Annotated in this window: 38 protein-coding genes and 7 pseudogenes; 38 read left to right on the top strand and 7 right to left on the bottom strand. The window is 35.0% G+C overall.

All coding sequences use genetic code 11. The features are described from left to right. Positions 1-571 precede the first annotated feature (571 nt). Positions 572-1,195 carry an LVIS_2131 family protein gene (locus B2008_RS00315; RefSeq protein ID WP_281828395.1) on the top strand — a complete coding sequence of 208 codons (624 nt, stop codon included), beginning with the start codon at positions 572-574 and terminating at the stop codon, positions 1,193-1,195. 21 nt (positions 1,196-1,216) lie between these two features. Here B2008_RS00315 and B2008_RS00310 read toward each other — a convergent pair whose 3' ends face one another. Both B2008_RS00310 and B2008_RS00305 read right to left on the bottom strand, forming a co-directional pair. Then, positions 1,217-2,725, bottom strand: a complete 1,509-nt coding sequence (locus B2008_RS00310; protein ID WP_281828397.1) for an O-antigen ligase family protein — start codon at positions 2,723-2,725, stop codon at positions 1,217-1,219. An 87-nt stretch (positions 2,726-2,812) separates the two neighbouring features. After that, positions 2,813-3,118: a DUF2187 domain-containing protein gene (locus B2008_RS00305; RefSeq protein WP_281828398.1), complete on the bottom strand. Its 306-nt coding sequence runs from the start codon at positions 3,116-3,118 to the stop codon at positions 2,813-2,815. Positions 3,119-3,221: 103 nt separating this feature from the next. On the opposite strand from B2008_RS00305, the pseudogene B2008_RS00300 reads away from it, so the two are divergent. From B2008_RS00300 to B2008_RS00285, 4 genes and pseudogenes are all read left to right on the top strand, one after another. Next, positions 3,222-3,776: pseudogene (locus B2008_RS00300) on the top strand (guanylate kinase); the annotation flags it as partial. 162 nt (positions 3,777-3,938) lie between these two features. Then, positions 3,939-4,418: a C40 family peptidase gene (locus B2008_RS00295; RefSeq protein WP_281828400.1), complete on the top strand. Its 480-nt coding sequence runs from the start codon at positions 3,939-3,941 to the stop codon at positions 4,416-4,418. 228 nt (positions 4,419-4,646) lie between these two features. Beyond that, positions 4,647-5,399 carry a C40 family peptidase gene (locus B2008_RS00290; protein WP_414671988.1) on the top strand — a complete coding sequence of 251 codons (753 nt, stop codon included), beginning with the start codon at positions 4,647-4,649 and terminating at the stop codon, positions 5,397-5,399. Positions 5,400-5,548: 149 nt separating this feature from the next. After that, positions 5,549-6,382, top strand: a complete 834-nt coding sequence (locus tag B2008_RS00285; protein ID WP_281828404.1) for a C40 family peptidase — start codon at positions 5,549-5,551, stop codon at positions 6,380-6,382. Positions 6,383-6,433: 51 nt separating this feature from the next. Here the strand turns inward: B2008_RS00285 and B2008_RS00280 are convergent, their stop codons facing one another. The 3 genes from B2008_RS00280 to hflX all read right to left on the bottom strand — a co-directional run bounded on the left by B2008_RS00280 (position 6,434) and on the right by hflX (position 10,162). Further along, positions 6,434-7,540 (bottom strand): CAP domain-containing protein, encoded by a 1,107-nt coding sequence (locus B2008_RS00280; protein WP_281828405.1) that lies wholly within the window; start codon positions 7,538-7,540, stop codon positions 6,434-6,436. 248 nt (positions 7,541-7,788) lie between these two features. Continuing rightward, entirely contained in the window at positions 7,789-8,787 is a 999-nt protein-coding gene (locus B2008_RS00275) for a DUF3644 domain-containing protein (RefSeq protein ID WP_281828406.1), read from the bottom strand. A 109-nt stretch (positions 8,788-8,896) separates the two neighbouring features. Next, complete coding sequence (hflX, locus tag B2008_RS00270; RefSeq protein ID WP_281828409.1) at positions 8,897-10,162, bottom strand: GTPase HflX; 1,266 nt, start codon at positions 10,160-10,162, stop codon at positions 8,897-8,899. A 191-nt stretch (positions 10,163-10,353) separates the two neighbouring features. Between hflX and B2008_RS00265 the strand changes: the two genes are divergently transcribed. The 21 genes and pseudogenes from B2008_RS00265 (at position 10,354) to B2008_RS00165 (ending at position 29,286) form a co-directional block, all read left to right on the top strand. Beyond that, on the top strand, positions 10,354-11,415 hold the full coding sequence (locus tag B2008_RS00265; RefSeq protein ID WP_281828410.1) for an LCP family protein: 1,062 nt from the start codon (positions 10,354-10,356) through the stop codon (positions 11,413-11,415). Between the two features lie 11 nt (positions 11,416-11,426). Beyond that, positions 11,427-12,293, top strand: a complete 867-nt coding sequence (locus B2008_RS00260) for a YveK family protein (protein WP_281828411.1) — start codon at positions 11,427-11,429, stop codon at positions 12,291-12,293. 15 nt (positions 12,294-12,308) lie between these two features. After that, the gene (locus B2008_RS00255; protein ID WP_281828412.1) at positions 12,309-13,085 is read left to right on the top strand and encodes a CpsD/CapB family tyrosine-protein kinase; all 777 of its coding nucleotides are present in this window, start codon (positions 12,309-12,311) and stop codon (positions 13,083-13,085) included. Beyond that, positions 13,085-13,855: a tyrosine-protein phosphatase gene (locus tag B2008_RS00250; RefSeq protein WP_281828413.1), complete on the top strand. Its 771-nt coding sequence runs from the start codon at positions 13,085-13,087 to the stop codon at positions 13,853-13,855. The genes B2008_RS00255 and B2008_RS00250 overlap by 1 nt, the downstream gene beginning before the upstream one ends. 27 nt (positions 13,856-13,882) lie before the next feature. Beyond that, on the top strand, positions 13,883-14,536 hold the full coding sequence (locus B2008_RS00245; protein ID WP_281828414.1) for a sugar transferase: 654 nt from the start codon (positions 13,883-13,885) through the stop codon (positions 14,534-14,536). A gap of 15 nt (positions 14,537-14,551) precedes the next feature. Then, positions 14,552-15,328, top strand: a complete 777-nt coding sequence (locus B2008_RS00240; protein WP_281828416.1) for a DUF4422 domain-containing protein — start codon at positions 14,552-14,554, stop codon at positions 15,326-15,328. A gap of 23 nt (positions 15,329-15,351) precedes the next feature. Beyond that, on the top strand, positions 15,352-16,239 hold the full coding sequence (locus B2008_RS00235) for a glycosyltransferase family 2 protein (protein WP_281828417.1): 888 nt from the start codon (positions 15,352-15,354) through the stop codon (positions 16,237-16,239). Further along, positions 16,236-16,577, top strand: a complete 342-nt coding sequence (locus tag B2008_RS00230) for a hypothetical protein (RefSeq protein ID WP_281828419.1) — start codon at positions 16,236-16,238, stop codon at positions 16,575-16,577. Before B2008_RS00235 ends, B2008_RS00230 begins: the two co-directional genes overlap by 4 nt. A 122-nt stretch (positions 16,578-16,699) precedes the next feature. Next, positions 16,700-16,894 (top strand): hypothetical protein, encoded by a 195-nt coding sequence (locus tag B2008_RS00225; protein WP_130898503.1) that lies wholly within the window; start codon positions 16,700-16,702, stop codon positions 16,892-16,894. Continuing rightward, positions 16,869-17,174 (top strand): annotated as a pseudogene (locus tag B2008_RS00220) (DUF4422 domain-containing protein); the annotation flags it as partial. The gene B2008_RS00225 and the pseudogene B2008_RS00220, both read left to right, overlap by 26 nt. Positions 17,175-17,199: 25 nt before the next feature. After that, entirely contained in the window at positions 17,200-18,306 is a 1,107-nt protein-coding gene (locus B2008_RS00215) for a glycosyltransferase (RefSeq protein WP_281828422.1), read from the top strand. 1 nt (position 18,307) lies between these two features. Beyond that, positions 18,308-19,420, top strand: coding sequence for a glycosyltransferase (locus B2008_RS00210; RefSeq protein ID WP_281828424.1), 1,113 nt, complete (start codon positions 18,308-18,310; stop codon positions 19,418-19,420). A 12-nt stretch (positions 19,421-19,432) separates the two neighbouring features. After that, positions 19,433-20,473, top strand: a complete 1,041-nt coding sequence (locus B2008_RS00205) for a glycosyltransferase (RefSeq protein ID WP_281828425.1) — start codon at positions 19,433-19,435, stop codon at positions 20,471-20,473. Between the two features lie 25 nt (positions 20,474-20,498). Beyond that, positions 20,499-21,539: a glycosyltransferase gene (locus B2008_RS00200; protein WP_281828427.1), complete on the top strand. Its 1,041-nt coding sequence runs from the start codon at positions 20,499-20,501 to the stop codon at positions 21,537-21,539. A 19-nt stretch (positions 21,540-21,558) separates the two neighbouring features. Beyond that, entirely contained in the window at positions 21,559-22,455 is an 897-nt protein-coding gene (locus B2008_RS00195) for a glycosyltransferase family 2 protein (RefSeq protein ID WP_281828429.1), read from the top strand. A 40-nt stretch (positions 22,456-22,495) separates the two neighbouring features. After that, a complete protein-coding gene (locus B2008_RS00190) occupies positions 22,496-23,620 on the top strand; it encodes a hypothetical protein (RefSeq protein ID WP_281828432.1) in 1,125 nt (374 codons plus the stop codon). 763 nt (positions 23,621-24,383) lie between these two features. Further along, positions 24,384-25,490, top strand: a complete 1,107-nt coding sequence (gene glf, locus B2008_RS00185) for a UDP-galactopyranose mutase (protein WP_281828434.1) — start codon at positions 24,384-24,386, stop codon at positions 25,488-25,490. 6 nt (positions 25,491-25,496) lie between these two features. Next, the gene (locus B2008_RS00180) at positions 25,497-26,387 is read left to right on the top strand and encodes a beta-1,6-N-acetylglucosaminyltransferase (protein WP_281828435.1); all 891 of its coding nucleotides are present in this window, start codon (positions 25,497-25,499) and stop codon (positions 26,385-26,387) included. A gap of 5 nt (positions 26,388-26,392) precedes the next feature. Further along, positions 26,393-27,820, top strand: a complete 1,428-nt coding sequence (locus B2008_RS00175) for a flippase (RefSeq protein WP_281828437.1) — start codon at positions 26,393-26,395, stop codon at positions 27,818-27,820. 1 nt (position 27,821) lies between these two features. Further along, complete coding sequence (locus tag B2008_RS00170) at positions 27,822-28,835, top strand: acyltransferase (RefSeq protein ID WP_281828438.1); 1,014 nt, start codon at positions 27,822-27,824, stop codon at positions 28,833-28,835. A gap of 190 nt (positions 28,836-29,025) precedes the next feature. Beyond that, positions 29,026-29,286 (top strand): hypothetical protein, encoded by a 261-nt coding sequence (locus B2008_RS00165; protein WP_281828441.1) that lies wholly within the window; start codon positions 29,026-29,028, stop codon positions 29,284-29,286. Between the two features lie 425 nt (positions 29,287-29,711). On the opposite strand, the pseudogene B2008_RS00160 reads toward B2008_RS00165, so the two are convergent. Next, a pseudogene (locus B2008_RS00160) lies at positions 29,712-30,892 on the bottom strand (IS256 family transposase). Between the two features lie 191 nt (positions 30,893-31,083). On the opposite strand from B2008_RS00160, the gene B2008_RS00155 reads away from it, so the two are divergent. The 10 genes and pseudogenes from B2008_RS00155 to B2008_RS00115 all read left to right on the top strand — a co-directional run bounded on the left by B2008_RS00155 (position 31,084) and on the right by B2008_RS00115 (position 39,159). Further along, complete coding sequence (locus B2008_RS00155) at positions 31,084-31,260, top strand: type II toxin-antitoxin system HicA family toxin (RefSeq protein ID WP_345739786.1); 177 nt, start codon at positions 31,084-31,086, stop codon at positions 31,258-31,260. Further along, positions 31,257-31,463 carry a hypothetical protein gene (locus B2008_RS00150; protein ID WP_281828442.1) on the top strand — a complete coding sequence of 69 codons (207 nt, stop codon included), beginning with the start codon at positions 31,257-31,259 and terminating at the stop codon, positions 31,461-31,463. Before B2008_RS00155 ends, B2008_RS00150 begins: the two co-directional genes overlap by 4 nt. A gap of 388 nt (positions 31,464-31,851) precedes the next feature. After that, a complete protein-coding gene (locus tag B2008_RS00145) occupies positions 31,852-32,160 on the top strand; it encodes a multidrug transporter (protein ID WP_281828443.1) in 309 nt (102 codons plus the stop codon). 607 nt (positions 32,161-32,767) lie between these two features. After that, positions 32,768-33,304, top strand: a pseudogene (locus B2008_RS00140) (Abi family protein). 98 nt (positions 33,305-33,402) lie between these two features. Then, a complete protein-coding gene (locus B2008_RS00135) occupies positions 33,403-33,618 on the top strand; it encodes a helix-turn-helix domain-containing protein (RefSeq protein WP_286822204.1) in 216 nt (71 codons plus the stop codon). 444 nt (positions 33,619-34,062) lie between these two features. Beyond that, on the top strand, positions 34,063-35,619 hold the full coding sequence (locus B2008_RS00130; protein ID WP_281828445.1) for an ATP-binding protein: 1,557 nt from the start codon (positions 34,063-34,065) through the stop codon (positions 35,617-35,619). A 162-nt stretch (positions 35,620-35,781) separates the two neighbouring features. After that, positions 35,782-35,886, top strand: a pseudogene (locus tag B2008_RS08260) (transcriptional regulator); the annotation flags it as partial. Between the two features lie 174 nt (positions 35,887-36,060). Further along, positions 36,061-36,942 (top strand): UTP--glucose-1-phosphate uridylyltransferase GalU, encoded by an 882-nt coding sequence (gene galU / locus B2008_RS00125; protein ID WP_281828446.1) that lies wholly within the window; start codon positions 36,061-36,063, stop codon positions 36,940-36,942. A gap of 163 nt (positions 36,943-37,105) precedes the next feature. Next, positions 37,106-37,729, top strand: coding sequence for a hypothetical protein (locus B2008_RS00120; protein WP_281828447.1), 624 nt, complete (start codon positions 37,106-37,108; stop codon positions 37,727-37,729). A 164-nt stretch (positions 37,730-37,893) separates the two neighbouring features. Next, positions 37,894-39,159: a TcaA 3rd/4th domain-containing protein gene (locus tag B2008_RS00115; protein WP_281828449.1), complete on the top strand. Its 1,266-nt coding sequence runs from the start codon at positions 37,894-37,896 to the stop codon at positions 39,157-39,159. Positions 39,160-39,184: 25 nt separating this feature from the next. Here the strand turns inward: B2008_RS00115 and B2008_RS00110 are convergent, their stop codons facing one another. Next, on the bottom strand, positions 39,185-39,793 hold the full coding sequence (locus B2008_RS00110; protein WP_281828450.1) for a DUF4145 domain-containing protein: 609 nt from the start codon (positions 39,791-39,793) through the stop codon (positions 39,185-39,187). Positions 39,794-39,856: 63 nt separating this feature from the next. On the opposite strand from B2008_RS00110, the pseudogene B2008_RS00105 reads away from it, so the two are divergent. Further along, positions 39,857-40,561 (top strand): annotated as a pseudogene (locus B2008_RS00105) (ABC transporter ATP-binding protein); the annotation flags it as partial. An 11-nt stretch (positions 40,562-40,572) separates the two neighbouring features. Further along, positions 40,573-40,956: pseudogene (locus B2008_RS00100) on the top strand (hypothetical protein); the annotation flags it as partial.

Genomic DNA, 40,956 nt, shown 5'->3' with positions numbered 1-40,956 from the left:
TATTGATGGGTGGAAGGTCATTGTATTTAGTTAAAGCGTTGCGGTCGGCGTAGTAGAAGAAGTCTTCAAAGTCGGCACTCTTGATCAAGCCTTGCTGCATGATGCTGCTGATGCTGTCCTCGTCTTCTGGATATGGCGTAGGGAAGCCCAGGATACATTGCGTTGAAAGAAGTAGCCCGGATTGCCAGCTTGGTTAATTCGGTCGTTCTGACCAGCTTGCCTTCGCCGAACAAATGCAGCGGAGCATAGAAGCCAGAGTGGTAAATCGCCATTTCCATGAAGGAAAGCGAAATCTTTAAATCTTGGTAAGAAGGAGTAATCAAAATATACTTCTATTTCATTTCATGTTGCGGAAAATCGTCGCTGATTTCATGTGCGACCAAGCCTGTCTTGACGACAAATTTTTTCATTGGGCCGGTTATTGAATAAAATGCTATTGCTACCATGGTTTTCCTTAATTATTCCTATATTTCATCACTATTTTGGCATAATCGTTAGCACTTTCAAATATGTAACCCTATTCAAAAAAAATTTTTTACAATATAATAGTCTTAACTAGGAGGAACTATTAATGATTAGCTGGAACTTACTTGGAATCCTTATTTGGGTCATCATCATTTTATATTTGGTTTTCATTATTCAAAACATCAGGCAGCGCCGCATCAAGATGATTATTAAAGAGCATAAGCGCTTCAGCTGGCCGAACATCTTGCTGGACGCAGTTGAAATCATCATTTTCCTGGCCGCCGGTACCTGGATGCTCAGTGAGTGCTTGTTTGATAATCCGAATTTGGAAGACAAGAGCCGGATCACCAGCACGGTGAAGTATGAACCGCTGATTATGAGTACGGGCGGAACCAGAAATTCCAGCTATGTTACGATTAATTCGGCTAAGAAAAAAGTTGGTTCGCAAACTTATACTTTTTATCGGTCAGGCACGAAGACGACGGTCTCAAGCGACTTCGCCTCCGTCTCTTACGGCAAGCAGCCAGCCAGCGTTAGCTCGGAGCGAATTCCATATGTGAAGAAGGAATTGTCTGAGATGGACAAAAAGTATCAGCGTGCTTACGTTGCCATCTACACGGCCCGTTACAAGAAAAACTGGCAGAACGGAATTGGCCTCCATGCCGGCAGGATTGCTACGCAATATTATTTGGTCAGAATTCCGGATGCGAGTTTTATCAAGCAAAAATAAATTAGCACAAAAAAGCGAGGATTATTCCTCGCTTTTTTTGATTTGAACCAATAAATTTCCTTCAACAAAGCCTAGAATCAGGCTCGCTGTTAAGAAGTCCATCACGTTGCCGGATGAATATGCAGCCGCCAGCATGAAGACAATGGCAGCTAATAATGAAGAAATCAGGTAGCTGCGCACGCGCTTATCCGTCAGCCATTTGAAGGCGCCATAGAGCAGGATAACGACGTATGGTCCCACAAACAGCAGCATGCCGGCCCAACCTAGTGAATAAACTTGGGAGATGAAGTCCTGCTCCAGGTTGAAGATGTTGTTTTGCCGCATGTAGGAGATGCCGAAGACTTTGTCTAGCCGGTTGTTGTTGGTTTTAACAACCTGGTTGAGCATCATCTGTTCCAGGTGTCGGTTCTGCATCCGCAATTCGCCGTTTTCGCGCATAATGCCGAGCCAGAATTCCGGATCATATTGATAAGGATAGCTCTTGAAGACGAACTTTTTGTTTAGGGCATAGGCTTTGTAATTCTTTTTGATGAAACTACGCAGGAAGGCCTCGCGTTTGGCACCGGTTGGGTATTTTGCCAAGCCCGCCTTTAATTCGGCCTTTTCTTGAGTTAAATCATGGTCGGACTGCTGCGCTAATTGGATTTCATAATTGTAGCGCTGGATCGCTGGGCCAAAGGGCAGAATGACCAGGGAGGCGATTTCGATCAGAATCGCGGTGATCAAAGCCTTGCCGCTGGACTTGATATTTTTAAAAGCATAGCGGTGAAGCAGATAAAGCAGAATTCCAATGCCGATTCCGCCTAAAAGCCCGATGGCTGCGACCTTGGCCCCGAGTTCGATCATGGCCAAGGCTTGGACACTGGTCAAGCCCGCCGTTTTCCAATTGAAATTGCTGAAAAGGTAGTAGAGCATCAGCGGCAGAAGCATGAACAAGACTGCGGCAACCATGTTGGTGAAGTTGAAGAAACCCTTTGAGGCCATGTGGGAGTAGCCGATGTTGGGGTTGACGAACCATTCAAAAATGTTGGCGGAGATGAAGCCCGTCTCATATGACCGCAGCGAGATTACGAACAGGTTGCTGATCACGATCGTGCCGGAAAAAAGCCCGGACAGCCATTCAATGACCAGGCACAGGTCGTGCTTGTCGAATTCAACCTGCCGCGTGAAGTAAATGATCATTAGCGGCAAGATCATTCTGATTAAATAGAAGATTTCGCCGAACATGGAGTAGCCGTAGTCATTTGGGTTGACGCTGGTAAAAGTGCGCACGTGCCACAGATGCAGCACGGAATAGATAACCAGCAGCACCAGGTAGGCAATCAGCCATTTATCGCGGCCCAATTTTTGCCAGTTTTGCTTTTGACTGAAAAACATGCAGAAGATGGCGAAAACGGCCAGGATTCTGATGATCGTCGGCAAGGTGAAGGGCAGAAGGTCGGCCAGCTTGCCGTGGTAGAACCAGTACAGATCCAAAAACGGCTGGATCAGGATGAAGTAGAAGATAATTTTTTTCGTTTTTTCTTTCATTAATGAACTCCTCGTAAAAATACTAGGCCCATTTTAGGCAAAAAAAGAGCAGGGATGCAAGCCCCCTGTCACTGTTTTTGCTAATAATTATTTTTTGTCCTTTGAAGCAGGCTTCTTAGTATCCTTCTTGGCTACTTTTTCAACCTTGACTTCATTAATTGAAGCAGTCTTGCTGTTCTTAACAGCACGAGCAGCTTTTAAGTTCTTAAAGTTAACGACGATCTTATTGTTCAAGTCGCTGATTGCAGCTTCATCAATGGGATCATAAGAAGTGATAGCTAAAAGAGCGGAATTTTCGTAAATCTTTTCAACCTTACCTTGGAAAGGCTTCTTAAGTTCTTCTTCGGACTTGCCAGCAACGATAGCTCCAACCTTCACATCGGCTTTTTTCATTTAAGAGACTTCCTTCCTATACATATTCTTACATAAGAATAATATTCTTCTTTTTTACAATAGTAGAATGTTATTATAAAAAGACAAAGTTTACAAGGAAAAGAAACAAATGAAAAAAATTATTTTAATCGCGGGTCCGTCCGGCGCGGGCAAGACCACGATTTCCAACTATCTGAAGCGAAAATTTGGCATTCCTCGCGTTGTCACCCATACCACCCGGCCCAAGCGTCCAGGCGAAGAAAATAAGGTGGATTATTACTTTGAAGATGATGCCAGCTTTGCCCAGTTGCACTTTTTTGAACATGTAAAATATGGCAAATATCAGTATGGCTCAAGCAAGGAAGCATTGCACAAAGCTTGGCAGAGCAATGATTTGGTGTCTTTAATCGTTGAAATAAATGGCGTCAAGTCTTATGTTACGCAGCTGAAAAATCAGGTTTATTTCTTATATGTTACAACCTCGTCAAAAGATGAGTTGAAAGAGCGACTCATTCGGCGCGGCGACAGCCTTGAGAGCGTTAAAGAGCGCTTGAGCGGCGAAGAGTTGAATGAATTGCCGGATGATTTAAAACCATATGCCCACATTTTAATAAACGATACTTGGGCCAAAACAGCAGAGCAGCTCGATGGCTTAATAGCAAGCTTTATGCATTCTTAGTTACAAAACATTACACAAAATAAAAGCATTTAAATTTTTTCTTAACGCGTTGGTATTTTTTTTGACATATTCATGTAACATTCACCATGTAGTATATAAACCGTCAAGGAATTAAGATCTAAAAAGATCAAATTTATCAATTCGTTAAGGAGAGAATTAATTTTGAAACGTAGTTTAGTAAAGTTCGCAGCAGTTGTATCAGTATTTTTCGCGGGTACCTCATTCATCAATGTCCCATCAGTTAGCCACGCTCAAGAAGTTCAAGCCGCTACTGTTACCCAAGAGCGTAAGGCAGTTGTTTCTCTTGCTAAGAAGCAAGTCGGCAAAGCTTACGTTTACGGTGCAACCGGTCCTTACAGCTTTGACTGCTCAGGTTTGGCATTATACGTTTACAAGAATGCTGTTAATGTAACTTTACCAAGAACTACTTACGGTCAAATAACCAAGGGTACTCGCGTATCTTTGAGCAACCTTGAATCAGGCGACTTGTTATTCTGGGGCTCAGCTTCAGCACCTTACCACGTAGGTATTTACATCGGTAACGGTCAATATATTCACGCAGCAGCTCCAGGTCAAGGCGTTATCAAGGCTACCTTGAGTTCATACTTCTACCCATCAGCTGCAAAGCGTGTTTTGAAATAATAATGTTAAAAATTAATTATCTCATCATGTAAAAAAGAACCTTGAAGCAATAGGCTTCAGGGCTCTTTTTTTTACGCTCCGGTATCACTTTTGTAACATTTTTGTAACACTTTTCGAGTATGATAGACATTGTAATCATTTAAGAATAGTTAAAGTTTATAAAATTTTTATTATATCTTTTACGTATTGAATGAACCACATACAGAGGATAAAAAGGGAGACTTAATGTTGAAAGTTAATCATACTTTAGTAAAGGCTACCGCAACTGTTGCTTTAACTATTTGCGGCCTTGGTGCAATCAACGCTGTTAAAACAAATTTCCATGTACAAGCTGCAACTTTAATGGAACAAGTTAAGATCAAGTATGTTCCAGGCTATGGCATCAACATCTGGACTAGTTATGATAACGGTCACTTCACTGGCAAGAGAGCTCAAGATGGTTCTACTTGGAACTTGATGGCTTCTGCTATTGATAGCAAGGGCAACAAGTGGTACGAAATTGGTCAAGGTCAATGGATTTTGGCTAAGTACACTGTTAAAGCAAGCAGTGCTTCATCAACTAAGACCACTGCCGTAACTGCCAATAAGAAGACTACTAAGAAGTCATTTCAAGCTACTGGCAATGCCGCAGCTGTTGTTGCTTTGGCCAAGTCTGAAGCAGGCAAGAGCTACGTTTGGGGCGCAACTGGTTCTAACAGCTTTGACTGTTCTGGTTTAACCCAATACGTTTATGAACAAGCAGCAGGCATCAACATTACCCGTACTACCTACACTCAAGTTAACCAAGGCAAGGCCGTTTCATTGAGCAACCTTGAACCAGGCGACTTGTTATTCTGGGGCTCAGCTTCAGCACCTTACCACGTAGGTATTTACTTAGGCAATGGTCAATACATCCATGCCGCTACTCCTTCACAAGGGGTTGTTATTCAAACATTAAGTCCATACTTCTACCCATCAACCGCTAGACGTATCCTTAACTAATCAACAGAAATATAAAGGAAAAGAGCTTGAGACAATTTCTCTAGTTCTTTTTTTGCATTTGAAATAAAAGGCCGAAGTAGCTACAATTGGTATTGTATCCATATATAAGATGGCAGTGATGCCATTTTTCGCTACCAAAGGGGACAAAAATGAAGCATAGATTATTGAAGCTGGGAGCAGCAACAGCAATTTCTGTTACTGGTCTTGGGACATTTTCCTCATTGAAACCGGTCGCTGCTTCTACTTTCAACACAGCGATTAAGCGGGTCAAGATCTCTTATTTGCCAGGTAAAGGCGTTAAGATCTGGACTTCCTACAATTCAGGCCTCTTCTTAGGCTACCAAGCTAAGGACGGTACTGAATGGAATGTTGTTAAGACTGCCGTTGATAAGAAGGGCAATCTTTGGTACATGGTGGGCGATGACGAATGGATCCAGGCTCGTTACACAGTCGACGTGGATTCTAGTTCCAGCACCACTACGACCAGCAAGAAGACGACGAAAAAGAGCAGCAAGAAGGCCGCTTCTGTTAAGAAGGCAGCGGCGATTGTTTCTAAGACTGCAAAGAAGACTAGCAAAAAGACTAAGACTACAAAAACTGCAAAAGCCAGCAGCCAGGTACCAACCAGCGCTGCTTCGACAATTGTCAGTTTGGCTAATCAAGAAGTTGGCAAGGCTTATGTTTGGGGCGGAGTTGGTCCTGACAGCTTTGACTGTTCCGGCCTTGTCCAATATGTTTATGCGAAAGCTGGCGTGAACTTGCCGAGAACGACTTATGATCAGGTCAAAGTGGGAACAACGGTTTCAATGAGCAATTTGCAGGCCGGCGACTTGATCTTCTGGGGTTCAACAACAGCTCCATACCACGTCGCTATTTATATTGGCAATAACCAATACGTTGATGCGGCTACGCCAGATCAAGGGGTAGTGCTGCAGACGCTTAGTTCATACTATTACCCATCGATTGCTAAGCGGGTATTGTAGAGATAAAAATAAATCCACAGGTATTAGCTTGTGGATTTATTTTTTTTGCGTTTATTTTTTCTTGCTTGTAGCTTTCTTCGTCTTTTTAGTCACCTTTTTACTGGTTTTCTTCGTGGACTTCTTTGAAGTCGTCTTCAGCGTGCTCTTTTCTCTGAACAATCTGAAGCTGTAAGTGTAAATGCTGCTGATTTGTACTTTGTACTTATGTGTGTTGACGATCTTCATGGACGCACTCGGCTTGAAGGTAATTGCGGCGCTGTAGCCGTCACCATAGTAGTCGGTTCCATAGTTGCGGACGCTTGTAGCTTTGTACTTTTTGCCGGTGGTCAAATCAGTGATGTAGACTTTTGGCGTGCGGTAAATTCGCTTGTTGGCGAAATATGCACTCCATGGGGTGTCGCTTGTTAATAACTCGTACGGAAAGACGGTGCTGCTTGGATAAGTCACCGTGTTTTTCACAGGTGTGCGTAAAATGTCATCGGCAAAAACGCCGTTTTCCACAGAGTAGAATTTGCCGTTGCTCTTGCCGTAGGCGGCGCCGATGCCCATCCGAGTTGCGCGAGCCGATAATAAAAGGGCCCGGTGACCGGTGTTGCCGCTGCCGGCGAGGTTGTTGGCATCTTGAAGCAGGTCGGTGACGATTTCACCGGCGGTAGCGCCAGTGCTGCTTTCCAGGAAGTTGATGTTGCCTAGTGTAGCTGACTCGGCAATCGACCAGTCTTTAGTGGAAATATAGCTGGGACGCTTATAGCCAATGAGGCCGTGAGCTCGCAGCGAAGTTTGGGCATTGATGGCAGCCAGGGATGCGGCTCCGATTTGCGCGTCGGTGTTGTCCTTGGTGTTGTTGGACTCGCTTGGCAGACCGAAAAGCGAGCGGTAGTAGTTGACGTAGGCCATGGACGTGGTGATGTATTGTGGATAAAGCGTCCCGGCGTTGAATGGTTCAGCGAAGTTTGGGCTGATTGTGTATAAGTTAGTCTGCGTATAGTTGGTGGTGTCCAGCTGATGGTAGGCAGCTTGGAAAGCTTTGACTTTTTTAGCTTCTGACGAACTGTAATTTGCTGCTTGGACTTCGGTAGGAGCGCTAATAATAGCGACACCGGAAGAAGCAAGGAGCACACTGGCAGTTAGAGTAAGAAAGAAACGTCTGATTTTCATGTGAGGCCTCTTGTATAGTAAGAATCTATCAAGTTATTTGTTACCTTTATTATAGCAAAAAAGATTATGTATACGAGATAGCTGAATTTGAAAATATAGATTGAAGCTTTGATAGTAAATAAATATGTATTTTGATATATTTTTTGTTATAATCTAACTAACAAAGATAACTTGTGAAGGATTATAGCTGAGTTCCCGAATGGGAGTAAGGTATTAGGCCGAGAATTCTCATGCTCCTGGGGTTATCTTTATTTTTTTGCTTTCTTTTTAAGTTCTTTCTTTATATAGATAATAATTGAGGAATGTTTAATTATTTCATTTGCAATAAAATCAACAGTTTTAATAGTATAACCGTATCTTTTAGCGATTTTGTAAAAACAGCAATATTTTGAATTATGCTTTAATCCATAAAATTTGGCAAAAAGCTGAAAGTCGTACGAGTTAAAGATATCTTTAACCTTGTTTCCATCTTTAATCTTTATTAGTTTTACGTTTTGTGTTTTTAACCGTTTGTTAACAAGACTAATAATTTTGTTTGTGGAATAAATATAAATAGAGTTTGAATCTTTTACATCGTGTACTATAGCGATTTTTGTATCAGAATTATTATCAACTTTAACTTTTAAATCTGCATCTTTTTCTTTTTTAGTTAATAGCAGTCGAGTTTCAACTGGAATAGAGAAGGATGTATTTTCTGTTTTTATATCTCCTTGAAGTTCATTTCGCTCACGAATTAATCTTTCTGCAGTTTCCTTTGAATACTTGGCTCTAACGTTATTGTCAGATAGATGATCTACATTAATATTAATTGTAAGGAAGCTAGAAGAAACTCTTTTTGTAATATCTACATTATGGAATTCCTTCAATTTCTCAGCATAATTAATAACACATGCTTGAAATAACGGAGCATAAATTTCTTCATAGTCTTCAGTGATAAAATGTGTGCTTGTATTTCTCAATTCAATAATTCTTTCAAGATTTAAACGCAATGGATCATGCTTGTTAGTAAATACTTTTCTAACACAACTTTCTAAAGAAATAGTTCTATCAGGTTTATCAGAAAAATAAATGCTTTTAGCTCCGTCTCTTTTAATCAAATAAGCTTTGAGCATAAGTTCCCACGCATTACAAATAAAGAAAGCAAAGCCTTCGGCTCGATACTTAATTGTAGGTTTATTGTAAATTTCAAGTCCTAAAATAAAAGCTTCAGTACTTTTATTAATTAATCGCTCAGTGGTTGTGGTCATAAAAAATCCTCATTACTAGAACATACATTTCTATAAGATTATATCAAAAATAAAATAAATAAAGGACAGGAATTGTTAAAACCCCTGTCCTTTATTATTCATTAAATATTTAAACTAAAAATTCCTTAAAGCGATTCTGATCCGCTGGAGCGATATTCGCCGTTACATACACACCATCGTCGCGATAATCTTCATCTTGCACCTGCGCATGCTCATGCAAATACGCAAGAAGCTTGCCATCTGCGAGCGGCAGTTTTAAATTAAATTTATCGTAATTGCTGAAGACGCGCTTGACGATTAGATTTGCCAATAATTTGATTGAGCGTTCATCAATTGCGGAATAAAGAATGTCATCGCCTTCGATTTGCGGATAATTGCGGTCCGTCTTATCAGCTTTGTTGTAGGCAGTGATGGTTGGAATATCTTTAACACCTATTTCCCCTAAAACTTGTTGCGTTGTTCGCACCATTTGAATCATGTTCGGGTCGGATGCATCAACCACGTTGACCAACAGGTCGGCGTCTTTAGCTTCTTGCAAGGTTGCCTTGAACGATTCGACTAAGTTATGCGGCAATTTCGAAATAAAGCCAACCGTGTCCGACAGAATAAAACTGAAATTATCCTTCATGTCGATCCGGCGCACGCTGGTGTCAAGCGTCGCAAAGAGCATGTTCTTTACGAAAACCTGCTTGTTGGCACCTTCGTCGCTGAACGCCTTCAGCAGTCCGTTCATCGTGGTGGATTTGCCGGCGTTGGTGTAGCCGACTAAGGCTACCTTAGGGATGCGGCTCTGGTTGCGGCGCGCAGCCTTAATCTCTTCTTGACTAGCGACCGCCTTTAGTTCCTTCTTGATTGCGGAAATTTGTTGGCCGATTGTCCGGCGATTCATTTCGAGTTTTGATTCACCGGCACCACGGTTGGCGAAGCCACCGCCACGCTGCTGATCAAGGTTGTTCTCTGAAGGGTGCAAGCGCGGCAATTCATATTGCAAGCGTGCGAGTTGCACCTGCAATTTAGCTTGCTTGGTGCGGGCACGGTTTGAGAAAATCTCAAGAATAAGTTCTGTCCGGTCGACTACGCGCAGCTTCGTGAGCTTCTCCAGATTCCGGATCTGGACGGGCGTGAGCTCGTCGTTTAAGACCAGCACTTTGGCTTTCAAGCCGTGTGCCATTGCCTTAATCTCATTGATCTTGCCGAGACCGAAGTAAGTTCCGGCCACGATGTTCTCTGCGTTTTGTCTTGCTTGCCCCACGACTTCCATGTTGTTGGCTTCCGTTAGGTTGGCCAATTCCGTCATGTAATACTCGAAGTTAGGGTCATTGAGGTTTACCCCAGCGATAAATGCTTTTGTCTTTTTGGGTTGATTATCAATCATTTAGTCACCCTCCTTTTTTATCTAAATTGTAATTATATTCTATTACATAGGCTATATAATAAGAAGAGAAAGACTTCTTTTTTATTAAAAATCCTGTGAAAAGGCTTTAATAGCTAGTCAATTGACAGGGATGGTTATATAATTAAGAAAATTGAAAAATAAAGTTTTATAAAAGGGATAATAGAATAAATATGGCAGAAGAGAAAAAACTAGAAGATATCCAACAACAGCATAAGCATCATTACCACCATCACAGACACCACCATCGTAAGTTCTGGCGTGTGTTCTGGATCGTGATTGGCCTTGTGGTCGTTGTTGGACTTTTTGTTGCCGGAATGGCATACAAGAATGTTCGTGACGCGACTAACAACATGTATACGCCGGTCGATAAGAACACGGCAAGCAACAAGGGTAGAACTTTGGACAACCTGCTTGCCAAGAAGCAGCCAATTAATATCTTGCTCTTAGGTACTGATACCGGTGCGATGGGACGTAAGTGGAAAGGTCGGACCGATACCATTATGATGATGGCCATTAATCCTAAGACTGAATCAACCACGATTATGAGTATTCCGCGTGACTCCAACGCGATCTTCCCTGATTACCCACAATATGGCGTAACCAAGATCAACTCCGCTTACACGCTTGGCGGCGTTAGCGAAACTATCAAGACGCTAGACAAATACTACAGCGTGCCAATTGATGGCTATATCATGATTAACATGGGTGGCTTGGTGAAGGCCATTGATCAAATTGGCGGTATTGATGTTACTTCACCACTGACCTTTAACAATATGGGCTACTCCTTCGTTAAAGGTAAGACCTACCATATGAATGGTAAGAAGGCATTAGCCTTCTGTCAGTTGCGTCATGGAGACCCTAACCAAGACTATGGTCGTCAGCAACGTGACCGTTTGGTAGTGATGGCCCTTCTTAAAAAGTCAATTTCGCCTTCAACTTTGCTTAATACGAAGTTCTTGAATTCAATCTCAAGTGAAATGCAAACTGACTTGACCATGAACCAAATGTACAAGATCGGGATGGATTACCGCAAGGCCACCGATAATTTGGCTCAAGATCACGCACAGGGTACAAGTAAAATGACTAATAATCCGAAATTTGGTCAAATGGAAATCGAGGTTATCAGTCAAGCTGAACGTCAACGGGTATCTAACAAGTTGAGAAAGGCACTTGGCTTGTCAACCGTAACTGTTAAGAAGAACAGCGCAAGCTATGTAATGAGAACTAATTAAGGATTAGATGGATGGACAATCAAAACAAAAATACAGATTCACAAACAATTGATTTAACGCATTTGCTTCAAATTTGCCGCAAGCATATTTGGGCTTTGATTCTATGGAGCGTTTGTTTAGCCTTCTTAGGCTGGGCTGTTTCTAGCTTTATTATTTCACCTAAGTATTCTGCTAGTGCACAACTGCTGGTTAACCAAAAGGCCGATAAGAACGATCCAAACGCGGCTTATACAACGCAACAGGCCAACATGCAATTGGTTACTACCTATAAGGATATTGCCACTAGTCATGTTGTCTTGACTGATGCGTCAGAACGCTTAGCTAATCCAGTCAAGGTTGTTAAAAAAGCGCAACCAGCTAAATATAAAATAAAAGCAGATGGCACAAGAGTCTTAGTTAAGAAGGCCCAGCCAGCTGTCATTGAAAGATCAGGCAAGTCTTACAGCATTTCAGCTGGTGAATTGGCCGGCAGTATTTCTGTAAAAACCCAACAACAATCACAGGTCTTTGCTATTAATGCAACCGCTAATACGCCTGAAAAGGCAAAGGTAGAAGCTAACGCGGTAGCTGAGGCTTTCAAGGCACAAATTCCTAAGATTATGAACGTCAATAATGTTACGATTGTTGCCCCAGCCACTAATGGTAAACAAACTTCACCTAACGTTAAACTCTTTACCTTAGCTGGCTTTATCATTGGTTTAGTTCTAAGCTTTGCCGTTGTCTTAATCAAGGAAATGTCTAATACCACTGTTCGAGATGACGATTACTTAACCGAAACATTAGGTTTAACTAACCTAGGTCAAGTTGCTCACTTCCACGTTGCTTCATCATTCAAGATTAACAGCGGCAGAAAGAGCAATAAAAGACGTCGGGTTTAATGAAAGGAAACGCAAATGGCTTTATTTAGAAAAAAACGTGGTACTAATGAGACCATGAAAAAAGGTGCTAAATTGATCACTGTCGCGGATCCTAAGAGTCCGGTGTCAGAACAATTTAGAACCGTTAGAACTAACATCAACTTCATGGCGGTTGACCATGATATTAAGACAATGGCTTTTACTTCAGCTAACATCAGTGAAGGTAAGTCAACGGTATCTGTTAATGTGGCTGTTACTTATGCCCAAGCTGGACGAAAAACCTTGTTAATTGATGGGGACCTTCGTCGTCCAACCTTGCACTCAACTTTTAATAAGAGCAATCAACGTGGTTTGACTTCAGTTTTGACTTCTGATGCCAAAGAGATTGATCTTGATGATATGATTCAAGACAGCGGCGTTGATAACTTGTCAATTCTTACCTCAGGTCCGATTCCACCTAACCCAGCTGAATTAATTGGGTCCAAGCGGATGCAAACCTTTATCGAATTGGTTCGTGATCACTATGATGTTGTCATCATCGACTTGCCGCCAGTACTGGAAGTTTCTGATACCCAAGAACTTGCTAGTCACCTTGATGGCGTTGTCTTGGTTGTTCGCCAAGGTGTCACTCAAAAAGCAGCTATTAAACGTTCTGTTGAAATGCTTAAGTTTGCTAAGGTACGTATTTTAGGCTATGTGATGAATGATATTTCTTCGTCCAACGCTGGTTATGGCTATGGTTATGGCTACGGATATGGCTATGGTTACGGTGAAGAAAAAAAGAAGAGTTTCTGGCATAAGTTCAGATCATAATGACTTTAGTTGATATTCACTGTCACATCTTGCCAGGAATTGATGATGGTTCCAAAGATTGGAAGACCTCATTGAAGTTGGCAAGGGATGCAGTTAAAGATGGCGTTACCCACGCGGTATGTACGCCACATACCTTAAATGGTAGATATTTAAATCACAAAGAAGATGTCATTAAGTTAACTGACGAATATCAGGAGCGACTTAAGGAAGCGGGAATTCCATTAACGGTCTTTCCGGGGCAAGAGGTTAGAATTTCGGGTGATTTACCCCAAGCTCTAGAAGATGATGACATCCTCTTCTTAGATGAAGATGGCAGATACATGTTATTGGAATTTCCAAGTGATGATGTTCCGGCTTATTCGCAAGATATGATCTTCAAGGTGATGCAAAGAGGGATTATGCCGATTATTGTTCACCCGGAAAGAAATAATCGGATCTTGAAGAAACCGACGATCTTGCAGGACTTGATTGAACAGGGATGCTTGGTACAAATAACTGCAAGTTCTTATGTTGGAACCTTTGGTAAAGATATAGAGGAAATGAGCCGAAAATTCATTGAAGCAGGACAATGTGCTTGTTTTGCTTCGGATGCACACGATTTGCCAAAGAGACAATATGAATATAGCGAAGCACTGGAAAAATTGAGCAACGAATTTGGGAGTGAAAGAGCTCAAGAATTTCGTGATAACGCGCAAGCCATTGTCAATGGCGATGACGTGCAGCTCGACTGGCGACCATTGAAGAAAAAGAGAAAGTTTTGGTTATTTTAGGATAAGGAATAGCGAGACTTTAGGAAAATGTTGATGATGGAGAGAGTAAAATTAGATCAAAATAAAGTAAAGGGACGTTTCATCTATCATTTTTTTAAACGCTGTCTTGATGTTGTAGCAAGTGCAGTTGCTTTGATCTTATTATCGCCACTATTTTTAGTGTTATCGATCAAGATCAAACATGAAGATGGTGGTCCAGCCTTCTATTCGCAAGAGCGAATCGGTAAGGATGGTAAACCATTTAAAATGTATAAGTTTCGTTCGATGATTGTTAACGCAGATCAATTGGTTGATCAGCTAGAAGATCAAAACGAAATTGATGGAGCAATGTTTAAGATTAAAGATGATCCAAGAATTACAGAAATTGGGCATACGATTAGGAAGTATAGTCTTGATGAATTGCCACAGCTTTGGAACGTATTGATTGGCGATATGTCTTTGGTTGGCCCTCGTCCACCACTACCTACTGAAGTTGAAGAATATACTGATTATGATTTGCAGCGTTTGTCGGTTACTCCTGGTTGTACAGGGTTGTGGCAAGTAACTAAACGTAACGATGCAGATTTTGATGAAATGGTTGAATTGGATATCGAATATATCAATAATAGTAATTTCTTTTATGATCTTGGTATCATCTTTAGAACTGTTGGTGTAATGATTCATCCTAATGGAGCTTATTAGAATATTTGGAGATCTATGAAAATAGAAATATTAGTTGCTGCACATAAAAAATTTCCTATGCCTGAAGCAGAAGGCTATTTACCAATTTTAGTAGGTGCAGTAAAAAATTATAATCCTGGAATTGATTATCAAAGAGATGACGAAGGAGATAATATATCTTCTAAAAATCCAAGTTACAATGAACTTACTGCAGTTTATTGGGCTTGGAAAAATTTGAAGGATGTAGACGCAATTGGTCTTGTTCACTATCGTCGTCTCTTTTTTGATACTAAGCCTTATTCATTAAACAATGTTTTAAGTAAACCGAAAATAGAAAAACTACTTTCAAAGTATGATGTTATTCTTCCTAAAAAGAGAAACTATTATATTGAAAGTAATTATTCACATTATATACATGCTCATCATAAAGAGCCACTAGATAAAACACGTGAAATAATAAAAAAATATTATCCTCAGTATCTAATTAATTTTGATAAAGTTATGCAACGGAAGAAAGCTCATATGTTTAATATGTTTATCATGCGGAAAGTTGCATTTGAATCATACTGTAGTTTTATTTTTGGAGTTTTGGAAAAAGTCGAATCACAGATTGATATTTCAAACTATTCAGTTCAAGAAAGAAGAGTGTTTGGTTATATTTCTGAATTGTTGATGGACGTTTGGCTAGAGACAAATAATTTTCAAGCAACTGAAGTTAAGTGGGAGCAGCTTGGAGGAAAGAAGAATTTTCAAAAAGCTGTTTCACTTGTTGAAAGAAAAATTGGAATTAAGACAAAAACGCATTTTAAGTAGTTTTGGAGAATGTATAGAAACTAATGAATGATACAGCAGCTATAGTAGTTACCTTTAATAGAAAAAATTTGTTAAAAGAATGTATAAAAAAATTACAAGTACAGACTCATAAGGCAGATATTATTATTATTGATAATATGAGTACAGACGGTACTTCAGAAATGCTAAAACCATTTATAGATGCTAAGCAAATAATATATCATTCTACAGGGAAAAATATTGGTGGCGCAGGTGGTTTTAATGAAGGAATAAAATTGGCTTATGAACTAGGTTATAAATATTTCTGGTTAATGGATGATGATTGTTTACCTACAAAAGATGCATTAAAGAATTTGAAATTAATTGCTAATAGATTAGATGATAATTTTGGGTTTCTTTGTAGTAAAGTACTCTGGATTGATAATAGTGTTTGTCAAATGAACATCCCAAAGGTTAGTCTTTCCAAAAAAGTTAATGATTTTTGTGATGATTTAGTACCTATAAAAATGGGTACCTTTGTTTCTTTTTATGTTAACCGTAAAGTGGTTAAAGAAATTGGACTTCCGATAAAGGATTTCTTTATTTGGGGTGATGATCTTGAGTATAGTCAAAGAATATCTAATAAATATTCATCTTATTTAGTTAATACAAGTATTGTAATCCATGAAACCAAAAATAATTCAGGCTCTAATGTAGCTATAGATGATTTTCAACGTATAAAAAGATATAGATTATCATATAGAAACGAAGCAGTTCTATTCAGAGAAGCGGGGATAAAAGGTAAAATTTATCAGTATTTGCGAATTGGATTACATATTGGACGTGTAATTTTTAAATCACCTAACCATAAATGGGATAGATTGAAAACTATAATTATTGGAACAAAAGATGGGCATAATTTTTATCCAAAAATAGAGAAGGTTAATGAATGAGTTATAGGGTTTTAGAAGTTAATGTTGATGATAGGGGCAGGAGCGGGGTTTATTCGTTAGTAACCAATGTAATAAAAAATAAAAATGAAAATATAAATATAGATATAGCAGCTTTTGAAGACTTTGAAAATAAAGATAATATATTAGAATTGAAACAATATGGTACACATGTTGAAAATGTTGGCTATCATGGATGTAAATTAATAAAGCAATATATAATTTATCGTAATTTGTTAAAGTACTTAAAAAAAAATAAGTATGATTGTGTTCATATTCATTCAGATGTTGCAAACAAATTGTTTATTGGTGGGCTAGCAGCTAAAAAAGCGGGGGATTAAAAAATTATTTTTCATTCACATGCTTCTGAAGTAGATGGAAAATATCGTAATATAAAACGTTTTTTGCATAAAGCTTCTAGAAAAAGATTAAAAAAATTAGAAAGTTTGAGAAGCTAAAAGTAATGGCAAAATCTATATATAAATTTTGTATATATGCAATTATTTTCTTAAATTTAGGATTTTTGGATATTTTTGGAGTATTAGATAGGCAGGCTATGTTCTTGTCCTTAATATTGGGGTTATTTGCTTTTTTTGTTTATGTATTTGATGAAAACAAAGTGCAAATTTTAGAAGAGAAGAAAAGTTCATATGTTTAATATGTTTGTAATGAAAAGGGATGCCTTTGATTCATATTGTGAGTTTATCTTCGGTGTATTAAAAGATGTAGAAAGTCGAGTTGATATAGCTGATTATTCTGTTCAGGAGAAGAGAGTATTTGGTTACATATTTGAACTTTTTATGGATGTTTGGCTTGATACTACAAAACAAAAATATACTGAAGTTAAATGGAAACAGTTAGGTGGAGAGAATAATATAGTGAAAGCAATTTCTCTTATAGAAAGAAAATTTGGTATTAAAACAAAAACGCACTTTTAATGTTTAGGAAGAGTAATTGACAGTAATGAAAAAAATTCTTCAGATTGGAATGACATCTAATTACGGTGGAATTGAATCCTTTATTATGAATGTTTATAGAAACATCGATCGTAATAAATTTCAATTTGATTTTATTAATATGGAAACTAATGGGAAGGCTCTTGCTTATTCGGATGAAATTGAAAGTATGGGCGGTAAAATCTATAAAATCCCTGGTAGAAGAGAAAACTTTTTAAAAAATCATAATGAATTAAAAGAAATAATTCGGTCTAATAATTATGATTTTGTTCATAATAATGTTTTAACTTGGAGTTATTCCGATGGAATTTCTCTTCCATTAAAATATTCAGCTTCCAAAGTCATTGTACATTCGCACAATTCTTATATGAATCCTGATATGTATGCTCGTCGGTTACTAAACTTAGTTAATAGAAGATTTAATTATAGAAATGATATAATCAGACTTTCCTGTAGTACTGGGGCTAGTAAATGGTTATTTAGAAATCGTCCAGCTAAAGTAATACCAAATGGAATTGATACATCATCCTATAAATTTAATCCTGCAACAAGAAATGAATATAGACAAAAATTTAAAGTAAAAAATAAAAATGTATTTTTACATGTAGGACGACTCTCTCATCAAAAAAATCATGAATTTTTGTTTCAATGGTTTAAAGAAATTTTAAAACGAGATCCTAATTCAATTCTATTTTTAGTTGGAGATGGAGAATTAAGAGAAAGTCTAAAGAAGAAAGTTCAAGAAATGAAATTGTCTCCTTATATTAAGTTTTTAGGTATAAGAAGTGATGTTAAAAAACTAATGTTCATGAGTGATGCATTTTTATTTCCTTCTTACTATGAGGGGCTTGGAATTGTTCTTATTGAAGCACAAGCTACAGGTTTACAATGTATTGCAAGTAATAATATAGAACCAGAAGCCAAGGTAACAAATCAGATTAAAACAATTGATATTACTAGTTCTCCTGCTAACTATGTAAGTATGGCCTTAGAAAGCGCTGCAAATTCTAAAAAATTCGATAGAACAAACTCATATTTAAAAGTTAAAGAAGCTGGTTATGATATTAGTAATACAGTGAATATGTTAGAGGAGATTTATTCAAATAAGGAATAATATGATGAAGAAATTTTTAATTGTAGGAGATTTCTTAACTGGAAGTGGATTAACTGGGGTAATCTTTAATATTTTTCCTGAAGTTACTAAAAATTATGAAGTTACGGCAGTTGGATATGGCAGTGAAAAAACAAATAAAATTATAGATAAGTGTAATAAATTACATTGGAAACTAATTAGAACGCCTATGGTGACTAAGAATCCAATAAAACACTGGAAATTTTGGCATAGTTTTTTTAAAAAAAATAATTTTGATATTATTTATTTCAATTATTCATCATCTTGGAATTTTTTACCCGTTTATTTTGCTAAAAAATACACTAAAGGCAAGGTAATAGTTCATTCGCATAATACATATTATAGTCATACCTTTTCAAATAAGGTTTTAATGAAATGCCTTAACAAATTAAATGATTATGGCCGTAAAATGATGAGAAAGTATTCTGATGGAAAAGTGGCCACTTCAAAGATGGCAGCTGAGTGGATGTTTGGAAGTGATAAGAAAGTCCTTATTAGCAAAAATGGAGTAGATTTGAATAAGTTCAAGTATGATGGGATTGCAAGAAAAAATATTCGAAACAAGTATAATATAGCAACGGATGATATATTAGTAGGATTTGCTGGAGTGTTACAAGATAGAAAAGATCCATTGTTTGTTTTAAAAGTTTTTAATTCATATCATCAGTTAAATAAGAAAAGCAAGTTGGTAATTATTGGAAACGGATATTTAAAAGATAAAATTAAGAACGAAATCTCTAAACTTAAATTAGTAAATGACGTTATCTTAATAAATTATACCGATGTAATACAGCAGTGGTACTCAGCTATGGATGTATTATTATTTCCTAGCGAATATGAGGGATTACCATTGGTATTGATAGAAGCTCAAGCTAGCAATTTAAAAATACTGACATCTTCCAATATTCCAGATGAAGTATTTGTAACTCAAAATATAAGTAAGATTAATAATAAAGACTGTAATTTATGGTTAAAAAAATTAAATAGTATTTTCTGTAATTCAAAACCAGAATCAAGAGCTCTTATAGATTCTAATTTAATAGTTTTTAGTAAAGATAATCAAATAAAACAGATAAGTAATGTTATAACTCGCTAATGGAGATAAAAAATGCCTTTAAGTTCAAAAATACTTACTTTAGTAATTCCCTGTTTTAATGTAGAAAATAAGATTGAGGTATTATTACTCTCATTAGATAAATTGTTAAATAGTAAATGTACAAATAATGTTGAAGTAATATTTATAGATGATGGATCTACTGATGATACTAATTCAATCTTAGTTAATTTTTCAAAAAAGTTTTCTAATACCACTGTAATAAAAGGTCTTCATGAAGGAGTAAGTGTTGCGAGAAATATTGGAATAAGTAAAGCTAAAAGTAAATATATATCTTTTATAGATGCAGATGATAATTTTATAGTAGAGAGCATGGTAAAAGTAATAGCTATACTTAAAAAAGATAATTATGATATCTTTAACGTAAGTTCAAAGGTAAAATATAATAGATTAGAAAAATCACCACGTAAAATAATACCAGCTCTATTTAATATTAAAAATGCTCCTTTCGTTGAAGAGTATCATCCAGGACCATTTTCTAAATTCTATAATCTGGTATTTTTGAAAGCTAATAATATAAAATTTTCAACTAATCTAAGTAATGGAGAAGATGTTCAATTTAATATAGACTGTCTCACTCAAGCAAAAAATGTCTATTTTTATAATGAAACATTGTACTTGTATAGAGTAGGGCAAGAAGATTCTTTATCAGGAAAAAAAGGAAGAAATGAGTATCCTAAAGAAGCTAGTACAAAATTAGAATATGCTAAGCTTTTATATAAACGCAAAATAATAAATAAAAACACACTTCAATTTTTTTTATTGGATATTATGCTAAGTAAATTTACGTTATTTTACGGTTATCATGATGTAAAAGAATTTTATAAAGAAGAGATAAAAGACATTCACCTTATAAAAGACTTATTTTATAAGGTGAAAGAATCTAATAGCTTATATTTTTTTAAGGAATCTAAACGTATTTTGTTAAGAGTTTTAGTGTACATTCCGTTCCCCGCCTCATTATATATAACAAAGCTTTTGGTTAAGTTAAGGAAAGAGAAAAATATGCGAAAAATTAAATGGGTTGAAATTTGATTTTTTACAATAAGGAAAGTAATAGATGAAGTTAATAATTGTGTGTCCACCATTAGCTGGTAATGGTGGTATTGAAACTGTATTAGTTAAATTTGTAAATTTTTTTAGCAAAAAATACGATGTAAGTATTATATTAGTTAATGATCCTAAAAACAAAGTTTGGCTAAAACAGATTGATTCACATGTACAGATAAATATAAATAATTTTACAAAATTACAAAAAATAAAATTTCTAATGAAATTGTTTGTTCAAGGTAAAAAAGATGATACCTTTATTATTTTAAAAACATCTTATGTTCAGTTGGCGTGTCTAATTAGAAAATACTTTTTAAAAAAATATAAGGTTATTTCATGGATTCATTTCTATATTAATAAGAATCAAGCCACTAAATTAAAGAATGCGGATCAGAATTGGGCAATAAGTTCTAATATTAAGCAATCACTTTTAGAAGCAAAAATTCCATCAGAAAAAATAAAGTTAATATTTAATCCCGTAAGTAAAAATAATAAATTATTGTTGCCTAAAGATGATAAATTCAAGATAAATTTAGTATATATTGGAAGAATTCAATATTTAGGGCAAAAAAATCTGCAAGAGTTATTGCATGCTGTGAAGATTTTAAAAAACGTTAAATTAGATATCTATGGTTCTGGAGAACAAGAAGATATTAATTTATGTAAAAGGTTTTGTGATATAAATAATTTAAATGATCGTATTATATGGCATGGATGGTTTAAAGATCCATGGAAAGAATTAAAATATTCTCCTTCTGCTATAGTATTGACTTCTAAAATAGAAGGTTTTCCAATGGTTATATTAGAATCACTTTCACGTGGTATTCCAGTATTGGTGTCAAGATTTGAAGGATATGAAGATATTGTCATTGAAAATGAAAATGGAATGACTTATTCTGTTGGAAATTTACAAATGTTAGTCTCACAAGTGAAAAAACTAGAATCCAAAAAATTTGATGCCAATTCTATTCAGTCAAGTATTGAACGCTTTTATGATAAAAAATATTATTCAAAACTAGATAAAATTTTAAATAATATAAATCAAAAATAAGTAGAAAGATGAAACTTTTATGGAATATAAGATAGATTGTGTAATAGTTACTTATAATAGATTATCTTTATTACAAGAATGTATTAATTCTGTTTTAGGACAAACATATAATATAAATACTATTTTTGTTGTTGATAATAATTCAACTGATGGTACTAGAAAATATTTAGACAGTCTTACACACAAAATTAGTAAGGTTAAATCTATAACTTTGAAGAGAAATTTGGGTGGTGCAGGTGGTTTTAATGTAGGATTAAAATCGTTTATAAATAATAGTGATGCTGACTATGTTTGGATAATGGATGATGATACGGTTCCAAATAAGGATGCTTTAGAAAAATTAGTACACAAAATTCCTTTAGTGAAAAAATTAGGCTTTTTATCAAGTAATGTTAGATGGAGGGATGGGTCTATTGCTAAAATGAATGTCCCAACTACTTCACCAGATTGGAATGCACTATCTAATTATGGAATTATAAAATTAAAGACTGCGTCATTTGTGTCTTTATTGTTTTCTAGAAATATGATAGAAAATATTGGCTATCCTATTGCCCCGTTTTTTATATGGGGCGATGATATAGAATATACTTTTAGATCATATGCAGCAGGTTATAATAATTATTTTGTAAGTTCTTCAATGGTAGAACACAAAATAAAAAATAATACTTCTACAAATATTTTCATGGAATCTAATCCTAATAGAATAAATAGGTATTATTTTGATTCCCGAAATAGAATGTATATATCAAGAAAATATTATGGAAAAAAGAACCAGTTGAAATTGATTATCAATCAAGGGATAATTCAACCGGTTAAGCTAATGTTGTCACATTCGCCATTTAAGTTTAAAAAGGCAGGAATTGTATTTAAAGGTACTTTTTCTGGTATAACTTTTAATCCCAAAGTAGAGAAATAGATAAAATCAGTAGAAGTATCTAATAAATGTGGGGATATTAATGAGTTACAAACAAAATAATTATTCTTTCTATGTATTCATTTTCGGCTTATTTATTTGGGAATTATCTTCTATTATTAATTTTATGTCAAATCCTAATCTTCAGTTGGTTAGTATTTTAAGGTATTTCGGCTTAGGCATCTTAATAATATCAAAATTTTTAAACTTGAATTTGACAATAAAAGATAGGCATATTTTGGTTACTTTTATACTTGCTACTTTTTTTATAATAAATAATGTCTATTTTGCAAAAGATAGTTCTTTTTTAGAAGTAATAGTACTTGTACTTTGCTCATATGGATATAATTTGGATAGAATTATTAAAGACTATTTTTGGATTAGAGTTATAAGTTTTAGTGTGATAATACTTTTAGTATTAATTGGAATAATACCAAATCAAATCACTGTATTTAATTCTAGAATTAGATATTATATGGGTTTTGGCTGGCCTAGCTTCTCATCTTTTTTATTATTTTTCATAGTCCTATATTTTATATGGATAAATTATAATACCTTTAGTTTATTGTGGTTCTTATTATTTTTGGTAATAAATCAATATCTTTACAAAATGACAGATACAAATATGCCATATTATTTGACTATTGCCATATTATTAATATGGTTATTTTTTACAAAATCAAGATTTAACTTTAAGTTTAATTTTAAATGGATGATATTTTTATCTTTGATTCCTATTTTATTGATTTGCTTAATTACCTATTTGTCGTTAAATGCTTATAAATTTCCAAATATTAATAATATCTTGAGTGGAAGGTTAAATTATGGGTATATCGGTATTAATACCTTCGGTATAAAATTATTTGGTCAACCATATTATGAATCAACTATTCCAGCACAATATTTTACAATTGATAGTGGACTTTTAAGATATTTACTACATTTTGGTATTATTTCAACATTAATTATGTTGGTTCTGTATCAGCGTCTAATATTGAAGCTTTTAAAACAACAGAATTATATACGATCAATCGTTATTATATTTTGTTTTTTATCAGCTTTTTCCGACCCTTGGTTTTTAAATATTAGTTTTAATCTTTTTTGGATAGTATTAAATGAATTAGTTGAAGATGATACGGCTACAGATGAAATCATAATAAAAGATTAAAATGGACGATAAAACAGATAATTAAGTATTTTGTTGCAAAAAGATTTGGATAATTTTAAGCCGAATTATTGTGCACATTAATACTGTTGGCATATTATAGAATTTTTAGAAAAAGATTAATCGTTTGATCTGAAATAAGGATAAGGCATATCGATTAATCAATAAATCCGTTAAAGCAATAGCAATTTTATTCTATATTTTGTAAAAAATTGAAGTAATATATAATAAAATTGGTGTATTACAGTATTATTTAAGAATGAAAATAATTTGTTGATAATTGGTAGTCTATATACTGAGGAAGTACATGACATTGTAACTAACACATTAAGTATTAAAAAAGCAAACTTGATAATTTTAAATATAGGATTGTAGGAGAAAAAAATTAAAAAATAGAGACTGTGAAAACTTATAAACGAGAATGATACAAATGAATAAGTTGAATCTTTTAGATTTTCAAGAATATTGGAAACTACTACAAAGAATCAGATATATTTATATTAGGATCTATTTCAGAAGCCTGTAGAAGAACTACAGCTGAGGTTATGATGAACAAGTATTAGTATTGGTAGGAATTCGGCAGTCAGAAATTCTTAACAAGATAAATATTAATTGGTATTTACAAGTGTTAAAGATCTAGTAAACAAATTAAAGGGCTATTATCAAGCATTTATTGGCTAATAAAGTAGTACCAGAGGGGTAAAAAAGTTCTCGAAAAAATTATAATCTAGATCAAGTTGTCTTAAAAAGAGAAAAAATAAGAATAATGCATTATTTAATAATAGGTTCAGGCCTTTTCGGAGCAGTGTTTGCTCATGAGGCTGCAAAACGTGGAAACAAAGTTACAATTATTGAAAAAAGAGATCATGTTGCAGGTAACATCTATACTAAAGAAATAGATGGTATTCAAGTTCATATGTATGGTGCTCATATTTTTCATACTTCTAATAAAAAAGTTTGGGATTATGTTCATCAATTTGCGGACTTTAACCGTTATACTAATAGTCCTGTTGCAAATTATAAGGGACATATGTATAACTTACCTTTCAATATGAATACCTTTAGCGAAATGTGGGGTGTTAGAACACCACAAGAAGCTATGGCTAAGATTAATGAGCAACGTCAAGAAATGGCAGGTAAAGAACCTCAAAATTTGGAAGAACAAGCTATTTCTTTGATTGGTCGAGATATTTATGAAAAGTTAATCAAAGGCTACACTGAAAAACAATGGGGCAGAAAATGTACAGAACTACCTGCTTTTATTATTAAACGTCTTCCAGTTCGATTAATTTATGATAACAATTATTTCAACGATGATTATCAAGGCATTCCAATTGGTGGTTATACCATGATGGTTGAAAAAATGTTAGACAATCCTAATATCACAGTTGAATTGAATACTGACTTCTTTGAAAAAAAGGATGAGTATTTGAAGAATTATGACAAGATTGTCTACACAGGCATGATTGATAAATTTTTTGATTATAAATTAGGCGAACTTGAATATCGTTCTCTTCATTTTGAAACTGAAAAGAAGAATGTAGACAATTACCAAGGAAATGCGGTAATTAATTATACTGAAGCTAAAGTTCCTTATACTCGTATTATTGAACACAAGCATTTTGAATTTGGTAAAGGTGATAAAGGTAAGACTATTATTACTCGTGAATATCCAGCTGATTGGCACCGTGGTGATGAGCCTTATTACCCAGTAAATAATAAGCGTAATAATGATTTGTATGCTAAGTATGCTAAATTGGCTAAAAAACAAGACAAAGTTATCTTTGGTGGACGTCTTGGTCAATATAAGTATTACAATATGGATCAAGTTATTGAAGCTGCGTTTGATGTAGTGACTAAAGAATTACGGTGATTAGTTTTGGGAAAACATGCATATCTAATTATTGCTAATAGAAATCCGAATCAGCTAAATTTATTATTAAATACATTAGATGATTCTAGAAATGATATTTATTTATTAATTGATAAAAAATCAATTAATAAATTTTATAATATTTTTAAGCCTATGTATTCATCTCTTTATATGATTGATCCTATTGATATTTATTGGGGTAATTATTCGCTAATTTCTGCTGAGTTAAAACTGTTTGCCTCATCCAAAGATGGTAATTACGATTATTATCATTTGCTATCGGGACTTGATTTACCTTTAGTAAATCAAGATGTGATTCATAACTTTTTTGATGCACATTTAAATAAAGAATTTATAACATATAGTGCGGCATTATCGCCAAAACAATTAGCTATGAGATTGCATAAATATCATTTCGCCAGTTCTTTTAGAACTACGAGTAAAATGATGCATTATTATCATAGATTAGAGATGAAATTATATTCTAAACTGCCTCAACGAAGAATATCTATTAGTAAAATTGCATTTGGTTCAAATTGGGTTTCATTAGATCAAGATTTGATTAATAGTTTGGTTGAACATCAAACAATGATTCATGATATTTTTCATGATGGCTTTTTAGTAGATGAATTATTTATTCCAATTTTTATTAATATATTTCCAAAATATAAAAATAAAATATATTATTCTTCACCAGTAAATGATAGGCCGAATGAGTTTCAAGGAAATTTGCGATACATAAATTGGTGCGATGGGAGTCCATATACTTGGAAATTAAAAGATTATTCTAAATTGGAATATGCTAGAAATAAAGGTCACTTATTTTCACGTAAATTTGATGAAAATGTTGATAAAAAAATCATTGAAAAAATAGTAAATTATGATTTAAGTGAATAGAAGTTATGAGAGTCATCAAAAATTATCTTTATAATGTAGGATATCAAGTATTAGCGATTATAGTACCGTTAATTACTTCAGCCTATGTTAGTCGTGTTCTTAGACCGGAAGGTGTTGGAGCTAATGCATTTACTAATTCCATAATTCAATATTTTATACTTTTTGCAAGTATGGGTATTGGCTATTATGGTAATCGTCAAATTGCTTATGTACGTGAAAATCGTGAAAAAATGGCCAAAACTTTTTGGGAAATACAGATAGTTAAGACCATTATGACTCTGGCTTCATTTATAGCTTTTGAAGTATTTATGATATTTTATACTCGACAAGCAGATTATATGTGGGCACAATCGATTAATCTTGTTGCGGTTGCATTTGATATTTCCTGGTTTTATGAAGGAATAGAGAATTTTAAAGTTACTGTCTTAAAAAATTCTTTTGTAAAAATAGTCTCAATGATTGCTATTTTTGTATTTATTAAGAATCCGAATGATGTAACTTTATATATTATTGTATTAGCTATTTCAACTTTATTAGGTAATTTAACTCTATGGCCTAATATCCAACGTGATTTACCAAAGGTAAGCTATAAAATATTAAATCCATGGCAGCATTTTTTACCCATGGCTGAATTATTTATTCCTCAAATTGCTACACAAGTATATGTTCAATTAAATAAAACGATGCTTGGTGGAATGGTTAGTGAAACTGCATCAGGATATTATCAATATTCAGATAACTTAGTAAAACTGATTTTAGCATTGGTAACTGCTATGGGGACAGTTATGCTTCCTCACGTTGCTAATGCGGTATCAAAGGGTAATATGAAAAAGGTAAATCAAATGCTTTATAAGTCATTTGATTTTGTCTCAGCACTTTCTTATCCTATGATGTTTGGATTAGCTTCAATTTCGTTAACTCTAGCTCCTAAGTATTATGGCTCAGGTTATGAACCAGTAGGGCCTGCAATGATGATAGAATCAATTGTTATTTTAATAATTGCCTGGAGTAATGCCTTAGGAGTACAATATTTACTGCCGATTCATCATCAACGTGATTTTACTGTTTCAGTAACGGTAGGAGCATTTGTAAATATAATCTTGAATGTTCCTTTGATTCATAATTGGGGGTTATATGGAGCTATGTGGTCAACTGTGATCTCAGAAATTTCCGTTACTCTGTATCAGTTATGGGCTGTTAGAGGCTTATTAAGTTATAAGAAGCTTTTCTCTAATTCATGGAAGTATTTGATTTCAGGAATAGTAATGTTTATCCCAGTATTTTGGATAAATCAGAATCTGAAAGATAGCTGGTTAATGATGGGAATAGAAGTTATTGTTGGTGTAATTATTTATGGCGTAATGGTTATACTTTTGAGAGCTCCTATTGTTGGACAAGCTGAGGAACTAATAAAAAATAGATGTGGAAAGTAAAATGGTGAAGAAAAAAAGAAATATTGGGATTGATTTATTAAAGATAATAGCCTGTATCTTAGTTATTACATTGCATAGTTTACCTCCAGAGGATCTTATGGTTGCTAATAATGTTTTTAATTTATCTCTTTACTATGTTGGCACATTAGCTATTTCTGTTTTCTTTATGACGAGTGGATATTTTGTTCTTAATAAAAAATCTATTTCATATGCTTATTCATTTAAGAGAATAAAAAATATTTTAATAGTAGTATTTAGTTGGTTGATACTTTATAGTTTTGCAGTTTTAATTGTTAAACATAAACTTAACTTCTTAAACGAAATAGAAGGATCATTTTTTACAGGAGTAAATGATAGTCACTTTTATCATTTTTGGTTTTTCTGGGCACTAATAATAATGTTACTAATTGCTCCTATTCTGGTGTGGATTCTTAAAAAAAGTTTTAATTACTTTTTAGTCTTAACCATAGTAGTAACCGTAATTTGTTTAATTCAAGATCTTTCTCTGCATATGGGCTATGCATTATTTATGCGTAATACACAGCAGGTTTTTAGAATTAATACATGGCTTGAATATTATCTGCTAGGTGGTTTAGTTGGTAATGCGCATTTTGGTCAAATAAGAGAATTTTTTAAAACTTATTTTATTGCTTTTTCTATTTTAGATATATTCTTATACATTATCTTAATCGTCTATTCATTATGGAATCGTCAAATTATAGGCTGGGGATATGCTGAAGCAAATTATAATAATATCTTAGTCATGTTAATTTCCGTGATTAGTATGACTTTGTTTGCAACGTCGCAACCAAAAGCTGAAACCGTAATTGAATATATAATCCCGGCTACAATGGGGATTTATATATTACAATCATTTGCAATTAGTTTCTTAAGTAAGATTGCATTATTTCATGTATATCCGGCTTTATTAATTCCAATTGTCTTTATAATCTGTATGATTGTTGTAGAAATAGCTCTTAAAATCCCGGTCGTTAATCGTCTATTTAAGTTATAAGAGTAATCATGCATTTATAATTTGAATATGGATATTAACTCTAGCCTTGTTGATATAAGGTTAGAGTTTTTATGTTGATGTGAAACGCATAATGTTTATTGGTATAATTTAGATGTTTGTTAAGTTATAGCTCCGTTAATTTCTTGGGTAGAGGTTATCGGAGCTTTTTTGTGATATAGATGGGATTTTTTTGATGGATATGCAAATGAATATACAACATGGAAAGGCTTATAAGCAGGGACGTCGACCTATTTGTGGTATATATGCCTTTTTAAATGGAATCTTACATGATGATGATCAAAAGGAAAAACTACAAAAACGTTGTGTGGATAAAATAGCAAGTCAAATATGGGATATGGCTTTAAGTTCCATAAGTTTGAATAATATAAATAAATATGATCATATATTTGATAAGGATGATATTTTAAAAAATTATTCTTTAGTTGGGTAGTTTTATGACTCAGATACTTTAGTTAATTTTTTTATTCAAAAACGTCCTTCAATTATAAAGCTGTTACAACAATCTAGTTTAGACATTAATTATGAAATTACCGATAATTTTAAACATAAGAATCTAGAACTATATAATGATCAAATAAAGGAAAATTGTTTTTATTTAATTCCCATAAATTCTAGTAATAAGAACAGCATGCATTGGATCTGCTACAAAAGATGTGATAAAAATCTTGTTATTTTCAATAGTGGAGATGAAGTAACGGAAAGAAGAGCTAAGAAAAATGCTGCTCTATGTAAAAATACTGTATTTAGTAAGCATATTTTAAATACTTATGAGTTATTAGAAGTATGGAAAAACGAAACTGTCAAATAGTTTGTGTAAATATATCTTTCTCGTTAATTGATTTTTTAATTTATCTTTTATTCAAAATAGGATTCCAATGTATCCTGCACTTGGCCAAAGCCCTTATGGATTCGGTTGAAGTAGCGATCATTGTAGCTCATTGCCTGAATGCCAATGAAAGTATCAAGCGACTGCTCACTTGGAAACTCTGCTTTGGGCTTTGCCTTGCGTTTAACGACATTGTTAAAGGATTCAATCATGTTGGTGGAATAGATTGAGGGTCTGATCTGTTTGAGATAGTTGTAAAAGACCAATAGATCAGGCTCAATGTCTTTTAGATTCCTGATGACATGATTGTATGCCTTGTTCCATTTGTCATAGAATGCATGAAGAGTTTGTACGGCGGCTGTCTTGTTAGGCTGCCTATGAATCTGCTTGAAATCGTTCATGATTGTCTCACGATCGTCAACACGCACTTTATTGCAAATATTGCGCATGACATGAACCAGGCAGCGCTGAAAATGTGCTTTGGGATAAGTCTTTGCCAGAGCTGTTTTCATGCCGACAACACCGTCAGACAAGAAAAGCTCGACTTGCTTCAAATCCCGCGATCTCATGTTTTGAAGCATTTCAGTCCAAACTTCGACGTTTTCGCTGGGTGTTATGCAGTAGTCGATTACTTTTTTATGGCCATTGGGCCTGATGCCGATGGCAATATAGACGGCTTCACGCTCAAACGTTTTCTCGGCACAGCGGAAGATACGTTGCGTCAAGATAAACGCAAAAGAACCTGTCGCTAAGCTTGCGTTTGTGGTAGGCTTCAACCTTTGGAATCATTTGCTTGGAAATATTTGATACCTGAGCCGGACTGTAATGGCTGCCGTACATCTTTTCAATCAGATCGGCTATTTCTCTGGTAGTGACACCTTTGGCATAAAGCTTGATAATCATGCTTTCCAAGACGTCCGAGTGCTGCTTGTAGTCAGGCAGAGTGTGCTGATGAAATTCGCCGTTTCTGTCTCTGGGAACCTGAATTTCGATCTGGCCAAACTGCGTATCAACCTTGCGATAATAAATGCCGTTTCTGGAATTGCCAGAGTTCCAGCCGCTTTTTGCATAAGGATCATAGCCTAAAAAGGCAGTCAATTCAGCTTCAAGCAATTGATTAACTGCAGTTTGAATTTCCTTGCGCAAAAAATCATTAACTTTGTCTTGATTATTGGAGTGCTTGAGCCATATTTTTGGTAAAATCATTCATGAAGGAGTTCTTCTTTCTGTATGTTGTTTTTTTGTTCAATCCAATCATACGAGAAAGGAACTCCTTTTTCTAATGTTTTCAGAAATTAATTTAAGGAATCATTCATCCTTACACAAACTATTTTACAGTCTCTAAAAGTTAAAATAAATGATCCAACTAAGGATTTTACATTTGATGAAGCAAAAATATTAATGAATCATTTTAATTTCAAGTTGACAAATAAAGGACGAAGCAGTGGCTCTCGTGTGCAATTTCAACGTGGCGATGTTAAAATTGATTTACACAAACCACACCCTCGAAATACTCTTAAAGCATATCAAATAAGAGACTTGAAAGAGGGGCTAAAGAAAGCAGGGATCAGATTATGAGTTTACTCGAATACAAAGGATATAGAGGGACAATTGAAACAGAAGACGATATTTTATTTGGTCATGTTTTAGGTTTGAAAAATACAATTATTTCTTATGAAGGAAATAATATTGGGGAATTAAAAGCTGACTTTAAAAATGGAATAGATGACTATTTAGAAAATTGTAGTATAAATGGTGAAAAGCCAGAAAAAAGTAAATAATAAATTAGCTAAATCTGAATGGAATGATATTTTTTCTGTAGGTTTAGCGTAATATATTTTGATATATGTTTGAGGCTATAGATAAATCTAGCATCCGTTTTTAATAAAACTAATAAGAAATAAGGGTTCTATAATAATGTAAGGCCCGCTTTGAGTTTGATTTGTTAAATGCAAATTAGCTATGATAATATCAGAAACTATGGCGAAAGCCGCTTCAATCTTTTATTAAAGGTTGTTGTAATGTGAGAAGGTACTTGGTACCTTCTCTTTTTTGGTATAAAAAAGGATTTTGATTTAAATACTATAGTGTATAGTATGTTTATGGTTAGAAATGATGGAAAAATAGAAGAGCAGTAGGCTGATTTATACATAGAAAAGAGTAAAGCATATGGAAGTATCTGATTATGATTGGAAATTATATAGAAGTCTGCTTCCTAAGTGGCAAGAAAGATATATGGCTAAGCTCAATAAAGAATATATTGCTCTCTTGAGTGAAAATAATAATCCCTCAACTAATTTCTGGAAGTTGGAAAAAAGAATACGTTATGATATAAAGTCGCCGGGTGTGGCTATCGATGTCAGGCACAGTGACTTTTTTGTAGATATCCTAAGTCTAATGAATGCTGGCGTGATCAGCAGGGAAGATTTAGTTGATTTCAGTAAGGATGTAACGGACTGGATAGATCAGTTTTTATAGTAGATGATTGGCCTAGATTGACATTTACTAATAAAAACAGTAAAGTGGCACTAATCTAGTTTATTGATTGCTATGCGATCGCAAAGTAGGATATGCCTTCGGGTATATTCCATTTTTGTTTATAGGAGTTTTTTATGAATAATAGAATCGATAAGCCTTTCAAAACAATTGAACAACAAATTTCTATATTAGAAAGTAGAAATTTATTGTTTCATAATAAAGAAACAGCTGCTAAGAATTTTAGACCGTAAAATAGTTGAGTAGCGAGAGTTTACTTAGAAATATGTTTTAATAGTTGTTATTCATATGAACCTTTGTTATTATTAACTAGAACATATGTTTTATAAATCATATTTGCTTTGAAGCTCGATATTTATTAGAATAATTGTAGAAAGATCAATCCCCTTGCTCTAATGGATACGTCCTATCGCAAGGGTTTTTTATGCACTTATGAAGACTCAAAAACCAATTCGATAAAATAATGAAGAGGTTAGCCACTTAATAAAGCAATTAAAAATATTGATTTTGATAATTTAGTTGCTAGATTTATCGAGATAAACATCTTAAGCAAGCTGTATTACATGCTGTCGAAGATATCGAAACTACTTTGAACACAAAAATAAGTAACGTATTAGGTCGAAAATATGGGCCATACGGATATTTGAATTTTCGAGTGTAGTGTCAAAGAAATTCCAAAAATAAGTTTATGGATAAATATATCATTCAAAAGGAGCAACTTAATTTTTTAGCCAAAATTCCTGCAAAAGTAAGAAAGTCTGCCTCATATGATATGCATAAATTTGCTTCCACAAGTGACAGGGTTAATCCACCAATCTGGCTATTAATGAATGAGTTAACTTTAGGTGAGAGTATCCACATATATAAGTTGATGAGCAAAAATAATAGAGATCAAATTTCAGCTTATTTTGGTTGTAAGACAGATGAATTAGTTAGTTGGTTAGATAATATTAATTTAATTAGAAATATTTGCTGTCACAATGGTTTATTGGCTGATTTTAGATTAAAAACTAAAGCAAAGGTTCCAATTGAATTTAAAACCTATAATATACATAAAAATTTCTTGGTAAAACTGGATTCTTTAGTTGAATATTTGATACAATCAGATTTAAGGAATCAGCGCTAATGACGTTGGTCAACGAAGCTTCGAGCCTAGTCGATTCAGGTCTTAAGCATCATGCATTATTTGTATGATGCTTTTTTCATACCTTCAGAATGAAAAATATGGAAAAAGAAATAATGAGTTATATTGCTAACTACATTCAAAAAAATATTAAAAAGAATCCCAAGCTAGCAAAAGAATATCAAAGAGAAAGTCTAAACATAGATGCTGCTGTCATTTTGCGTGATATGCGTGACGATTTAGAAATGTCGCAAAAGGAATTTGCAAACTATGTTGGCAAGCCGCAATCTACGATAGCAAAAATCATCGTAAGATGACATGTAAAGCACTATGTTCATCATGGCAGAAGAGAAAATAGAAATGTGCAGAAAATATTAGCCTACCAAATTAATCGTAAGGCTATATTTTTTATTAATCTAAACTAATAATAGACTTTATAAATTTGATGGTTGACTTTAAATAAAAAGGATCGTTTTCAATAGTGAAAACGATCCTTAAGAAAAAGTCCCGAATAGTAACAACCTAATCAGATGTCTATTCTTCCAAAAAGAACTATAAGTTCTTGTTTCAATTGTAATATTAGTTTCTTATTCATTGGCTAAATTGTCAATAATTTTGATTTCTAATTTAGATAGAAAATTCTATGGAATCTTAAATAATTTTGTAGAAATCAAGTTTCTTCATAGATGATCAGTCTTGTATAATAATTGTATGATCATATGTTCTGGTGATATCTATAGAAATAAAAAGGAAGTGTAATCATGAATTGGCAAGAGGTTAAGAATATAGAAGCTACTTATCTTGACTATAAACTCTCATTAGAAATAGAGAAACCTGTTAGCTGGTTAAAATCTGTAGTAGCATTTGCTAACACTAAAGGTGGTCATATCGTTTTTGGAGTTACCGATGATACTCATAAATTTGTAGGTATAGATGATCCGCAAAAAACGTCTACAAAAATTTCAGAATTAATTTCTGCTAGAATTGACCCGCAACCCAGGTTTGAGATAAGGCCGATAAATAGTGGAGATAAAATTGGTATTGATCTTGAAGTAACAGATGGTCCAAATTATCCTTATTATTATGTTAATAAGCAAGATCGGAAGATTTATATCCGTCATGGAGATCGTTCAGAAAGAGCAACAGCAGTAGAACAAAATAATCTTTTACTTAAGGGAATAAATAAAACTTTTGATGCGCTACCTACAAGTTACAAGTTGTCAGATGTTAGTTTTACTTTATTAGCAGCTACTTTTAAGAAAGAAACTGGCGATGACTTTGATCTTTCACGTGATTTAATATCTATGGGTTTTATTACAGAAAAAAATATTGTAACAAATGCTGGTTTACTATTGTGTGATCAGGGATATTTACCACAGTCTAAAATAGTATGTACTAGATGGAAAGGAATAGAAAAAGGGAGTATTGAAGGCGATGCTTTAGATGATGAAGAATTTGAAGATGCTAGCTTAATTACTTTATTATCTAATGCGGAAGCCTTTATTAGAACTAATTCAAAAAATCCTTGGACTATTCGTGGAATGCGTCGAGAAGAAAATAGTGATTATCCATTTAAAGCTGTTCGTGAAGTTTTAGTTAACGCTTTAATCCACCGTGATTATCAAATACAAGGTTCAGAAGTTCATATCGATATGTTTGATGATCGAATGGAAATAGTTTCTCCAGGCGGCATGATGAATGGAAGTCGAATTCAAGATCTTAATTTGCAACATGTCCCTTCTATGAGACGAAATGAAATTATTTCAGATATTTTTGGACGTTTACATTATATGGACCGCAGAGGCAGTGGAATTCAAAGAATTCTAAATTCTTATAAAGGACTTATTGAACAACCAGAATTTTATTCAGATAGTACTGTGTTTTTAGTTACTTTACCTAATCGTAGTGTAGCTACTTTAGTAGAAAATAAAGAGTTGAATGAACAAAATAGTACACTTCAGAGCAAAGATAGTACACTTCAGGGCAAGAATAGTACACTTCAAGTTCAAAATAGTACACTTCAAGTTCAAAATAGTACACTTCAATATAATAAAATACGACTCTCTAATGAAATAGATTATCATTTAATTTTAGAAGCGTGGGATAACAAAGGGATAAACAAAATTTTTCAAGAAAAAACAATTTCTAAAATAATGGATTTTTATAAAAAATATGGAACGAAATATTCATTTAATCGTGAGGCAGTTGCTAATTCATTTAATATAAAGTCTTCGTATGCTTCTAGAATAATAAGAAAATGTTGTCAAATTAATATAATGCGAAAAGAAAAAAGAGGAGTTTATTTTTTTGTAATTTAAAAATAATAGTGCTAAGTAGATAATATTTGATGAAGTATTACACTACTTTTAGTCTGTAGTTTTAGATGATTGTTAGATCAATAAGGTTTAGATCCCCATCAATACGATATTGAAAAGGCTCACAGTTTTAGATGATTGTTAGATCAATAAGGTTTAGATCAATCTACGATAGCAAGAATTGAATCAGGATCGATGAATGTATCTGTTGGCTTATTATCCGATATTGCTGAAGCTGCTCATCGGCAAATCAAGCTTGTTTTGGTGTAATTAAAATCTGAAAAATAGGCTTACTACGAACGATCACATCATAAATTTGATGTGGTCTTTTTCTTTTATTGCATATTTGCACGAATTCAGCTAAGATCTAATCAACTTTTAAACAAAAACGCGCGAATTTTTGCTACAATTAGAAGTGTGTTTACTTGTTTGAAGGAGCAAATTATGAAAGTGAGAAAAGCTGTTATTCCCGCTGCGGGACTGGGGACCCGCTTTTTACCAGCTACCAAGGCCATGCCTAAGGAAATGCTGCCGATTGTTGATAAGCCAACCATTCAATTTATCGTTGAAGAAGCAAAGAAGGCCGGCATCGAAGATATTTTGATCGTTAATGGCAAAAACAAGCGGTCAATCGAAAACCACTTCGATTCAAACCCTGAATTGGAGCAAGATTTGAAGAGTACTGGCAAGATTGAACTGCTGAATTTGACCCAAGAAGTTACGGATTTGGGTATCAACTTGTACTACACTCGTCAGCCATATCCAGCTGGCCTTGGCGATGCAATTTACCGCGCTCGCAGTTTCGTCGGCAATGAACCATTCGTTGTTATGCTGGGCGATGATTTGATGCACGACAAGGTGCCGCTAACCAAGCAGTTGATGAACGATTATGATAAGACTCATGCCTCAACCATTGCTGTGATGAAGGTGCCGCATGAAGAAGTTTCCAAGTATGGTGTGATCGCACCTGAAGATGAGATTGAGCCTGGTTTGATTAATGTCAAAAGTTTTGTGGAAAAGCCGGCGGTTGAAGATGCTCCAAGTGATTACGCAATTATTGGCCGTTACTTGTTAACGCCAGAAATTTTCGACATTTTGGAACACACCAAGCCAGGACGCGGTGGCGAAGTTCAGTTGACTGACGCCATCGATACTATGAACAAGACTCAACGCGTCTTTGCTCATGTCTTCAAGGGTCAACGCTTCGATGTTGGCAACAAGGAAGGCTACCTTGAGACCTCGATCCAATATGGTTTGCGCCACCCTGAAACTCGCGATGCTCTGAAGAAGTACATCATTGAGATGGGTAAGAAATTAAGTAAATAATTTAGATAGAAAAAATGAGAACGCATCTAATATGGTGCGTTCTCATTTTTTGTAAAAACAAATTCCAAACATTTAAATAAGAATAACCTTATTTGCCTTCAAGCTGAATCCCTTGTACTATACTTATTATGGAATTTATCCCAAAGCAAAAGAGAAGGATGAGATGCAAAATAGACTTTTAAGAAAGAAAAAGCTTGCGAATGATCGACTGCGGCTCTTCATCAACATGCTACTGATTTTAGTTGTGGCTCTGGTTAACTTCGAAATCATCCCCAACATCAATACTTACATCAACAGCAGCCACTTAAGCAGCAATAGCCAGCCGCAAATTCAAGCAAGCTTCACGAATGAAGATTTAAAAAAATATCGTGGCAATAAAACGGTAATTCAAATCGCACCGACTGATAAGAAGAGCTGGTCACAATCGGATAAGCGCTATTTGCGTCTTGTGATCACGCCAGCCGATAACGCACGTGATTTTGCCAGCAGCATGGACAGCAGTTCAAAATATGTCGTGCAGCAGCTGCAGAACAGCAAGCTTTCGCTTAAGCAAGTAGGCATTACGGCGAAGAATACCGATAATTTTGACCATTACGGCTACAACATGTCGCAGTACATTGCCTTACTAACGCAAAAATATTCGGGCCACGATGAGATGGCTTACCGTAGTACAGCTGCCATTGAGCGGATCTTGGACTTTGTTTCTGTTTTAATTATTGTTGTCAGCTTAATCACATTAATCTGGTGCATTATCGTACCGAAAGAAAAGCTCGAACGTTGGATTTAATACCAGCGTTTTTTCTACGTAAAGTCAAGTACCATAAGGTATTTGGCTTTGTTTTTCCTGATTTTTATCTTTTAATAGTTGAGGACCAATTTATTTAAGAAAAAATCTTTGCTATTTATTTTAAAATTGATAGGCTAAATACATGAGGGTTATAGGTGAGAAACATGACAAAAAATAAGAAAAAGCTGTATAAACGACATCCAAAATTGGTGGCCTTCATTATCCTACTGATTGCTTTCGGTGTCTTTTACGGCTGGGGTTCAATTTATTACCAAAAGGGCAGACAAATTGATCACATCGTCAGCTGCATCAACGATCCTAGCAAAAAAATGGCTAAATATGTCGTGGCTTCAGATCCTGATGTTACAGTAACTGACGCTAAATTGAAGCCGCTGCAGCAGTATTTTAAAGAAAATAAACAAGCAGCCAAACAGCTTAGCGCTAACTTGCGCAAGGGCAAATACAGCGATCAGATTAAGCTGATCGAATCCGGGACGTATTTCTTCCTGTTTCCAAAATATAGTCTGCGTATCCAAGTTTACCGCCCGCAAGTGGAAACCAACCATGCAGGCTCTACTTTAATTGTGGATAAAGAAAGTTTTGGCAAAATGGAAGGTGCCGATCAGAACTTCTACTCTGATTTGGGGCTGATTTTCCCAGGACGCTATCACTTGCTAGTTAAAACCAAGGTTTCTGGTCGCAAGCTCAAGGCCGATGCGATCGTCAACATTTGGTCAAATAAGACGATCAACATGATTATTAAGACAGGAACTTTCCAAATCCGCAGCGTTCCAAACGGCGTCGTCTATATTAACGATCGCAAGGTGAAGACGCTCGACAAATATGGGCAGGTCACCTTCAAGAATTATCCGCTGGCCAAAAACATGGAGCTTTACATCAAATCAACCTATAATGGCAAAACCATTAAGTCCGAAAAGGTAAAAGACTTGTCTTCATCGATTGAGACTGAATTTTCTAATAGTGACGACGATGATGAAGACTATGGTACGCCAAGCAATTATGATGGTAATCAAAAGCAGGACGTTTATCAGGATGTAGAAGGCGACTACATTGTTAATCCAATCTGGCCGGGGTTGATTGATCAAACCGAGGCTGCACAGCTGCTCTACAATAACTACACTAAGCCTGATGAGACTACTTTTGAAAATGGCAAGGACAATCAAGCTTACAAAGATTTGAAGAAGCAGGTGAAGGCCTTTAAGAAGGACAAGAAGAACCTTAAGCTAACAGTAACGATCACTAAGATCATGCCTGCTGGCAGCAATTACAGCGATGTCTCTTATCAACTTGTGTATAAGTATCGTGAAAAAGGCAAAAAGCACAAGAAAGTTATCAACTATGAGGGTGCAATTTTCCACAACAGTTCACAAACGCAGGTAATTAAATCCCTCGGAAAACAGACAAAATAAAAACAAGACCTTCGGGTCTTGTTTTTTAGTGTTTGAGAAAATGACGCAGCCAACCAAAACGGCGGCGTTTTTTCTTTTTTGTTTTTAAAAATTCTTGTGCTTGAACAACGTTTTCGTTTTTAACAGGCTGCTGGGTGAAGTTGTTGATAACTTTGCGCGGCTTGAATTTTTCGGGATGATCAATTGCTTCCAGCATGATATCGGGTCGCATGTAGCTGAGCCTTTCTTCTTCATAGGAATTCAGAAGAAAGACCAGAATATCGTTGATGTCGCAAATTACGTGCCAGGCCTGGTCTTTGCTGGTCTTAAAATTGCTGGCATGAACGGCTTCATTGCCGATACGTCGCACTTCGTCGAACAAGTTGTAGATACTCAGTGGATAAGTCAGATTTTCTCGCAAATATTGGATGTTGCTGCGCAGATTTCGCTGCTGACCGGAAGGGATCGGATAATATGGGTTCAAGTTTTCCCAGTCGATAATCTTGCGTGTTACGCTTTCGAGCAATCTCCGGGCGTTGATCATGGCGTCGCGGTAATCATCAATCTCGTAAAGCTTGCGAATTTTGTCGGCTGTAGAGAATTCTTTTTTTAAGAGTTTGCTATTTTTTAAATAAGCAAAATTTGCTTCTACCATGGGCTTTTCCCTCACTTTTCTTATTACTGATTATAAACTTTTTTACGAAATACCGTTGACAAAATCCAGGCATTAAAGGGCGTTGATTTTTCTGTGGAAAAAGGCAAATTTGTGGGCATCATGGGTGCGTCTGGTTCAGGAAAAAACACTTTGCTCAACATTTTATCCACATTGGATAAGCCGACCACGGGCAGTGTTTACGTTAATGGTCAAGACATTACCAAGCTGCGCAAAAATGAGATGGCCGACTTTCGCGGCAAGGAGATTGGTTTTATTTTCCAAGATTTTAACCTGTTGGAGAATTTAACCAATCGTGAAAATATTGCTCTGCCGCTTGCCCTGCAAAATGTTAAGTCCAGAATGATTAATGATCGAGTTGATGCGATTGCGAGCCGATTAGGGATAGAACAGATTTTAAATAAATATCCAGCAGAAATTTCTGGTGGACAAAAGCAACGGGTCGCATCAGCTAGAGCTTTGGTTCATAATCCAGCTATTTTGTACGGGGATGAGCCAACAGGTGCGCTTGATTCAAAAGCAGCGACTGAATTGCTTGAGACCATGGCTGACTTGAACCATAAGGATCACGTTTCAATTTTGATGGTAACGCATGATCCTTACTCAGCTTCTTATGCACAAAGAATTTTGTTCATCAAAGATGGTCGCATTGGTAAAGAACTGCTGAAAGAAAATAAGAGCAATGAAGAATTTTACCAGGATATTGAAGAATTTTACCAGGATATTATCGCTGAATTGGGCAGACGTTAGGAGGGGTTTGAATGCTTTGGAAATTATCTTTTACCGGTCTTAAAAGCCGCTTTAAAGATTACGCGGTTTTATTCCCTGGTTTGACTTTGGCTAGTGCCATCTTTTATATGTTTATGACGATCGCGCTGAATCCTGCCTTTTTAAAAGGAGCATTGAAAATTTCATTTACAATTACGCATTTCGTCTTTATGTTTGGGATTGCGCTGCTCGGGTTAATTACGCTGGTTTATGTTAGAAAATATTATGTAAATGCATTCATCTCTATCCGCTTGAATACATTCCTGCGCCTTATCCTCGCTTTTTCGCCAATATCTGCCCTCAACCTGCTTAATAACGCACCAGAAAAAACTAATCTTTCCCGATACTGGCAGGACAACTTTACAAGAACGTCAACC

This window comes from Lactobacillus sp. UBA5813 (genome assembly GCF_002417895.1).
Lineage (GTDB): Bacteria > Bacillota > Bacilli > Lactobacillales > Lactobacillaceae > Lactobacillus > Lactobacillus amylolyticus.
This window is presented reverse-complemented; position numbering and strand designations above follow the sequence as displayed.

What these genes read in the sequence shown, in the direction of transcription:
- B2008_RS00230 (WP_281828419.1), top strand. Translation starts at nt 16,236, where the DNA reads ATGAGTTATAGGGTTTTAGAAGTTAATGTTGATGATAGGGGCAGGAGC.
- B2008_RS00235 (WP_281828417.1), top strand. Translation starts at nt 15,352, where the DNA reads ATGAATGATACAGCAGCTATAGTAGTTACCTTTAATAGAAAAAATTTG.
- B2008_RS00110 (WP_281828450.1), bottom strand. Translation starts at nt 39,793, where the DNA reads ATGGTAGAAGCAAATTTTGCTTATTTAAAAAATAGCAAACTCTTAAAA.
- B2008_RS00130 (WP_281828445.1), top strand. Translation starts at nt 34,063, where the DNA reads ATGAATTGGCAAGAGGTTAAGAATATAGAAGCTACTTATCTTGACTAT.
- B2008_RS00225 (WP_130898503.1), top strand. Translation starts at nt 16,700, where the DNA reads ATGGCAAAATCTATATATAAATTTTGTATATATGCAATTATTTTCTTA.
- B2008_RS00210 (WP_281828424.1), top strand. Translation starts at nt 18,308, where the DNA reads ATGATGAAGAAATTTTTAATTGTAGGAGATTTCTTAACTGGAAGTGGA.
- hflX (WP_281828409.1), bottom strand. Translation starts at nt 10,162, where the DNA reads ATGATTGATAATCAACCCAAAAAGACAAAAGCATTTATCGCTGGGGTA.
- B2008_RS00115 (WP_281828449.1), top strand. Translation starts at nt 37,894, where the DNA reads ATGACAAAAAATAAGAAAAAGCTGTATAAACGACATCCAAAATTGGTG.
- B2008_RS00250 (WP_281828413.1), top strand. Translation starts at nt 13,085, where the DNA reads ATGACTTTAGTTGATATTCACTGTCACATCTTGCCAGGAATTGATGAT.
- B2008_RS00260 (WP_281828411.1), top strand. Translation starts at nt 11,427, where the DNA reads ATGGACAATCAAAACAAAAATACAGATTCACAAACAATTGATTTAACG.
- B2008_RS00265 (WP_281828410.1), top strand. Translation starts at nt 10,354, where the DNA reads ATGGCAGAAGAGAAAAAACTAGAAGATATCCAACAACAGCATAAGCAT.
- B2008_RS00190 (WP_281828432.1), top strand. Translation starts at nt 22,496, where the DNA reads ATGAGTTACAAACAAAATAATTATTCTTTCTATGTATTCATTTTCGGC.
- galU (WP_281828446.1), top strand. Translation starts at nt 36,061, where the DNA reads ATGAAAGTGAGAAAAGCTGTTATTCCCGCTGCGGGACTGGGGACCCGC.
- B2008_RS00280 (WP_281828405.1), bottom strand. Translation starts at nt 7,540, where the DNA reads ATGAAAATCAGACGTTTCTTTCTTACTCTAACTGCCAGTGTGCTCCTT.
- B2008_RS00305 (WP_281828398.1), bottom strand. Translation starts at nt 3,118, where the DNA reads ATGAAAAAAGCCGATGTGAAGGTTGGAGCTATCGTTGCTGGCAAGTCC.
- glf (WP_281828434.1), top strand. Translation starts at nt 24,384, where the DNA reads ATGCATTATTTAATAATAGGTTCAGGCCTTTTCGGAGCAGTGTTTGCT.
- B2008_RS00135 (WP_286822204.1), top strand. Translation starts at nt 33,403, where the DNA reads ATGGAAAAAGAAATAATGAGTTATATTGCTAACTACATTCAAAAAAAT.
- B2008_RS00195 (WP_281828429.1), top strand. Translation starts at nt 21,559, where the DNA reads ATGGAATATAAGATAGATTGTGTAATAGTTACTTATAATAGATTATCT.
- B2008_RS00215 (WP_281828422.1), top strand. Translation starts at nt 17,200, where the DNA reads ATGAAAAAAATTCTTCAGATTGGAATGACATCTAATTACGGTGGAATT.
- B2008_RS00120 (WP_281828447.1), top strand. Translation starts at nt 37,106, where the DNA reads ATGCAAAATAGACTTTTAAGAAAGAAAAAGCTTGCGAATGATCGACTG.
- B2008_RS00170 (WP_281828438.1), top strand. Translation starts at nt 27,822, where the DNA reads ATGGTGAAGAAAAAAAGAAATATTGGGATTGATTTATTAAAGATAATA.
- B2008_RS00315 (WP_281828395.1), top strand. Translation starts at nt 572, where the DNA reads ATGATTAGCTGGAACTTACTTGGAATCCTTATTTGGGTCATCATCATT.
- B2008_RS00255 (WP_281828412.1), top strand. Translation starts at nt 12,309, where the DNA reads ATGGCTTTATTTAGAAAAAAACGTGGTACTAATGAGACCATGAAAAAA.
- B2008_RS00175 (WP_281828437.1), top strand. Translation starts at nt 26,393, where the DNA reads ATGAGAGTCATCAAAAATTATCTTTATAATGTAGGATATCAAGTATTA.
- B2008_RS00145 (WP_281828443.1), top strand. Translation starts at nt 31,852, where the DNA reads ATGGAAGTATCTGATTATGATTGGAAATTATATAGAAGTCTGCTTCCT.
- B2008_RS00205 (WP_281828425.1), top strand. Translation starts at nt 19,433, where the DNA reads ATGCCTTTAAGTTCAAAAATACTTACTTTAGTAATTCCCTGTTTTAAT.
- B2008_RS00155 (WP_345739786.1), top strand. Translation starts at nt 31,084, where the DNA reads ATGAATCATTTTAATTTCAAGTTGACAAATAAAGGACGAAGCAGTGGC.
- B2008_RS00245 (WP_281828414.1), top strand. Translation starts at nt 13,883, where the DNA reads ATGTTGATGATGGAGAGAGTAAAATTAGATCAAAATAAAGTAAAGGGA.
- B2008_RS00150 (WP_281828442.1), top strand. Translation starts at nt 31,257, where the DNA reads ATGAGTTTACTCGAATACAAAGGATATAGAGGGACAATTGAAACAGAA.
- B2008_RS00275 (WP_281828406.1), bottom strand. Translation starts at nt 8,787, where the DNA reads ATGACCACAACCACTGAGCGATTAATTAATAAAAGTACTGAAGCTTTT.
- B2008_RS00310 (WP_281828397.1), bottom strand. Translation starts at nt 2,725, where the DNA reads ATGAAAGAAAAAACGAAAAAAATTATCTTCTACTTCATCCTGATCCAG.
- B2008_RS00240 (WP_281828416.1), top strand. Translation starts at nt 14,552, where the DNA reads ATGAAAATAGAAATATTAGTTGCTGCACATAAAAAATTTCCTATGCCT.
- B2008_RS00200 (WP_281828427.1), top strand. Translation starts at nt 20,499, where the DNA reads ATGAAGTTAATAATTGTGTGTCCACCATTAGCTGGTAATGGTGGTATT.
- B2008_RS00285 (WP_281828404.1), top strand. Translation starts at nt 5,549, where the DNA reads ATGAAGCATAGATTATTGAAGCTGGGAGCAGCAACAGCAATTTCTGTT.